Source organism: Abyssisolibacter sp. ZYX002, assembly GCF_056892235.1.
In genome coordinates, this window is record NZ_JARMXH010000007.1 from 57672 (window position 1) to 115342 (window position 57671).

Below are 57671 nucleotides of genomic sequence, written 5' to 3' on the forward strand. Positions count from 1 at the left end.
ACCTGATGATGTATATTGTTTGTCAACTCTTATATCTTGCAAACCTAATCCTAAATCTACTGGTACTAAAGCTTCTCCAGTAGCTCCAGCTGCTTTTAATATTGCTGACAAATCCTTATGTGTTAGTGTATTTGTATACTTAACTGTAATTTTGGGATTTCCAGAAGTAGGTGTCTGGTCAATCTTACTAAAGTTTTCTCCTGTTATCTTTATGTTGTTATTTTTCTTTACTAGTTTAGGATCTACAGCTTTAATTTCTGGCATATCTGTTTCAAATATATCATACGCTACTCCATTTACAAAAAATCTAGATCCCATTTCTGCTGGATTTATTTTATATTGTACTGAAAATGAACCTGTCGAAGTAGGAGTCAAATCCACTATAGCTCCTAAGTTATTTTGTATCTTTGTATTCAATGTATTTAAATCAGTTCCTAATATCGTCAAGTAGAACACACTTGGTGAGGCAAATCCACCCTCATATGTTTTTACTATCTCAATATTATTTATTACTGGCGTAGCAGCATATACCTTTATTGCACTCTGAGGAATCAAACCTATTAACATCAATATTATCAATAATATACTAAAACCTCTTTTTAGACACTTATTCATTGTTACCTCCTCTTTATCGAAAGTTTACATTTATATCAAACAATTAAATTACACTTGTATTACTTGATTTATTTTATTACGCTTTCATTACATTGTTATCTTTACCTCTAAAAAAACAGTCTACCTATTGCATCGGCATATTTATTCCATATCTTTATTACTATATTGTTACACTTTGTGTTTCCTTTTTGTTACGTATTTTGATAATTTCTATAGCTATTTTATACTAAATTATGGCTTTATCCTTAAATATTTCGCTATATAATACAATTTCCCTCCTATTTACCTATGATTTTATGTTTGTGTTTCTTGCAATTATGAGCTTTTAACTGTAATCAAAATGAAACATACTTCTCCTTTATCTTTTGATATAATAATAACTAGTTGGAGGTGAAACCGTTTGAATAAAAATAGAATAATAATTGTTGCCCTATTGATGCTAATAATTTGTTGCAATTTTATATATGCAAGTGATGTTAGCAATGTAATCGAAGCAGGAAATAAGCTAAAAACCTTGGGATTATACAAAGGTTATAAAGACGGTAGCCTAAAGTTAGACAATAACATAACTAGAGCTGAATTTGCCACTCTCGCTATGAGATTAATATGTGGAAAAACCAATGGAGATTCTAGTAAGACATTTACTGATATTGATTCTCATTGGGCTAAATCCAGTATTAAAGCTGCTACAAGCGCAGGTTTGTTAAAAGGATATCCAGATGGGACCTTTAAACCAAATAGTAAAATTTCTAATGGTGAAGTTTTAACTGTTCTTGTAAGACTTCTCGGATATGATAGTAGCCTTGATACTAATAAAAAATGGCCTGAAAACTATATGTCTAAATCTCAGGCATTAAATATTTCTAATAGCTCTACTAATGCAAGTGTTATGTCTACTAGAGGTAATGTAGCTGTTTTTATTGATAAATGTTTATCTATAAAAATGAAAAAGGCTTATTAATTTTCCGACTACATATAATTTAGATCTCAGCAGAAGGAGTAAATTTATATACTCACTGTTGATATAACTCCTTAATAGTTTTTCAATAATTTATAATTTGCGAAGAATTATATAATAATCTCCTTCCTAAAATTATATAAATATTACAGTAAGTCTTGTATTCCGGTATAGGCTTGCTGTTTTTTTGTTTATTTTACAACTATCTTATACATGAAAAGAGGGTGTATCTAAGATACACCCTCTTTAAGCTGAAACAATCTATTCCTCATAATATTTAAAACTATTTTAAATTAAATCTCTGTTTACTATCTCTGTCACTACAAATGTTGCCACATCATCAGCATAGCTTCCCGTTGTGAATCCTGCGTCATATCCAAGCTCTTTTGCTAATTCATGTGATAATCTTGGTCCTCCGCAACATAGTACTATTTTATCTCTTATCCCTTCTGCCTCCATTAACTCAACCAGCTCTGTAAGATTTGGTATATGGACATTTTTTTGTGTTACTATTTGAGAAACTAATATAGCATCTGCATTTACTTCTATTGCTTTTGCAACAAGTTCTTCGTTTGGAACTTGACTACCCATATTAACTGCGTTAACCATTTTATATCTCTCAAGTCCATAGTGCCCTGCATAACCTTTCATGTTCATAATAGCATCTATGCCAACTGTATGCGCGTCTGTACCTGTACATGCACCTACTATTGTAATATCTCTTTTTATGTTTTTCTTGATATAATCTTCTACCGCGTATTTGTCCATTGTTTTAACATCTACTTTTGGTACTTCTATTTTAGTGTAGTCCACTGTATGAATACAGTGACCGTAAACTACAAAAAAAGTGTATCCTCTTCCGAGTTCTTCGTAATGAACTACTTCCGGTTCATTAAGACCCATTTTCTTTGCTAATATTTTGGCTGCTTCTTTTGCTTCATCTCCATACTCTACTGGTAATGTAAATGAAGTCTGCACCATACCATCATTTAATGTATCTCCATATGGTTTTATTTTTGTCAAATCAACTTTTTGCACTTCTGACATTACCTAGCACCTCCAACCATCAGCTTTATAAATGGATTGTAGTATTTGATATCCTTTTCTACTACTCCATCTAATCCTTTTCCACCATCTCTTGGTCTTTTTACTGATGCGAATTTACCCTTTTCTATTGTTGGGAATAAACCTTCACTCTCTATTTCTTTCAATAGCTCTTCTGCTTTTTTGAGTACGTGCTGAGCTCTTGATTGTATCAATCCATCATTTTTGAACTCTATTTCATCACCTATGCTTCTTGCATTATTAAATATATACTGAGCATTTTCTATAGCTAGTTTTCTATCATGTAAGTGAGGTGTGTGAATAGCTTCTGTCATCATACCTAATAGTTGAATTCCTTGATTTGTCCAAATTGATATCAGATTAAATAAAGCATCTTGTACATGCCCTTTAAATATATTACCTGTCATGAATTTTGTTGGAGGCATATATTTTAATGGTGCTTTAGGAAATATCTCTCTTGCCATTTGAGCTTGTGCTAGCTCTAAAAGAAATCCATTCTCTATATTTGGATTCATCTCAAATGCATGACCTAACCCCATTTGCTCTTCTGGTATTCCTGCTTTAAGCGCAAACTGCTCATTCATAAACTGTGATGCTAATACCGTATGTGCTTCTTCTACTGCATCAGCAGTTGTTAGGTAGTTGTCTTCTCCTGTATTTATTATAACACCTGCAAAGCCATTTATTATCCTTGAAAAATACTGATCTACTAATGTTCTCTGCATATTTATATCTCTAAATAATATTCCATATAATGCATCATTGAGCATAACATCTAATCTCTCTAATGCTCCCATAGCTGCTATTTCTGGCATACAAAGCCCTGAGCAATAATTACATAGTCTTATATATCTACCTACTTCTTCTCCTACTTCGTCTAGAGCCTCTCTCATCAATTTGAAGTTTTCTTGTGTTGCATACGTTCCTCCGAACCCTTCTGTTGTTGCACCATATGGAACATAATCAAGTAAACTCTGTGCTGTTGTTCTTATAACCGCAATTACATCTGCACCCTGCCTAGCTGCTGCCTTTGCCTGAACTATATCTTCATATATATTACCTGTTGCTACTATTACATAAAGATATGGTTTACTGCCTTCTCCTACATTTTTTATAAAATCTTCTCTTACTTTTCTCTTACTTCTTATATTATCTGTTGTAATTTTTGCTATGTCATATATCGCTTCTTTTATGTCTTCATCTGAGACTATCGGTAATTTGGTAAGCTCTATTTCTCCTTCACTGACCTTTACCGCTATCTCTTGAGGAGATAGACCAGTGTTTACAATAGCGTTACCAATCCAATATGCTACCCCTAATGATAGCACTCCTGCATCTTTTATGTTATCCACTACTACGTTTGATAACGGTTTTTCTATTTCATCGACTCCATCTATGCCTAGTAATCTTGCTATTGTTCTTTCTACTGAGACTGTTGTATGCATATCTATAAATTCCTGCATATCTTCTGCAATATTTTTTGCTGCATTTCTAGCACTTTCTATAATGTTTTTGTCTAAATTCAGCTTGCTCATGTTTCACTCCCCTTTATTGCTTTTCTTTGATACTATATCTCTAGCATGTAAAATAATACTTTCTTTTAATCCCATCAGCTTCGCTATGTTGATTGCATCTTTAGGTACTTCACTTACATTTGTAACTTCTATTAATCTATAATCCATTAAATCTCTTATATTATTTATATCTTTTGTTGATTCTACTAAATATTCTAGTTTTTTATAGTCTACATTTTTGAGTCCTACAACTTGAAGATGCTTAACCCCACTACTATTTGCTATATTGTCAAAATGTGTTGTGATTATACTAATGCTATTTTGGTCTATCAGGTACTTAACTATAGCTTTTGATATCGCATAACCCTCGTTTGGATTAGTCCCACTTGCTAGCTCATCTATCAATATTAGTCCTCTATCTGTAGCTTTATCTATAGCCTCATTAATCCTATGGATTTCTCCCCCAAAAGTGCTGAGTCCCATATCTGTTGACTGCAAATCTCCTGTTGATATAAATATAAAGTCATGAAGTGATGTCTGCATACTTTTGCAAGGAACAAACAATCCATATTGAACCATCATGCAAAGCAGTCCTATAAGCTTCAGTGATACTGTTTTCCCTCCCATGTTTGCCCCAGTTATACACGTCACTCTATCTTTTATATCAACACTTATCGGAATATATTTTCCACCTTTTTTGTTCATGTCTTCAGCGATTTTTAGATAAGTTCCATCTTCTATTCTTATACTATGACCAGTGATTAGTGTTGGTCTTACACTATTTGTGTCTATAGCTAGCATAGCCTTTGCTATCGTCAAATCAAGCTTCGCTAAATGCTCAAAATTAGTTTTGAAGACATCTTTATGATAAGCTATCTTATTTGATAAATACGTCCTAATTTTTAATTCTTCTTGCTCTTCTTTACATTTTAGTACATCTAACCGTTCTAATTTATCTTTAATCCCCTTTGTCAGTTTCATCTTATATCTATAGCTAACCGGTGTTTCTGATAAATACTCAAAATAATCACTATTTGCTATTTTCTCATATAGCTTTACATCTTCTTTGAGTATTGTTATCTCTCCAGTGATGTTTATTCTTATTTTTAATTCGCTGTTTATTTTATCTCGTTGTTTTTTGTTTTCCTTTTTTATTAATTCTGCTAATCTTCTTTTTTCTGTCCTGATGTCTGTTAGTTCTATTGAGTATTCATCATATATAAAGAATGTTTTTATACCATTTTTCTTTGGATCTAATAGATTATTAATATCTTTTATTACGTGAACTTTTACACTTTCATCAATATCTGCTTTTAGATCTTCAATTTTTTCGTTTAACTGGGTTATTAAAAACATAAAGCACTTAATCTCGAATAACTCCACTATTGTCAGAGGTAAAGAGTTAGCAGCTCTATCTATTGATCCTCTTATATCTTTGATGTGATATAATATTGACTTGATTTTTCTATACTCTTTGGAATTTATATTTATTAGATTTATCATATCCTTCAATATATCGAATTCTTTTTTAAGCTCGTGTTCTTCTCCTCTTAGGTATGGCTTTATAGAATTTTTCATATCCCGCCCATACGGAGTCGCTACTTCTAGTTTATCTAATATATAATCAAAACCCAATAAGTCTTTGGTCATATTATCTGCTAATTTCAATTTATATCACCACCATAGTTCTGCTGTATTGCCTCTTCTAATATTACATCTACAACAGGTATATCTTTAATACTTGCTCTCATTCTTGTTAAAAACTCTTTTGGATTGAAATAGTATCCTTTTGGCGAATACGGATTTAATGTTACTGCTCTAACATTTATTTTATTTAATACTTTAACATTAAGATTTCTACTTATAACCTGAGTCCACTGCTTATGATTTATAAATACTCTAGTGCCATCTTTTACAACTAATGTAAATCCTCTATGTTTTGTACTGTTTATCATGTCTTTTGCCATTGCACTAGTTAAACTCCCTGGCAATATTACATGTGTTGTATCCTCTTTAACCTTTGATGCTATCACTTTACCACTTGAAAGCGCCGTTTTAAGCTTTAGATTATCTACCTTTAGCTGTTTGTTTATTATTATTACATCATCATCTTGCTTTATGAGTTCCTTTATCTTTTGCTCTACTTCACCCATTTGCATTAACCTAATCTTATGCGCTGTTTCAGTTATGACTTTATTTATGTCTCTATCAAGTACTGCCCCACACGAAATAACTGTCCCATCAGATATTGATGATGCTGCTGATGATATTCTGTCTATGGATCCATCTATCAGTACTAAATCCACTCCAAATTTAAGCATTATATCAGAAACTACTCTAATATCATTATTAGTCTGTGGCCCAGCTATTTGAACATTTCCTTCTTCTATTATTCTAGCCAACACTACATATCCCATCGGTGTTGTAAAGTTAGTCGTATATACAATCTCTAACTTTGCGTCACCGTTTTCAAACAGCCTATCTGTCGTTGTGATAATTGTTCCCTTTGGAACAAATACTAGGGGTTTATGTGTATTGGTCAGCACATCCTTTTCCTCTCCATCTCGTCCTGTGGATGTCACCCCTAGCGTTATGGTTTCTTTTAAGCTATCCTGTATTAGCTTATTTAATGTCACTGTTTTACCTGCATTTTTGGACATACCAACTATCGATATAGTTTTACTATCTTTTCTTACCATGCTTAGTAGTGACATTTAATCGTTTGTTCCCCTTGCTAATAATTGTTTTTTCGCTCTGTCATTTCTAAGTAGCTTTGAAGGCTCTAATGATATGTCTTTGTTATGCATCAATCCTGCTACTCCTGTGTATATATGATCAGCTTCATTCTCTATTGTATCTAGGTTTTCTGGTCCTTCTATATACTCTGGCTCTGAATACGTTGTTATAACTCCCTCAAAGTTTCTGAGTATAACCTTATTTCTTGACATTGACACTATATAGTTAGGCATAACTGGTATCTTTCCGCCACCACCAGGAGCATCTACCACAAATGTTGGCACTGCGTAGCCTGATGTGTGTCCTCTAAGTCCTTCCATAATCTCTAATCCTTTTGATACAGATGTTCTAAAATGTGATATTCCCATTGACAAATCACACTGATATATATAGTATGGTCTAACTCTTATTTTTACTAAATCTTGCATAAGTCTTCTCATAACATTAACGCTATCGTTTATACCTCTTAGTAGTACTGATTGATTTCCTAATGGTATCCCTGCGTCTGCTAACTTTCTACATGCCTCTATACTCTCTTTTGTTATCTCTTTTGAGTGATTGAAGTGGGTATTTAACCATATCGGATGATATTTTTTAAGCATGTTAACTAAATCGTCTGTAACCCTTTGTGGTAATACTACTGGTGTACGAGTTCCTAATCTTATTATCTCTACATGAGGTATCTCTCTTAGTTTCTTTATAATGTATTCTAATCTCTCGTCTGATACAAGTAAGCAATCTCCTCCTGATAATAAAACGTCTCTAACTTCTGGCGTATTTCTTATATATTCAATCAATCTATCAATTCTATCAACTGGTAACGCTACATCATTTTGTCCTGCAAATCTTCTTCTAGTACAGTGTCTGCAGTACATTGAACATTGATCTGTTATTAATAGTAATACTCTATCTGGGTATCTATGAGTAAGTCCTGGCACTGGAGAATCTGTATCTTCGTGCAATGGGTCTAACATATCTGAAGATCCTACATGAACCTCGTCTATTATCGGCACTGCTTGCATTCTTACTGGACAGTTTCTATTATCCTTATCCATTAACAATGCATAGTATGGCGTTATACCCATTCTAAATTTATTAAGAACTTCTTCTATGTTTTTTTCTTCTTCCTCAGTTATATTTATAATCTGCTTTAAATCTTCTACTGTATCTATTCTATTTCTAACCTGCCATCTCCAGTCATCCCATTGCTCCTCTGTAACGTTTTCCCATAGTTTTACATCTTTGAATGTTCTCAAAATATAACCTCCTATATTGACCTAAATTATCTTTCTAATTACATAATCCCTCCAAACTTACTTGTAACTTAGAAAACTACACCGCATTCATTATCGTTTCTAATAATTCAGGTTTATGCATACAATTCTTCATATATTTTTCTTAGAGTCATACTTTCTCTCATTATTTGTAATGCTATTTCAGCGTGCCCTTTTGTATATCCATTACCAACAATCATAGTTGTATCTCTTCCTACTCCTTCTGCTCCTAGGGCAGCTTTTGTAAAGCTTGTTGCCATACTAAAGAAATATATTAATCCATCATCTTTTGTTGCTAATATGCTCGACATTTCTGTGTTTGGTATGTTTACGTTATTTATTGTTATATCTGCCATTTGACCATTTGTAGCTTCACTAATTTTATTAAGTACGTCTACTGCATCTGTTGCATCTGCCTTTATATATACATCTGCTAAGTTTGCTTTTTTAACTCTCTCTAAACTCTTTTCGTTATGACCTAAGCATATAACTTTTCCTGTTACTCCTACTCTCTTTTTAGCTTCATAAAGACATAACATTCCCGATTTTCCTGCTCCACCTATTACCAATACTGTATCTCCTGGTTTAACTAATTTTGCTGTTTGTGCTGGTGCTCCTGCTACATCTAATACTGATAGAGCTAAATTCTCTGGTATATCGCTTGGTATAACCGCATATATCCCACTTTCAAATAATATAGCTTTTCCTGTTATATCTACTTGATCTATATCTTTTCTAACTTCGTGTATCTCATCTATTCTAAGTGGAGTTAATGACAACGATACTAATGTTGCTATCTTGTCACCAACCTTTAAATCTATTTTTCCTTCTAAAGCAGAACCGATCTTTTCTACTGTTCCTATAAGCATTCCACCCGAACCTGTTACAGGATTTTGATGCTTACCTCTTTCTGCTACTATCCCTAACATAATTTCTTTTATCTTTTCTATGTCTCCATTTGCTTGGTCTTTAATTTGCGTAAAGCTTGCTGAATCAATGTTCAGTGTTTGCACATCTATTAGTATTTCGTTATCGTATAATTCCATTTTGTTATCAATTTTAGTTGCTGGTTGTGGTAATTTACCCGCTGGCTCAATTACTCTATGTGTTCCATAAGGACATCCTTTTTTCATTTTTTTTCCCCCTCATTATACTTAAATAAATAATATCCTTTAATAATATGTGCAATTTCTATGCCAACTTTGCAATATAGTAATATACACATTTTTAAGGTAAACATAAAAAAACATGCCTAATTTTCGGCACGTCTTCTTTTTATATTATATTTAGATATTTTGTATTGCAGTGTCTGTCTGGGCACATTTATAAGTTTTGCCGCTTTTGAGGTATTCCAGTTTGTCTTTTCTAAAGCACTAATTATCATATTTTCTTCTAGCTTACTCACAGCTTCATTAAGCGAACAATTATCATACTTATTAACTGATGCACTTATACGCTTGAATTTTTGTGGCAAATGACTTTCTTTTATTTCTTCTATATCATTTAACGAAATTACTGCTTCTATCGTATGTTCTAGTTCTCTTACATTCCCTGGCCAATCATAATTTGTAAATATACTCATTACTTCTTTTGTAGCGCGCTTGGTTGATTTGTTATATTTATAGTTGCTTTTATTGATAAAGTGCTTTACTAGTAAAGGAATATCTTCTTTTCTCTCTGACAATGATGGTATGTCTAGATTAATTACACTTAGTCTATAATACAGATCATTTCTGAGCTTCTTTGTATTTATGGCGTCAATTGGTGGCACGTTTACTGCACTTATTATTCGTACATCAACTTTTATTGTCTTTAACGACCCTAGTCTTCTTATTGTCTTATTCTGTATGACTCGTAGAAGCTTTGCTTGCAGTTCTAATGGCATTGAATTCACTTCGTCTAAAAATATCGTTCCTGTATTTGCAAGTTCAAAAAGTCCAGGTCTATCAACTGCTCCTGTAAAACTACCTTTTACTGTACCAAATAATATTCCTTCTAGCAAATTGCTTGGCAAAGCAGCACAGTTTTGTGCTATAAACGGCTTATCTTTTCTCTTTCCTGTATTATGAATAGCCCTAACAAAAAGCTCTTTTCCTGTCCCTGTTTCTCCATAAATCAGCACTGGCACATCTGTCTCTGCAGCTTTTAATGCCACCTGTTTTAATTCTTTTATTGTTTGATTTTGTCCTATTATATCCATAAAAGTACAAATAGTTTCATCTTCTATTAAACCATCACTAATATCATTTTTTAAAAGCTCACTTTGTAGATCTATTATTTTTTCTGATAATTCTCTTACTTGTGTTATGTCTTTTGATATTTCTATCGCACCTTTAAGCTTATTACCTGCAACTATTGGTATGGAGGAATTAATTGTAGTTATTTTATCTCCTTTGTAATTTATAAAGGTTTGTTCTACATTGAAAACAGGTTTTCTTGTATTGATTACTTTTAATAATGTACTAGTTTCATCAGATAATGATGGGTATATATCTAATAAATGCTTATTCATTACATCGTTCTTATTAATTCTATCTAGCCTTTGTGCAGCTTTGTTGTAATATACACTATTTCCACGATTATCTATTATATGTACTCCTTCATCTATGTAATCCAATATCTCAAAAATATTTTCTCTAAAGAAAAGATCTTTCATTCAAATCCTCCTTTGCTCAATTTTCGGCACTTTGCCGATTTTTAGGCACGTTATACAATCATTAATAGCTTAACAATATCAAAATATATCTTATCAAATACCTTTAATACAAATAAAACTATCTCTATTTCTTCTTTATTTAAATCTCTGATTAAAAGTTTACTATTGTAGCTATAAAATATATCACATAGCTGTTTTAATACTGCAAATACTTTGTATGGTTCGTAGTTTTTGATTGCTTCGTTTATTGAAGTATCTATTGATAAACAAGCCTTAAATATTTCTCTTACTTCACTTTTTTCAAACAAATACTTAGATATTATGTTGCCCCAATCATATCCTTCTTTTGATAACCTATCTATAATATTATTCACTCTTGTTCCTATATAGGTCATATATTTGTATGGATTGCTAAGGTCATTTTTACAAATTTTTTTTATTTTTACATGTGTGCTTCTATTTCTGCAACATGCATAAAAAAACAACTGTGATGTTTCTATTTTATCAAGTCGTATTTCATCTACTACAAATGACTTTACATCGTATTTTTTAACTTCTACTTTTTTGTCTATCCCTTTTAACTGCATTATATTGTCCATTTGCCTTTTTATTATATATGCTCTATCAGTCAGTCGTTTGTTTTCAACTTTTAAATTACTATTTTCATTTATTAAGCCATTATCAATTATATAGTAACCATATTCCTTAAACCATTCATTTGTAAATACAAAGTTAATAAATCCCGGTTCTTTGAACTCCATTTTGTCTATATTGAACTCATCATAACATATGTTTGATTTGATTTTGTTATAAACTTCTATTGGCTCTATATTGTTTGCAGTTGAATATTTTAGCGCTATATTACTCATCATATGTCCATGCTCAAATAATTTTGGTACATTTATTTTGGCACTGATATCTGTATTTAGAATTTCTTTAATTCTATTAAGTAATTCTGTTGATATGCTATACATAGTCATTCCTACATTATCTCTATTGATAATGCATTATTACTTTCGGCTACTTCTGCTATGTTTAATCTATAAAATACAGATATATTTCCTACTCCACTATCTGATATATTTGCATTTAGCTTACTAGTCAATACCTGCAATGTCATTTCTCCGTATGCTGTGGCATACTCTGATTCGTGTCTTTTTCCCTCTTCAAATATAAGTTTTGATTTATTACTTCCATATCTTTTCATTTGTATTTTTTCATCTTGTATTTTTAAGGTCGTTGTTGAGCCATCCATTCCAGAGATTTCTGATTCATTATATACTAAGTAATATGCTCCTTTTTTTTTGTAGAATTTTCCCTCTGTAACGAATTCTATTACATTTTCTTCTCCCTCTAAATCTGTTTGCTTCCCTATTATTTTTAGTCTTACGTCTTTCACTTTGTATCTCCTTTCGATTGTAGCATAAATCTATTTTAAAGTAAGTTCATAAATTATTTTTAATTATCCTATCTACATTATATATGTATAGTTTTTACTTGTATAGATTTATCTATTATGATTTTTTGGATTCTTAATTAATGTGTATAAGTTTTACTTATTAATAATATCTCCGAATTTTCACATGATAGCCATACTTATTTTACAACATTTTGCATTTTGTGATATTTTTCTTGATGTAATTTTATTTTTTAATATTTATAAATATTAATTATAATTATACGCTATTTCATCAATAAGATATGGAGCCTGTTTATTTTCCAATGTTTCAGATAAAATGTATATTTATGTTTTGTTTTTTTATGCATGTTTTTTATATTTATAATGTTTCTAACAATTTGACATAGTATAAAACTGGGTTTATAATGATGTTAAAGGATTTGTTCTACTATGTTTTATACATGTTTTATTCACAATACTACACATGGACATGGTGTCTATACTAGAGTGTAATAGGATAATCCTTATAAATTTAGGCAATTTCATTTCAAATTTTTATTTATATATATACATTTTTATTCATAGAGGGAGGATATTATGTTTAGCAAGAAAGCATTGAATGTTACATCCGAAATAGGAAAGTTAAAAACCGTACTACTTCATAGACCTGGTAAGGAAATCGAAAATTTAACTCCTGATTTAATGGAAAGGTTACTTTTTGATGACATCCCTTTTTTAGAGGTTGCTCGTCAAGAACATGATGCATTTGCTGATGTACTAAGAGACAATGGTGTTGAAGTATTGTATCTTGAAAAACTAGCTGCTGAAGCTATTAGTGATCCTGCTGTCAGAGAAAAGTTTGTATCTCAATTTCTTGATGAAGGAAACATCAGAGGTATTGGTTTAAAAGCTACTTTAAAGGAGTATTTATCAAAATTTGATAATCAAGAATTAATTGATGTATCAATGGCTGGTATTAGAGTTACTGAGCTACATGACTTTAAACCTGTTTCTCTAGAAGAATTTACTTCTACTAATTATCCATTTGTTTTAGATCCTATGCCAAATCTATACTTTACTAGAGATCCTTTTGCAACTATTGGATCCGGTATTACCTTAAATCATATGAGGACTGTAACAAGAAATAGAGAAACTATTTATGCAAAGTACATCTTTGATTACCACCCAAGGTTTAAAGATTGTGATGTGCCACTCTGGTATGACAGAAATGAAGAACTAGCAATTGAAGGTGGCGATGAGCTGATTTTAAGTAATAAAGTTTTAGCAATTGGTATATCTGAAAGAACTGATGCTGGTGCTATTGAAAAATTTGCTACAAAAATATTTTCAAGTGATGAAGGTTTTGAAACTGTACTAGCATTTGATATCCCTAAGAAAAGAGCCTTTATGCATTTAGATACTGTTTTCACTATGGTAGACTACGACAAATTCACTATTCATCCAGAGATAGAAGGACCTCTGACTGTATTTTCTATTACAAAAGATGCTTCTGCTCCTTCTGGATTAAAAATAATTAAAGAAGAAGCTACTCTAGAGGAAACATTAAAAAATCATCTTAACCTTGAAGATGTTACTTTAATCAGATGTGCTGGTGGAGATCCTATTGATTCTGCTAGAGAGCAGTGGAATGATGGTTCTAATACGCTTGCAATTGCACCTGGTGAAGTTGTTGTTTACGCAAGAAACCACGTGACCAATAGGTTACTTGAGGAAAACGGTATTAAGATACATGTTATACCTAGTTCAGAGCTTTCAAGAGGTAGAGGTGGCCCTAGATGTATGAGTATGCCTTTGTTTAGAGAAAATTTATAATAAATTATTTATAAATACAATTCATTACAAATGTTATTTTGAGGAGGAATTTAAAAATGCCAGTTAATTTAAGAGGAAAAAGTTTTTTAACATTATTGGATTTTACGCCAAAGGAAATAAAATTTTTATTAGATTTATCTAGAGATTTAAAAAGAGCAAAATACACAGGAACTGAACAAAAAACTATGGAAGGCAAAAATGTTGCCTTAATTTTTGAAAAAGCTTCTACGAGAACAAGATGTGCTTTTGAAGTTGGAGCTATGGATCAAGGTGCCGGAGTGACTTATTTAGGACCAACAGGTAGCCAAATGGGGAAAAAAGAATCTATTGCTGATACTGCAAGAGTACTTGGGAGAATGTACGATGGTATAGAATATAGAGGATTTTCACAAGAAAAAGTTCAAGCTCTAGCTAAATACTCAGGAGTACCAGTATGGAATGGATTAACTGATGAATTCCATCCAACTCAAATATTAGCTGACTTCTTAACTATAATTGAGCACAAAGGACACTTAAAAGGCATCAAATTTGCATATGTTGGAGATGGAAGAAACAACATGGGTAACTCTCTAATGATTGGTGCAGCTAAGATGGGAATGGACTTTAGAATAGTAGCTCCTAAGGAATTGTTCCCAGAAGAAAAATTAGTAGCTCAAGCAAAAGAAATAGCAAAAGATACTGGCGCTACTATTACTTTAACAGATTCAGTAGAAGAAGGAACAAAAGGAGTAGATGTAATTTACACTGATGTTTGGGTATCTATGGGTGAGCCAGAAGAAGTTTGGGCTAAGAGAATAGAAATGTTATTACCTTATCAAGTAAATATGTCTATGATAAAAAACGCTGACGAAGAAGTATTGTTCATGCATTGTTTACCAGCATTCCATGATTTAAATACTACTGTTGGAAAAGAAATATATGATAAATTCGATATTGACGCAATGGAAGTAACTGATGACGTGTTTGAAAGTAAGCACTCTGTAGTATTCGACGAAGCTGAAAACAGAATGCATACTATAAAAGCTGTTATGGTTGCTACTTTAGGTAATTAGATTTAACAGGAGGGATTTCAATGAAAAAAGTTGTTGTTGCTTTAGGTGGAAATGCATTACAAGAAAGTGGCAAACCTGCTACTTCCCAGTCTCAACTGGAAGTTATAAAAAGTACTGTTGTTTATTTAGCTGACATGATTGATGAAGGTTATGAATTAATTATAGCCCATGGTAATGGCCCACAGGTAGGTAGAATCGTTCTGCAAAATGAAGCTGCAAACGATATTACTCCTGCTATGCCTTTTGATGTATGCGGATCTATGAGTCAAGGTATGATAGGCTACCATTTACAACAATGTTTAGGTGATGAATTAAAGAGAAGAGGAAATAATACCCCTGTAGTTTCTTTAGTTACACAAGTAGTTGTATCTAAAGACGATGAAGCTTTTAAAAATCCTACTAAACCTATTGGCCCTTTTTACACTAAGGAAGAAGCTGATAAGTTAGTTAGCGAAAAAGGATATGATGTTGTTGAAGATTCTGGCAGAGGTTATAGACGTGTAGTCGCTTCTCCTATGCCTGAAAAGATAGTAGAACTGAACTCTGTGAAAGCGCTTATTGATGCAGGTCATATAGTGATAACTGTTGGCGGTGGAGGTATCCCTGTTGTTCAAGATAAAAATGGCTTAACAGGTGTTGCAGCTGTTATTGATAAAGATTTAGCTTCTGAGAAATTAGCTGAAGATTTAGATGCTGATATGCTTGTAATCTTAACAGCAGTTGATAAAGTTGCTATCAACTTTGGAAAACCTGATCAAAAGGATTTAGCTGATATCACTGTCAAAGAAGCTTATGAATATATTGAAGAAGGACACTTTGCTCCAGGAAGTATGCTTCCTAAGGTTAAAGCAGCTATTAAATTTGCAGAGTCAAAGCCTAACAGAAAAGCACTTATTGCTTCATTAGGGAAAGCCAAAGAAGCTTTAAAAGGTAATAGCGGTACAACTATACATCTATAGGTAATTGATTTTTAAATCAACAAAATTCATAGGAAATCACTGGTATAATACTAGTGATTTCTATGGTTTTTTGACAATTATATATTTTAACGCTTTAAATCGTTGCATTATATTAATATATTTTTCAAAAAATATATAATTATTTTATTTTGACAAATAATAATATTACAAAGTAATTCTCATTTTTATCTGTTAGTATAAAACAATCATTGTATTTATAATATTGTAAAATAAATAATTTTTATTTTTATACTGTTTTTTACTTTATTAAATATTATTTTTATACTTCAGATTAGTGAAAATTTTATCAAACAGGAGGATTTCCATGAAAAAATTTAAAATGCCTAGTGCATTTACTATTTTATTTCTTATTATAATTATTGTTGCTATATCAACTTGGATTATTCCAGCTGGTGAATACAATATGAATGATGATAACGCCCCTATTCCGGGTACGTATCATACTGTTGATTCTAATCCTCAAAGTTACCAAGTTGTAAGTGCGCCTATTAATGGTTTCTTTGATGCTAAGGATGTTTGTTTGTTTATCTTAGTTATTGGTGGTTTTTTGGGTATTGTTATGAAGACAGGTGCTATTGATGCTGGTATATCTAACGTCGTACATCGAATGAAAGGCAGAGAAAAATTGATGATCCCTATTCTGATGGGGTTATTTGCTTTAGGTGGTACATCATATGGAATGGCTGAAGAGACTATAGCTTTTTATCCGTTGGTTTTACCTATTTTCATAGCTGCTGGCTACGATGCTGTTACAGCAGTTTCTGTTATATTGGTTGGAGCAGGCGTTGGTTGTTTAGGATCAACAGCAAATCCATTTGCTACTGGTATTGCTTCTGGTTTTGCTGGTATCAATCTTAGTGATGGATTATTACTTAGGGTAATTATACTTATAGTATCATATATTGTTGCTGTAGTTTATGTTATGAAGTATGCCGCTAAAGTAAAAGCAGACCCTTCTAAGTCTTTAGTTGCAGATATGAGAGAAAGCAATATTAAGCATTTTACGTCTCATCAAAATGAAACTGAAATGCCTAAATTAAATTTCAGAAGAAAGGTTGCATTATTTTTATTTGCTATAACCTTTATTATAATGATTTATTCTGTTATTCCTTTTGATAAACTAGATTTAGGTTATATTAATTTGACCTCTTTACCTGCTCTTGGTTGGTGGTTCCCTGAATTATCTGCTTTATTCTTAGTATCTGGTATCATATTAGGTATAATTTGTGGGTTGAAGGAAAAAGAAATAGTTGATTCTTTCATTGATGGGGCAAAAGATCTTTTATCTGTTGCTTTAATCATTGGTGTTTCTAGAGGTATAACCTATATAATGAATAATGGTAATATCACTGCTACTATTTTGAATTACGGAGAAAACTCTCTCTCTAAAGCTGGTGCTGCAGGATTTACTGTACTGACATATATATTCTATTTCCCATTGTCATTATTGGTACCATCTACTTCTGGTCTTGCCACTTTATCTATGCCTATTATGGCTCCACTTGGGGACTTTTCAGGTGTTGCAAGAGACATAGTAGTAACTGCCTTCCAATCAGCTTCAGGTATTATAAATCTGTTGACACCTACAAGCGGAGTTGTAATGGGTGCACTTGCAATTGGTAGAGTTCCTTATGGTAAGTGGATAAAATATGTTATTAAGTTAGTTATTATTCTTACTGTAGTTACTGGTGCTCTTTTAGTAGGCTGGTCATTTGTTTAGATAAAATTATTTGTAAATACTAGATTTTAAATCTAAAAAAGAGAGTAGGAATTATTGATTACAATTTCTCTCTCTTTTTCTTATATTATTTTGCTTTTTTATTGGTTATTTTAGATTCTCTATGGGTCTTGTGGTTATTCGTATCTTTATTGGTTCAGCGATTGTTTTTCTTATTAGTGTATTATGTTATTACATCATTAGCACACCATTATCTGTGATTATTACCTTAAGTATCTTTTCCTCTCTTCCTGTATTTGCGTTTATATATACAATATAGTCAAATCCTTTATACTCTCCCTTAAATTCATAACAGAGTACATCTTTTGCTCCTCTATCGGGTATAATGGTCAGTCTTGACTTTGATATATCAAAGCTATATCTAACTTTTTCTCTTGCTTGTTCTTTTGACAGTTTTGGCTTTTCGATATCCCTTTTGTGATGACTCTTTAGATAATTTGATGCATCCATGCCTATTATCTCTCCATTATCAAGCGCTACTTTAACTTTTATCAAGTCAGAATAAACTGTAATGTCACCTTGCTTATATGCATAATTTATTAGTACATAATCTTGATATTCTTGCATATAATTAGCTTCCATACTCTCATAGCCTTTTTCCTTTAAAAACTGTCTTCCTATTTGTTTAGCATCTTCTGCTGCTATAGCATGTTTCTCAGCTTTTCTACTGTGTTCCATCCATATTACTTTGCCACCTACTCTACTTATACCTATATATGTTTTGGATTCATCTTTTAATGTGATATCAAAGGTATATGCAGGAATACTAACTGATTTTAGTTCATCACCCATTTCTAAAGGTTCTATTTTACTAATATTTTTGTATTTCAGAAAAGTTTTTGCTATCTCTTCTGCCTTCTTTATATCTATAGCTCCACTCCCTAAACCACGAGGCTTCATGTTTAATATCTGGTCAGAAAATGGTCCATCGTATATGAGCTCTGGGTATTCTGTCATTTGTTCTTCTTCGTATTTAGACATTCCTGAGTGCAACATTACTTTGTTTGCCTTTTTTATTTCTTTATCATTATACTGTACTGTACTAAAATCTATGTCTCCGTTAGCTATTTTAATAAATGTATCTTCTAATTCTCTAGTGAATGTGCTCAAATAATCTTGTAGTTTAAATAGTGTCTGCCTTTGTTTGTCATCTAACTCTTTTTCATTGATATGATCTTGTATTAATGAATAACTGTAATCAGCTACATGATTTAAGAATTTCTCTGTATTTTTTAATTCACCATGTCTTAATGGAAGTTGTGTTAATTTATCATGCGCAAATGAAGCCTGATGGTATATCTGTGATAATAATAGTATATTTCTCTCTTTTGATTCTGAAAGCAAAGACTTTTCTAATGATGTTTGCACTGTTTCTATATTATCTTTCATATCATAAAAGTATCTTTGATATTGGCTATTCAGACCTCTTTTGAATTTCAATTTCTCTCTATATTGTATATATCCCCATCCTATTGATATTACTAATAGTAAACTAAGTACTATCGTTATTGCTCCATATCTTTTAAACTTCACTATATCACCTCTCTAGTTTCCAAACCAATGTTTCCCTATTTTTACTATCACTTCTCTTGACCATATCCATTTACTTGTTGCTGTTGCTGGGTTCCAATAATATCTGCATCCATAAGTTGGATCCCAACCATTCATAGCATCTTTTGCTGCTTTTATTGATTCTTGGTCTGGCGATAAATTTATTTGACCATCACTCACTGCTGTAAATGCTCCAGGTTGGTATATAACACTTGCTATGGAATTTGGAAAAGATGGATGCTCTACTCTATTGAGTATTACCGCTGCTACTGCAACTTTACCAATATAAACTTCTCCTCTTGCTTCTCCATGTATTGCTCTTGCTAGCATGTATATATTGTCATTGTTATTTACACTCTTTGAAGGTTCTGCTTTTGTGACATTTATGCCTAAAGCTGCATATGTTCTTGGTCCAACTATACCGTCAGCGACTAAACCATTTTTGTTTTGAAAATTAATTATAGCCCTGTATGTATTTTCTCCATAAATACTGTCTACTGAACCTTTAAGATACCCCCATCTTTTTAGTTTCGTTTGTACTTCTTTAACATCATTTCCTCTTGCTCCCCAATATAGATTTCTCGAAGACATAGCTCTTGCTAGATGAATCTTCGAAGTATCTATTGTTGTTTGCCTGTAAGTATACACTAATGTAGCAGATAATATTGTTAGTACTACTAGTGAGAATACTAGTAATTTCTTTTTCAATTTTATGACCTCCTTGTATAGCGTATTTTATAATGGTTATTTTTTGTAAATACTTCATTATTTATACTAAGTTAATTGAATTATTAAGCAAAATAAAACAACTCCGTATGGAGTTGTTTAAATTGATGACAAAGTCATCATGGTAACAAATTTAATTTAATCTTGATCCAATAAATACATTAGCTAACTTTATCTTGGTCTCTTCTAATATCTCTGCTACTTTAGACTTTAATTTTATATCTGAATTTACACCTTCTGTTTTCACTATTTTATTGTATTCTTCTTGTGTTAATACGCTTTTTAGTTCTGCATGTGATCTTCTGTCCGTTAATCCATTACTTACGTCTATATAGCATAGTGGAGGAAACATCACACACCACCAATTCTTTCCTTTTCCGCTTCCTAGAACTATTCTAACCGCTTGATATTCTCCTGCTGGAAGTACTATATCACCATAACTTTTTGTTGGAAAATAACAATTTTCTAGACTTGATTTCGCAGTATATTCTTTCCCATTTTCTTTTATTACTTCATTCGCTATTTGATTAATATATGATAAGTTTTTATTTATAATTTGCTTAGATTCTTCTATGTCTGTTATATTTTCTATTTTAGGTCCTATTTTCTCCAATACTTTATCTCTAACCTTTAGCTTTAAGTTCTGGTCAAATTCTGAATCACTATTTGCTATTACATGAAATCTTACTAGTTTTTCCTTATACGAATCTTCTGCTGCTGATACATGTGCTAAATCACTATCTTTAAAAAATATTGCTATTAAAAACGTTAAACAAATTATTATTGCAGTTATTCTTGTTATAAATATCAGTTTTTTAGATTTTTTCATATTATCACCTCAAATTATTCCATTATTATGTATCTAAAGCTAAAAATTAGCTTCAATTTAAGTATTAGCAGTTTTGAGAATTTTTAAACACTATAATGAAATATTTCCAAGGTAATATTTGCTATATTTTTGCTTAATTTTTATTTCTGAGTATTTATGCAATTGTAAAAGAATTATTTCAGCAAAATTAAAGAGCCCTATATTAGGACTCCTATAATTTTTCTATAATAATAATACCTGACTTAATGTCTTATCGTCACTTACTAATGTATCTATATGTCCACCTTTTAGTACTGCATGTATTGCTTTTGACTTTCTCATGCCTCCTGCTACCAGGAATATTTTGTTCTTCATTATACTATCTGTTTTTATTCCTATTATATTTTGGTTTATATCTAAATCTAGAAATTTTCCATTTTCGTTAATAAAGTGAGCACACAAAAAACCTACTCCGCCACTCTTTTTTATTCTGTCTTTTGTTTCTTTTTCTATATATAAATCCCATATTGTCTGAGGCATGTTTTCTTCGATTACTCCCAAGCCACTAAATATTATATCACAGTTTTCTATCATGTTTAAGGAACCTTTTATTACTGGATTGTTAATTAATACTTCTCTTGTATTTTTATCTTCTATATATATCGGTGCTGGTAATGGATATAGTTTTCCTCCTATTTTAGAGGATAGTTTCGTACCTATACTTAGCATATCAGCTTCACCCATGTCATACCCTATTGCTCCAAAAAGCTCAACTATTTTGACATCTTTTATATGCTTTTTTTTCATTTGCGATACTGTACTTCTCATCGTATTTCCCCAAGATATGCCTATCGTCATTCCTTCTTTAATTTCTTCTAGGAGCACTTTACCTGCTGCTTTTCCTATTTCTTCAACTGTATCTTCATAGTTTTTTAGCGTTTTTACAATTACTACATTGTTTACATTAAATTTCGCTTTTATCTTATTTTCTAACCTTCTAAGCGTATCACTCTCGTAATTTATGTTTATGTCTACTATGTTTTCTTCTCTTGCTTTTTTCAGTAATCTGGACACTTTAGGTCTTGATAAATACACTTCTTTGGCTATTTGGTTTTGGGTCATACCTTCTAAATAGTACATTGCTGATATATCTATTAATAGCTGTCTTTCATCTCTTTCCATTTCATCACCATTCTATTTTATTTTTGACCGTAATAAGCGCTTTTACCATGTTTTCTTAGATAATGTTTGTCTAATAATACTTTATCCACTCTATTTACTGAGTTGTTTATCTGCTCTGTTTTTAATGCCATTTTTGCAACTTCTTCTAATACTTTTGCGTTGTGTACTGCATCATGAGGATTCTTTCCCCATGAGAATGGTCCGTGATTGCATACTATTATGCCTGGCATTTCCAACGGCTTAACATTTCTACTTATTATTGTCTCTATTATAACATTTCCTGTTTCAATTTCATATTCTTTATTAATTTCTTTTTCTGTCAGCTTTCTTGTACATGGTATATCTCCATAAAAATAATCTGCGTGTGTTGTCCCATAACTTGGTATATCTCTACCTGCCTGAGCCCATGCTGTTGCGTTTTCCGAATGCGTATGCACTACTGCATTAATATTTTTAAACGTTTTGTAAAGCACTAAGTGAGTAGGTGTATCTGATGATGGTCTAAGCTTTCCTTCTACGACATTTCCATCTAAATCAACTACTACCATATCTTCTACTTTCATCGTAGCATAATCAACACCACTAGGCTTTATGACAACTAACCCACTTTCTCTATCAATACCACTTACATTACCCCAAGTGTATATTACTAGATTTTGTTTAACTAGTTCTAAGTTAGCATCAAATACTTGCTGCTTTAATTTTTCTAACATGTCAATCCTTCTTCCATTCTTTTTTGTAACCAAAGTCTTGCTGTTTTTATTTGATTTACTATCTCGTCTTCTGATTGCATCTTGTCATTGTCTGCCCACATTTCTACTAAAAACGGACCGGTGTATTTTAAAATTCTCAATTTGTTAAGTAGCCCAGAAAAATCAACTGTCCCTTCTCCAAATGGTACACATTTGAATACCCCCGGTTTTGTGTCTTTTAGGTGTACTGCTACTATATGGCTAATTCCAAGTTCTAGTTCTTTTGATGGGTCTTCTGCCCATTGTGTTAAGTTGCCTAAATCTGGGTATATATTTAGCCAAGGTGATTTAACTGTATTTATATATTTTAGGCATCTAGTTATTGTTCCTATAAACTCTGTGTCCATGATCTCTATAGATAGCATTATATTTTCTCTTGATGCTTTCTCTGTTGCGTAGATAAGCCCTTTTATGAATAAATCTTCTGTTTCTTTATCACCAGTTTCATAATACACATCATATCCAGCTAGTTGGATATTCCTTATCCCTAAATCCACAGCTAATCTTATAGCATTGTCCATTATTTCGTATGCTTTATTCCTGACTTTCTCATCTTTACTTCCAAACGGAAACTTTCTATGCCCACTTAAGCACATAGATTTAATGTGAAAATCGTTTTGATTGAGTAGTTCTTTTAATTCTACTCTTTCTTTTTTGCTCCAGTTAAGTCTACTTAGCCTTTCATCACTTTCGTCTATAGATATTTCTATAAAGTCATACCCTGCTTTTTTTGCGACTTCTATTTTTTGCTTCCAATCAAAGCTATTTGGCATTGCTTTTTCATATATCCCTATAGGGTTATATTTTAAATTATTCATTGCTATCAGCACCCCAGTATTTATCTATCTCTGTTTTAAATGATTTTGCTGCCATTTCAGGATTATCTGCATTTCTTATACTTCTACCTGCTATAAAACAATATATTGGAAAATCTTTGAATAGCTTGATATCATCTATTGTAAGTCCACCTGTAACTGTTACTTTAAAGCCCATATCGCAAAGCTTTCCTATTTTGTTAAGATCTTCTTCTCCCCAGTTTTTACCCGCTGCTTGAGCATCTCTTGACCTGTGGTATACAACTTGGCTTAATCCTGCTTTTTTCCAATTCTCTGCGTGTTCCCATGTCCAATCTCCATAAAGTTCTATTTGAACATCTCTATCTTTTCCTGTTTCTTTTGCTACATCTAGCATACCTTTCATTGTAGGTATCTCTGCACAGCATATTACTGTCATCCAAGTTGCTCCTGCACCATAACACTGTTTTGCTAATAAACTACCAGCATCTGCGCCCTTTATATCTGCTAGAATTATCTTATCTGGATACAATGCTCTAAGGCACCTAACTGGTTCTAATCCTTCTGCAACATGTAAAATTGTTCCTACTTCTATTACATCTATTACATGACCTATCTGTCTAATTGATTCTAATGCCTGACTCAAAGATGTGTTGTCTAATGCTACCTGTAATTTTGGTTTCATGTTATACCTCCGTTTATGTTTTAATTTTGATTAAAAAAGAGGTGCTCTATTCTCCGAACACCTCCTCTTGTCCTATAAACCTAGAGCCTTTGTAACCTTTTCTCTAATTTCATCTTCTGAAAGTAAGTTCACTAATCCTACTACTTTTGTATCTCCAGTTGGTTTAAATTCTCCAACAAATGTTTGTGCTACTAATACTAAATCAAAATTATTAACTTCACTCTTAGCTTGACCTACACTTGCATGATGAACTGTAAATTCTAAATTCATCGATTTTAATACTTGCTCTATTTTCATCTTGATTATTAAACTTGATCCCATTCCATTTCCACATGCTGCTAATACTTTTAACATCTTCTTCACTCCTTATAATAATGATTTAAATGGCAAATCTGGCTCTATTTCAAATGCATCATCAAAACCTCTTGGGTAGTGATACTCCATACCATCTTTGTCATCTGGGTAAGTGAATTTACCACCTACTTGCCAGATATATGGTTTAAATTTATACTTTAATCGATCCTTTTTCATCTTCCATAATACTAGTATTTCATTTGGATCTGCTTGAAAGTTAGTCCAAATATCATGGTGTATTGGTATTATTACCTTTGTATTTAGACATTCTGCCATTTTTAACATATCCACTGATGTAAGCTTATCTGTCATTCCTCTTGGATTTTCTCCATATGATCCTAGCGCAACATCTATTTTGTATTCATTACCATGTTTTGCAAAATAATTTGAGTAATGAGAATCTCCACTGTGATATAGATTTCCACCTGGTGTTTTGATTAGATAATTTACTGCAAGTCTATCCATATCTTGAGGCATTTTATCTTTTAATATTACTCCTTTTGGTGCTGTTACCAGTTCTGTTCTGTCAAATGAGTCTAATGCAACTATCTCTGTATCTTTTATTTTAACCGTATCTCCTGGCTTTACTACTATACATCTTTCTTTTGGCACTCCCCAGCTCATCCATAAATCTACACAAGCCTGTGGCCCTATAAAAGGTACATCGTCAAAGTTTTGAACTATAGCTGCTGCTACATTTTCGTCTATGTGATCTCCATGATCATGCGTTGCTAATATAGCATCTACTTTCTTTATTTTAAACGGGTCTAGTACTACTGGTACATTTCTTAGATTAGGTTGTAATTTTACGCAACCTATCATTCTTTGATGTTGATGTTGCTCTCTCATTAGAGGATTTGATTTTGTTCTCTTACCAGATTTTACCCATAGGTCTATACATATATTTGCATCTCCTTCTGATTTCGCCCAAATACCTGTACAACCTAACCACCACATAGAAAATGTCCCCGGCTTAACTTCTTCTTGCTCTATTTCTTCGTTTAACCATGTTCCCCATTCAGGGAATGTATTTAATATCCATTTTTCTCTTGTTATTTCATTTACTTTACTCATATATCCTCCTCCATTGCTACCATAATTAGCTAAGCAAATATGCTTAACATCTCTTCTGCTGTTTGCGCATTAAATATTGCGTCATATTTTTTCTGATCCGATAGTACTGCTACTAATGCTTGTAGCATCTCAATATGTGTTGAAGAGTCAGAACATGATAATGTTATCAATAGTTTTGCTTTATGATCTTCTTCACTAGAAAATGCTACCGATTCTTTTAGCTTTAATATACTAAACCCAACTTTCTTTGCACCTGCCTCAGGTCTTGCATGTGGTAAAGCTATATTTGGTGCTATAACTATATATGGTCCATGTTCTATTACTGAATCTATCATAGCCTTTATATATGATTCTTCTATTAATCCATTATCTAGCAATGGCTTTGCTGATAATTTAATTGCTTCTTGCCAGTCGCTTACGCTATCAGCAAATTGTATGAAGTCTTTATTTAATTTAAATCCTTCTATCATAATTATTCCTCCATTTAACTTTATAGTTATATGATATATCACAAACTGAACACATGTCAATATTGTATGTGTTTTTGAACATATGTTCATTGCGTTATTGTCAATTTTATATATTAATGGGCTGTCTCATTCGAGCCGAAGCTTGAGACAGCCCTCGTGTGTTATATGAGTTTTATATACTCTGTATAACTTAGTTCTCACATAATCACACTTTTATATTTATTATTTCTCTTCTCTCATTGTTGTAAAGTAATTCTTTGAATTACGCTTGTATTGTATTTGTGGTATTATAAGTAATAATCCTATTAATGCTATCGGCACTACTATACCTAATGATTTCGTAAGCAATGTTGTTCCTGCCCAAAGCGTTGCCCAGTCAAACATTCCCATCCAACCTATTACGTTTTCATTTCCTTTTAGAACTGTCAATACTAACGCTGAACCAAACACTTGTATCATACCTGCTAGAAACGGAATTATTGCTGCTGCTCTACGTCCACCTGATTTGTTTGCAAATACTGCTATAGTCCCATTATCAAAGAATAAGCAGATAAACCCTGCTATTATTAATATTGGTGATTTTAATATTATTAATATACCTATCGCAATCATTTGACCAAAGAACCCAAATATAAATCCATACGTTGGTGCATTTGGAGCAAATCCAAACGTAACAGCACAGTCAACCGCTGGTACTGAACCTTTTAATATTTTATTTGATATACCTTGGAATGATTCCGTTAACTCTGCAACAAACATTCTTACACCAGTTAATATAATAGTTATATATACAGCAAAGTACGCTGTTGTTTCAAAAATATATGTTCCAAATAAATATTTACTCTTATTATACTCAAAGCCTTCTGGCCCTATTATTACCATAATTGTTCCTACAAACACTGTCATAAGTACAACGTTTGAAACTATGTTGTCGTTAAATATTGATAGCCACCCTGGTAGATTCACGTTGTCAACTGATTTTTCTTTGTTTCCTATAACTTTACCAAATTTATACGCAAGCCATGAACCAAACATCTGTTGATGTCCTATTGTAAAACCTGCTCCATTTGTCACTTCTTGTGTTGGCTCTATAATAAGATTAGACATAACTGACCAGTATGTTCCTATTAAAAAACCTGAAACTACTATTATTGGAGTTGTCACTACTGTATTTGTTCCTCTTAATACCCAATATAATGCCCATAACAATACAGCTGATTGCTGATACATAATGTGTCCTGTTATAAACAATGTCCTGATTTTTGTTCTCTTTCTAAATGCAACCAACAAGATGTTCCAAGCAAATGCTATTAGCATTACGTAACCGATATACTGCAAGGAATTTGCTGAATCTAGAACTTCTTGAGCTGATGTTTGCCCAAAATATGGATCAATTACAAATGCTTTTATTCCAAATTTAGATGTCAATGAGTTTATTATTGGTGCAAATGTTTTAACTAGTCCTCCTGTACCAACTTGTAAGATTTTAAATCCTACAAATGCTTTTATAAATCCCGATAATGCTTGATAAAATTTCTTACCTAATAATAAATAACCTATAAATACAACTGTTCCTAATAATAATGGTGCTTGACCTAAGAATTTGTTAACAAACTGTTGAAAAAACGATACTACACTATCCATCTAATAATTCTCCTTTCTTTTGTATAAAACGTTTAATGAAAACGTTTGTAATTGGTCTTATTATACCATTGCTTAGAACATATGTCTACGTTGAGCATTTTTTTGAACAATTGTTCAATTATTTAATCATCCCTATTCTTCGGATTTTTGCATTTACTTCTATTCTAACTGGTATATTTTGAAATTTTTTGTTCCAATCATCTTCATATCTATCCCATGTGCTTGGCTTATATTTTTTCAAATATTCACCTACTCCAAATATATCTACATTATAATTAACTTGTATTTTTTTTATTAATGCCTGTAGTTGTTTTTTTATTCTTGCCTCTATTTCTTTTTCCATTACTTTTATTAGATTATCTTCCATTATCTTTTGATCTGTCTCTAACTTATATTGCTCTATATATCCTTCTAAATTGATGTTAAAAGTTACTATCAATTCTTCTTTTTTATCTTCTACTTTTTTTACAGCTTTAGAGTCTGTTATTATGTATGGGATTGTTGTCCCATTATGTCTAAAGCTTATTTCATCTGACTTAAGCATGTTTAGTAAAATCATAATACTTTCATTTTCAACGCCATTTAAGTATCCTGCAAGCTCGTAATTTTTAACTATCCCTGACCCATTAATCCTTAATCTATTGCCATATGAACTAATCACAGGCATTAATGCAGTTCCTTGGTTATGTAGTTTTTGTAGTAAATCGCCCAATGTAATTGGTAAAAATCTACCTCCTCTTTCTTTTGCTTTTAAGAGCTCTGAAATGTATACTCCTAACATTGGCTCTACATCTGCTTTGATTGTTAATAGCTCTTTTACTTTTCCTTTTGCTATTAAGACGTTGGCTTTTCTACCTATTGAAGGGTCTCTTGATAATCCGTCTAGTACTTTATGTAATATGTTTTGATTCCTGAGCAATTCTTCACCCAATATTATAGCTTTTGTATGTGCTAGGAATATTGTCTTGTTTGATGTAGTTGTAAGCTTTTTTGATACTTCAAATAAATTATTTCCCACATCACTTATAGAAAATATAGGGGTGCCTTTTGCATTTTTACCTATAGCCATAAGATTTGGATATACGTATGTCACCTCAAACCTTTCCAAGTCTAATGGAATTTTATTGCCTTCTTGTATATATTTGTCTATTCCTATTATTGATACAAATGCCCTTTCGTTTATTTCTACTTTGTCCCAGCAACCCGTTAGGAGCACTATTAATATAAGCTGATATAATATCACTCTAATCTTTTTATCACTCATTTGCTGTCCCCCTTTTTTTCTTTTTTAACAGTGATACTATGTAGTACACTACTGGAACGACTATAATCAAAAATGATGATAAGTATTTATTTAACATATAAATGTAGTTATATACTGACACTATATTATCTGGCAATAAGGCTACAAAGTATATAAATAAAATCATTGGTAATACAAAGAAATCAAACTCTTTTGATCCCGTAACCCTTGAAAGCACTTGAGCTCCACAATAAAACTGCACTACTAGTGTTCCTAACACCATAAGTACCCATAGAGCCATTACTACCCCTTCTACGTTTTCTATAAATGCTCCGGGTAGATTTATAGTTTTCATCAATGATAGTGTGGGCCATATCAAATGCACTGTCTCTTCTTTCCCAAATCTAAATATACACACTATAAATGCCATTATATATATGCCAACTATACTCGCCAGTGCTATCATATTAAATTTAATACTTTTTTTGGGATTTTTAACGTATATTGTAGTAAAATAAATTATTTCTATACCTGTAAAGCTGAAAAATGCTACTGGGATGCCTTTAGCCATAGATATAAAATTTGTCCTAAATGCGGGTAATATGTTACTTATATCTAGGTTTGGAAATAGTGAAAGCCATAGTATAATTATAGGTATTATTACTAATGGGATAGTCACCTGTATGATTCTTGCTATACATTCTATTCCTTTTCTTGTTAGATGAGCAGTTGTTAGTAGCATTGTAATTATTATAATTTCTATTGGTGTATTAATTAGCAAAAACATCTTTGCCACTTCTGCAAATATTCTCACTATTAACCCAATATATATTATTGCATAAATCAAATACACTAATGACACTATATCTCCTATTGGTCTTCCTACTAACTCTCTTCCTATCTCAATTAGTGTATAGTCTTTATATGAAAGCATCAGCTTTGTTATTACATAAAGTGCTGCCATTGATAGTAGTCCTGTTATTATCAATATTATCCATCCGTCTGTTCCCACTACTTCTGCCAAATCACTGGGAAGTGATAATATCCCTACCCCTATTACTGAAGATATCATCATGGTTACATTTTGCGCTTTTGTTATTTTTCTATTGTTAGCAATCATCATGCTCACCTCATTGTTTTTCATTTTTTTCTTTGTTTTTTCCTTTGTTAATACTATTGTCTCTCATCCTGACTTTATTTTTTACTGATAAAAACATCGGTCTCCTTTTCATAAGCTTAAATGGAAATCTAACTATGCTGTCCTCTATATCTTGGCTTTGATTTACAAAGCTAGAATATGGTGCTAGATAAGGTGAGCCAAAGCTTTTTAAATCTGCTAGATGTGTGCCTAGTATTATCAATGCGAGCATCATTCCGTATAATCCCAATACTGCTGCTGCTGCCATCATAAAAAATCTTGTCAATCGTATGCCAGATGCAAAGCTGTAATTTGGTAATACAAATGAAGATATAGTTGTAAGAGCTACTATTATTACCATTAGTGGACTAACAATTCCTGCTTCTACTGCTGCTTGCCCTATAACTAAACCTCCTACTATCCCTATTGTTGTACCTATTGGACCTGCTATTCTAGTTCCAGACTCTCTTAGTAATTCTAATGTCATTTCCATCATAAATGCCTCTATGAATGCTGGAAAAGGAACACCCATCCTTGTTGCTGCAACATACAACGCAAGTCCTGTTGGTAACATTCCAGGATGATATGATGTTATTGCTATATATAAAGCCGGAAGTGTTAATGTCATGATAAGTGCTAAATATCTTATAATTCTAACAAATGATGCTATTGTCCATCTGTCATAGTAATCCTCTGATGATTGAAGCATTATATCAAGTGTTGCTGGAACTAATAATGCAAATGGAGTATTATCGGCTATAATAGCTACTCTACCCTCATATAATGCTGCTGCAACGGCATCGGGTCTTTCTGTATTCTCTACTTGTGGAAATGGAGATATAGAATTGTCTTGTATAAGTTGCTCTATATATGAACTGTCTATGATTGCATCTATATCTATGTCCTTTAATCTATTGTTTACTTCTTTTAGAAGTTTATCGTTACATATGTCCTCTATATACATTATTGCTATATCTGTTTTTGATCGCTTACCTATTTGTATATATTTCAATTTTAGCTTTGGGTCTCGTATTCTTCTTCTGATTAGTGTTGTATTTACTTTTCCGGTTTCAACGAAACCATCTCTGGGTCCTCTTATTACTGTCTCTGTCTCAGGTTCTGATAATCCTCTTATTGGCCATCCTCTTGTCCCAACTACCACTGCCTTTTGATATCCATCTATTAATAATACTGTTTCTCCAATCAGTATGTTATCGATTGCTTCTTTGAGATCTTCTATCTGATTAGTTTCTGTCATAGCTACGCTTCCTTTAACAATTAAATCATAAAGATCGTAACTCTGATCATCTATTTGTGGTTTTGTCATTCTAGCTTGCTGCATTAATGACTCCAAAACAAAATTACTCACTTGATCTTTGTTTGCAAGTCCATCCGTAAATATGACTGCCATTTTATGATTTTGCCTTTGCCCTACTAAAAATTCTCTATAGATTATGTCATCACAGTCTTTTAGAGTCTCTCTTATAGTTGATATGTTTTTTTCGATTTCTTTGTCAAATGGTATCGCTATATCTTTTTTATTTTTATCATCATCTTTTCTATTTAATAGCCTCATACCAACCCTCTTTTCTTGTTTATTTGATTAGTTTTGATAAACCAAACAACACTGGTCCTATTATCATATAAATAACGCCTATTACTTTTGCAATTTTTGTTTCTTTATCAAGTCCTAAATTTTTAAATCTTTTTGCATCTCCAAAATATGTAAAAACACCTATGAAAACTAATAAAAATACAAAATATATATTAGCTATGTTATTGATTTGCTTTACAAATGTTTTTAAAATGTGTATCACCACTCTTCTATTCTTAAAATAATACCTATAAACATAGATTTATTATTTGCTATTGATGTTTTGTTATGCATTTTTGTATTGGAATAAAAAAAAGAAATGTCTCTATATTATTTTCATATAGAAACATTTCTAATATTTCAGTATTATTATTCCATCATTTTACGTATACTCATAATTCCAGATTTCATTGCCAGCTTTCTTAGGGTTGGCTGGTACATTGCAGGGCTTTTTATCATTTTTAATAATATATTTGTTTTTAAGATATTAGAACTCTTTTTGTATTGATTATATACGTTATAATATTTGTTGATTGCTTCTGCAAGCAATATAGCACTTCTAAATGCATAGCTCACCCCTTCTGCCGAGCTTGGACTAATGAAGCCTGCTGCTTCTCCTATTAACCATATCTTATCGTTACCTATATATATATGCTTCTTTCTACGAGGTCTAATTATAAATGCACCATTCCTCTTGACTTTTTCGCCAAATTTAAAATACTCTCTAGACTCTAACCTTTGTTTTAACCTATCAAATTTCTCTAAAACCTTAGCATCATTATTAAGTGCTGACCCTAATAATAAATATTCTCCTTTTGGAATAACCCAAGAATAAAAATCGGTTATCGTTTTATCAAATATTGCTCCAAAATAGGAGTGATGCCTATCTGTTTTGTACCATTCTTGTATAGATATATAGTTTTCTCTGACATTTCTAGTATCGGACATTTGATTTCGTACTATTGAATTTGCTCCGTCTGCTCCTATAAGATGCTTTGTTTTAACAATATGCAATTTCCCTTTATATGTAAAGTATACTTCTATTTGATTATTTTCTTGTTTATATTTTTTATATATACACCCTTTTTTAATTTCCACGTTTTCAGCTAGTAATGATAATAGCCATTCATCAAACTTTTGCCTATCAATATTTATATAGTGCCTTTGGTAGTACTTTTCTATTGATGTATTCAAATCAATAGTTCTTACTGCAAATATCTGCGGGCTCTGTAAAACTTCTTTTGGTAATCCTAAACTCATTTGTGCAAGCACCTTTTGTGCATCTGGAGCTAACAATCCTCCACAGCATTTGTAACTAGATGCAGAAAATTCATCTTTAAAGGTTCTTCTTTCTATAATAAGTATTTTGTACTTTTTATCTATCAATCTACTTAATGTGGCACCTGCTGGTCCTCCTCCAACAATTACAAAGTCATACATACAGCTATCCTCCTCAATGCTATAGACTGTTGTATTATATCCCTAGCTTATTTTTTGATTGCTGTAATATATTCTCTTTTAATGACTCAATATGTGCTCTTGCGCATTCTTTTGCCACGTTGCCATCTTTATTAACTATTGCACTTAATAGTTTTTCATGCTCCACTCCTGCTTTATGCGCTAAATCAAAACTGTTCATATATGTTTTTCTATATCTTCCAATTTGCTCTCTTAATCCATCCAACATACTTATCAATCTATTATTCCTTGTAGCTTTATATATTATGTCATGAAATTCTATGTCTTTTTGTAATTTTAAATCGTTATCATCTTTGTAAAAACAGGCTTCAAACTCTGCATGTTTGGCTTGAAGCAACATCAGTTCTTGATCACTTATACGCTCCGTTGCTAACTGAGCCGCTAGCTCTTCTAATGCCCCTCTGATTTCAAATATATTTATTATATCATTGAGTGATACATCGGCTACATACGCACCTTTTCTTGCTACCATTATTACTAATCCTTCTAGCTCTAATTTTCTTATTGCTTCTCTTACTGGAGTTCTACTTACTCCTAATTTTTCTGCTAGCTGTATCTCCATCAATCTTTCCCCTGGTTTTAATACACCCTTTATTATAGCTTCTCTAAGATGATTAAACACTATTTCTCTTAACGGTTTATAATTGTTTAAATTTAATCCTTGAAGCTCATTCATCTTTTCCCCTCCAATCAGATTTTTATATAGTTACTGTTTTTGCGACGTACTTCACTGTATTTTTCAGCTTATGATAACAATTGTCTAAATCCTTTTCATTATCAAATAGTCCAAAAACTGTCGGTCCACTACCACTCATTAAGCTTCCCAAGGCTCCGTACTCTACCATCTTTTGTTTTATAGCATTTATTTCTGGATATTTGCAAATGGTTACTGATTCTAGTGTATTTCCCATATGCTTAGATAAGGACTTTATGTCATTTACTCTTATATATTCTTTTATTTTTTCTATGTTAGGATGGTTGCTTTGTGCTTTGTCAAGATCTAAGTTTCCGTATACATATGCTGTAGATACATCAATATCTGGCTTAGCTATTAATACTAATTTGCCTTTATATGAATCTAGTTTAGTCAATTTTTCGCCTATTCCTTCTGCCTGCATAGTTCCTCCACTTATACAGTATGGAACATCCGCTCCTATTTCTATCCCTATATTCATTAATTCTTGATCACTTATTCCTAATTGCCATAGCTTATTAAGCCCTTTTAATACTGCTGCTGCATCTGAACTTCCTCCTGCTAATCCTGCCGCTACTGGTATGTTTTTGTTGATTATTATACGTACTCCTTTTTCTAAGCTATATTTTTTAGTTATAGCTTTCCAAGCTTTGTAAACTAGGTTTCTAGAATCTGTTGGTATTTTTATGTTATCACATTCTACTATTATGTCATTACTTTCTATTAACGTAAGTTCATCATATATGTCAATTTGTTGCATAATCATATTTAGATTATGGTACCCATCTTCTCTTTTTGATATGACATCTAATGATAGATTAATCTTTGCATAGGCTTTTATGTGCAAATCTTTCATATCATCACTCCATTTATTATCCTATCTTTAGTTTTATGTAAAAAATCAGGTTATTACTCTCAATCGATATTGTGCTCATTATATAATTATATAACTCTTATTAGTATAAATCAAAAATATTTTTTATTGTTAAAAATACGGAGTACTTTACTTTAATTTTTTGTTATATTCTATATAATAAAAAATGTCGCTAGAGATGCTATCTTACATCTCTTAGCGACTTATCAGGTGTATTATTTACACTATATTAATTTTTTTCTGTATGATAATCTTTTCTCCTGGCATAATATTGTCTAATGATATTATGTCATTTGTTGATACTAAATCATCTATTGTTGTATTAAATTTCTTAGCTATATCCCAAATAGTTTCATTAGGCTGAACCATATAAACTGTTAAGCTAGGTTGCTTTGATATATCTATTTCACTATCTAACTCTTCCATATTTGTTACTAAGCTTATATTTCTGATGCGATTGATTTTTATGTTATTCTTTAATGATACTTCTACTTCTACTTCTTTAGAGCTTAATTTGCTATATTTTACGTTATCTAAATTAACTTTGACCTCTGCACCCGTACTCTCCTCAGCTCCATCTATATCTACAAATGTCTTAAATGGCATATCTATTGTTGAATTTTTTATTTCCTCTCCTTCTTCTTCTAAGTAAAGCATCCCTAATTCTATTATACCTTCTATAAACATCTTGTTGTCGAGTATTCTATGCTCTGTTAAGATCGGCTTAGCCTCTACTGTATATATATCTTTTATTATATCAGTATTATCTATTACTTTTATACTTCCTTTGAATGTCTCTTTTGTTGCTATATTAGCTAAACATTCTAATACATCAACTTCTTGTCTTTCTAAATTATACTCTTTGCTAACTGAATATGTGTCTATTGCTATTTCTTTTTCTTTTTGCTCGTAAACTTCGCATCCTATGTTTATATATCCTTCAAAGTCAATTATTCTATTCTTGCCTTCTATGTCTTCGTTAATTTTAACAGTCGGCTCCTGTAAGTTTAAGTTTATACTTGAATTCATGTCTTTTAATGCACCTTCTAGTTCTGTAAAATGTGTAAATGGTATTTCTTTTTTCATATTGTTTATATTCTTATCTTCTCCACTATAGAGTACTGATAACTCCACTATTCCACCTATAATAACTTTATTGTCTACTACTTTCGTCTCTCTCTCGAATGCTTTTGCATTTATTCTCAATACATCTATTATATCTGGCATATAATCTTTAATTTCAAATGCTTCTTTTATTAATATTTTGTTAGCACTATTTCCTATTATGTGATTGTATTTAATATTTTCTCTTTTGACTTGCAAACCTTCAGAACCTCTTATGTCTTTTATTATGTCTATTGTATTTTTTGATTTTATTCTTCCATCTATCGATAAAACAGCTTTCACGTCTACTTTACTTTCACTACTTTTATCGTATTCTAAATGTTCTATTTCTATATTAACTTCTGGTACCATGTTATCTTGTGCTCCTATTAAATCTATTTCTTCGTTAAAATCTGTTCTGGCTTTTATTGTATTGACTGGACTTTCTTCTTCTAATGATTTGTATAATAGATCAAACTTTATCTCTCCACTAATCAATAGTCTATCCTTTATTACTTTAATTTTTGTTATCTCTGCTTTCCCATCTAAGTTTAATATTTTTTCGATTTTTGGTCTTGATTCTGGACATAAAATCTCACCCTCTACTAATGCTTGGGTTTGCTCTTTTCCAACTGTTTGTTCTATTTTTAGTAAATCTCTTATCAATTCTACAGACATATTCACCCTCCTTATTAATTATTCCACTATTTATGTGGCAATAGTTTATCGCTTTCTTATACAGACCTATATCTATTAATATATATGCATGTTTTTATTTTTTAATGTCCACTTTTTTCATTTTTAACACTTCTTTTTATTCATTACATATCTCTATCAAATAATATTACATTCATACTTTATATTTATTGAGTTTAAGGAGAGTGCCGTTTTTGAAAAAAGAAAGATTTATTCTAATATCACCTGTGCCAGGATACGAAGATAGTAGTTTTAGTGTACCAGCTAGGTATTTTGTTGGAAATGAAACGGTAATTGATATGGTCTATAAAAAAAGTCTCTAATGAGGGTTACTATAACCCAGCTGACGTTAAAGGGCAATCATTTATACACAATTATCTGCCGATTTTTTTACACTCTGAAGTATGGTGATATTATAAACAATAAATCAGAAATATGATATGTTAAAAAGGTTAATTTAAATGAAATACCCGAGAACACCATTATTTAAAAAAGCAGCATAGGTACTGTGAAAATACAACTTTTGATTGTTTTGGATAGGAGCATTAAAAGGGGGCTGTCCAAATGGACAGCCCTTAATATTTCTAATTTTAAATCAATAAATCTTCTTAATACTTAGTAAATACTCAAATACCTCGTATAGATGATATATACTTATAAGACAATTTTGTTTCATGTTTTCTTACCTGTCTTTATTTGATACTAAAAATCTTTATGTTAATCAATTTTTATTCAAACAATATACTACTTTCCCCTTATTAATTCTAGTGATTATCATATCTTTATCTATCATCTTTTTAAGCAACTCTTTTTTCAAAGTGTTTACATTTGTTACTTTAATCTGACTCTTACTCCAAAATAATGAAGCTTTAATGTTTTTTAAAATAACCTCTATTTGTTTATCTGACAAAGAATCATTGATTTTTAAAGCTTTGATGATTTTTTTTGAGGCTTTATTATATAACTTATCTATAAGTTCTTGTTCTTTTCTCTGTTGTTTTATAATTCCCCATGAACCTAAGAAAGCTACTGTTACTGCAATAATTAAAACTTTATAAATAAAAGAAAACATCTAATTAGTCTCCAGTGTTATAAATTTGTTATTTCTTAAAATATTGATATAAGTACCCAGTCGTTCGTACAATGGTTCTGCTTTATCTCCAAATTTCTTTTTTACTATTTTCCCTATTTCTTCAATTGTCTTTTTTCCATCTATAGCTATCCAAACTGTTGTTCCAAGTTCATCTAAATCTATTTTCATGACCTTAGGTGTTTTAAAAAACACTCTAACCGCTTTATCCAATACTCCATTCCTAGGTATTATTATTTGAACTAACTCTTGATCATTGAAAATCCATTCTTGTGATTCCTTCCTAACTGGGATTAACTCTAAAAAATTATCTGTCTTCTTTATTTTTTTTCTCATAATCGCACCTCGTTAATCATCATAGTTTATACTAAATGTAAAATTTAAATCATTATAATTAAGTCTTATTTATTACTCACCTTTTTGAGTAATGACGCTTTTATTAGCGTATATGTTAATAATCCAAAGCATATTAACGCTCCTATTCTTCCAATATTGATACCTAATCCAAAGTCAATATCTAATACTGCAAATACAGCTAATACTATCCCTAACAATCCTTCTCCTGCTATTAGCCCTGATGAATAAAGTATTCCTGAATCAATTTTTGATTTAATCTCTTCACGTCTTTCATCATTATTTTCGTGGATTTTGTTAAGAATGCCTCTAATAACTCCTCCAACCATTATCGGAGTACTTAGATGTATCGGTAAATATAACCCTATCGCTATAGGAAGTACTGGCAACCCTAATAGCTCTATAGTCACACCTACTCCTATTCCTGTAAATACTAATGCCCAAGGTAAACTTCCTCCCATAACACCTTCTATTACCAACCTCATCAATGTTGCTTGCGGTGCTGGTAACTCTGTTGAGCCTAGTTGATATGCACCATCTAATAATGTCAATACTCCTCCTATTGCTAAAGCTGCTGCTACTGCACCTATTAATTCACCATATTGTTGTTTTGCTGGAGTTGCTCCAACTAAAAATCCTGTTTTTAAATCCTGAGATGTATCTCCAGCCATTGCTGCTATAATACATATAACAGCTCCAACTGATAACGTTGCTATCATACCTTCATGACCGTTATTACCAGCTGCTTTAAATATAATTGCTGTTATTATTAAAGTTGCTATTGTCATCCCTGATACTGGGTTTGATGAACTACCTACCAATCCAACAATTCTTGATGATACAGTTGCAAAAAAGAATCCAAATATAGCTATCAACAATGCCCCTCCAAAACCTACTGGTATTATTGGTAACATCATCATTGCTAATACAACTGTCAAACTGCCTATAATAACTATTTTGATAGGCATATCTCTATCTGTTCTGGTTTCTGAATTTCCACTTATATTGGATTTATAATCTTTAATAGTATCTTTAAATGTTTGCACAATTAATGGCAAAGATTTTATTAAACTAAATATACCACCAAATGCAACTGCACCTGCACCAATGTATCTTATATAATAATTCCAAATATCTCCATGCGAAAGTATCCCTATTGGATCAGTCGCTGGATACATTATGATCTCTCCAAATTGACCTATGTTTGCTATCAATGGTATAAATCCAAACCATCCAAGTACTGCTCCTGCAAGCATATAAGCTGATATTCTAGGTCCAATAATAAATCCAACTCCTAATAATGCTGGCAATACATTTGCTCCTATAGCTGCCCCTTTATAGCCAGGTATAGTTGTCTCTATTTCACTAGGAAATAATTTTAATCCATCAGCTATAAATTTGTATAATGCTCCAATTCCGAGTCCTGTGAAACATGCTTTTGCTTTTGATCCACCTTTTTCTCCTGCCAATAATACCTCTGCACAAGCAGTTCCTTCTGGATAAGGTAATACACCATGTTCTTTAACTATGAGTGCTTTTCTAAGTGGTACCATGAATAATACTCCTAATATTCCTCCACATAAAGCTATAGCTGTTATTGTGAAAAAGCTTGTTACATTCATGTTCCACTCTCTGCTCCATATGTATAAAGCAGGTAAAGTAAACACTGCACCAGCAGCCAATGACTCACCTGCTGATCCTATTGTTTGCACCATATTGTTTTCTAGTATTGATTCTCTTCTTAATAAACCTCTAACAATACCCATAGATATAACTGCTGCTGGTATTGATGCGCTTATTGTCATCCCTACCTTCAATCCTAAATATGCATTTGCTCCACCAAATATAACAGCTAACAATACACCCATAAATATTGATAATCCTGTGAATTCAGGCAATATTTTATCTGCCGTTATAAAAGGCCTAGCTTGTGACTTCTTATTCATTTTCAAAGCCTCCTAAGTAAATATTTTTTTCTTCCGGAAGTATATTCTACAGATAGTCTTTACTATTCTGTTAGAAACTATTTTATATTTTTAATCTTGCAGATAATTATTATTTTTTTAAATTGTCTGAATATTTCCCATGTGTCATAGTCATTTCCCGATACATCCACATTATAAAAGCTTATTTTTCCCATGTCAACAACAAAAAAGCACTTCACTTTACTCTAATTTTATAATATAATCTACCTAACGGTCGGTAAAGGAGGAGTTATGTTGACTACGAAAGATAAGATAATTACTGCATCTATTAAAAATTTTTTGATTTGGGGATATGAAAAAACGTCCCTTTCGATGATTGCTGAGGATATTGGTATTAAAAAACCATCTATTTACTATTATTTCCGAAGCAAAGAAGACCTATTTACAACCTGTATAAATTACATAATGGATTCTCTAGAAAAAAGTCTGACGGATTCTATAAAAAATATTAAATCATCTAGACAAATGCTTGAGTCAATTTTTACTACGCTTTTTGAGTTTAATAGTAATTTATCTTTACTTGTCGGCAATAGCTATGATAAACCAGTTAATATGCTGAACTTATTACATCTAGGCATAAATCGTTTTTGTGCGGTAAAAGAAAGGATAGATCGTTATTATGATACTTTAAAAAATGTGTTTATTAAAATGATTGAGATAGGTAAAAAAGACAATAAAATAAGAAAAGATTTGGATACCAATGCTTTAGCTCTAGAGTTAATAGCATGGATAGAGGGTCTCTTTGCATTATCTACTGTTTATTCTTCTTTCAATATAAATACTATGAGAAATAGCTTGTACAACAATATGTGGAAAACAATCGCTATGCCTGAAAGTCAAAAAAATGGTTTCTTTAAGAAAAAACCCTTTTCTAAAACTATTTCCTTGGGAACTAAATGGTAAGAGATGTTGTTTTAATCCTTATTAGAGTAATATGTCTCTTTTGTTGTTGTTTTGGGTCAATTGACTAGTGATTTTTTTATACATCAAGGATATTTTATTTTACATAGCTAAGGTTCTTCTAACTTTTAAGTATTATGAATCAAAAAAATAATAGGTATCTGTAAAGATACCTATTAGGTTGATGACAAAGTCATCTAAATAGCAGACTGTAGTAAGAGTTCAATTTCAAGGCGTGTTAAAATTGAGTAGCAGAGCTTACTTAGAGGTAAGTGAGCAACGGAAATTTTAACAACAACGCAGAAATTGGGCTTTTGTCTACAGTCTGATAGGTATCTGTAAAGATACCTATTTCTTCTAAACTAATATATCAAAACTTTTGAACCTTCTGGTACATTTTCGTATATATATTTTGCAATCTCTACCGGTAATCTTATACAACCATGACTTGCCGGCTCACCAAGTTTTTTCTCTTCTTCTACTAAAAGCTCTTGTTTTTTATTGTATGGAACTGAGTGGAATAAATATATACCTTTAAATCCTACCCAATATTTAAATCCCATATTGAATCTGTCTATATATGCCCATTTTCCTCTTCTTTTCTTTTCTAACTCAAATACACCCTTTGGTGTAAAGTAATCCCATAATCCACTTGACCCTAAACACTCCTTAACTAACTGCCCATCTTTATATATTTTTAGTTTTTGGTCACTATGTGTAAATACTAAGTTGTATCCATCTGCTTTTTCACTATATTTATGTGGTGGAATTTCTTCGGCTCTAACTCTTCTTGCGTCCATATAGCCAATTTTGTTGTCATCTACTTCTACTTTGAACCATCCATATGGTACTGTTTCTAGAAGTTTAACCATCTCTAAATCTTTGATTGAGCAAATAGCTTTGCTTTTGTTATCTGGCTTTTCGTAAACCTTCACTGAGCCATTCTTCCTAGATGAGCTAAGTGCTTGACCATAGTATTCCTTTGGTTTCTCTTGCTCTTTTTCAGTTTTATTATCATCTTGCTTATCTGGCTGTTTTTCTTCGTTTTGCTTCTCTGCTACTTTATTTATAACATTGGTTACTAAAGCTTTTTTTTCTTTGCAACCAACCGAAACTAACATAATAAGTGCTAATAATATACAGATCTTCTTCTTCATAGTCATCTCCCTCTTAACTGTCTAGTTTATCATTTGTTTGAATTTTTTATTTTAATTAAGGTGATATATTTTATTATAACAGATTTAACTTTATATTCAACTAAATTAATACTTATCTTAATATAAACAGTAAAAAACCGCCTAACTACGACGGCCCACCACTAACATATCTGAATTTTTTTTTCTTCTTTACAAATTACTACTTCCACTGTCTCGGTCAAAATATCTGAATAACTATATGATACTCTTCTTACAGAGTTGTATCCGCCCTTTATTTTAACAACAAATATACTTGGATATGCATTTTCTAATACGCCTTCTCTAACTGTGGTCCTTTTTCTGCCTTTATTAGCTTTTAGTCTAACTTTCTCGCCAATGTAACCTTTTACGTTTTCTCTGATCTCTTCTAAATTGCTTCTTCTTGCTAAGTTCTCTCTATTAGCCAAACAATCACCTTCTTTCAGTTCAACATACATAATCCATTATATTTATGATACCATACTTACTAATGATTGTCAACTATAAATAATTATTATACTATTATATAGCATGTATTGTCAAATATTTTTTTTTAGATATACGCTGATTTTAATAAAATATTTGCTTTATCCTCTTAATCTCTCATATTCTTATTATTGTCTAATTTCTCGTTTTAATACAAAAAATATTCTACTAATGACTCCGCAATGACCTTAACGTATTTGTTAATATAGTCTTGTTTTGTAAATTTAATCGTCTCCTCTTCGTTTGAAAGATACCCTGCCTCTAAATGAAGCGCACTAACTCCTATTTCTCTCAGCATATAAAAATCCGCACTTTTAACACCTCTGTTGGTCACATTAAGCTCTTCGTTTAATTTTTTCAATACTATTTTACCCAATTTTTTACTCTCTTCATCATCTCTGTAATGATAAGCTTCACTACCTTTAACACTCTTATTCTTTATGCTATTTAAATGAATGCTAATAAAAAAATGAGGCCTTATTTGGTTACTAAAATTTACTCTTTGTTTTAATGATACAAATTCATCTTTATCTCTAGTTAAATATATTTTTACTCCCAAATCCTCTAATATTGATTTTAGGCTTTTAACCATATTCAGTGCTATATCTTTTTCCCTAATACCATTGAACCCATAAGCATCCTCTGAATCCTCTCCTCCATGCCCAGCGTCTAGTACTATAATTTTGCTTTGGAGTGGTTTTTCTTTGCTAGGTTTATTTATTTTGATTAAATCTACTCCTGTATAGTAGTAACGCAATACTTCTTCTATAGAGAATCCTCTGCTCAGCATCTCTTTAGCGCCCCATTGACATAAACCTAACCCATCACCTTTACCACGTACCAAGAACTTTATTGTTGAGGGTGCTACGGTAAATCTCGTGGATTCTAAGCCCAATTGCCTCGCTACCTCTAGTCCGTCAAAATATTTGCCACCGATTTTTAAATTTGCTACCCTACCTGTTTCATCTCTATTTATTTCGTCTATATACCCTTCCATTATAGAGCTATCTTTTATGGTTTTCCCTTTCACAAATAGTACTCCAAGCTTTTTTTCTATTTCTGTGATTTCTAGTTCTTTTATTTTCATCCAATGTGGCGAATCTTTACAATAATCACATAAGACTCTTCTTAAATAACTAACTTTATTATTTATTACATTCTCCGAATTTTCTGTTCCTCCACCACATGTATAATTAAACCTTGCGTCTATAGGCTTGCCCTCATATGTTACTATATAGCCATCTGTTGCTTTTATTGCTTCTTTTAGTATGGCTATGTTTTTCTCATAGTCTTTTTTCCACAACTTTTTCATTGAATCATGCGTCATATAATCTATACAGTGACCGCTGTTACATATATCACAGTTACTATATTTATGGCACCTCTTCCCTCCATATAACTGCATTTTACGAAGCAAGTTGGTCCTAACTATTATTGACTGTAATTTTATAAAATCTAAACCAAAATTTAAATCAACCTGTAATGCTAGAACTGATTCCATGACTATATTCAATTTTTTTGTTACTACTTCATTTCTATATATATCAAAAACTCTTAAATAAATATCATTATCAAAATACAAGCTATTTCCCCCTTACATGTAAAATCAAGTGAGATAATCCGAAATAGGCTCTTATTATATTTTTGTAGCTATAATTCTATAGGGGCTGTCTTAAGATATTATCATCCTTAAGCAGTCCCTTAATTATTCCAGATTACTTACACACCTTTTTAATAGTGTATAAACTACATATAATATAGTATGTTGCACATTGCTTTTCGTGAAAGTTAAATGATTTGATAATATAAAAAAAAGGATGCATTTTAGACATCCTCTTAGGTTGACGACAAAGTCATCGTCTTATGTTAAAACATATTCTTCTTTAATAAAAACACAAATGCTATAGCTGAAAACAGCACTGACATGGTAGCTATAACAGCAAAAGCATATGGTGAATTTTGCATTGGCAGAGTCACATTCATTCCATAGAAACTTGCAAACATCGTCGGTATTGCCATTATTATAGTTATAGATGTTAACACTTTCATCACAATATTAAGGTTGTTTGATATAACTGATGCAAAAGCATCCATCATACCACTTAGTATATTGCTGTATATTGTAGCCATCTCTATTGCCTGCTTATTTTCTATTATAACGTCCTCTAGTAAATCCTGATCCTCTGGATATAGTTTTACTACTTCAAGCTTAAGAATCTTTTCTAATACTATTTCATTAGCTTTAAGTGATGTAGAAAAATACACTAAGCTTTTTTCTAAGTCTAGGAGCTGTATTAATTCTTTATTTTTCATAGATTTGTGTAACTGTTTTTCTATATTACTACTCATTTTATCAATTTGCTTAAGATAAATTAGATATATTGAAGATATTCTAAACAGTAACTGTAATAGAAATCTATTTCTTTTAAATGTATAAAAGTTTTTAACTCTATTTTTAACAAATTGATTAATTACATAGTTTTCTTTTAAACATATTGTAATAATCTTCTTCTCTAATAGTATAATACCTAATGGAAGTGTGTAATAGACATAAGAATCGTCTTCTTTTTCCACTACAGGGACATCGACTAAAATAAATATTTGGTTATTTTCAATTTCAATCCTTGAACTTTCCTCATCATCAAGTGGTGCCTTTAAAAAATCAATATCAACCTCAAGTTCAGTTGCTACTTTGTCTATTTCTTCTGGTGTTGGGTTTATTAAATTAATCCAACACTTTTCATCAAACGAATCCATCTTAATTAGATTATTGTCTATAGTTTTATATATATCTAGCATTGTTATCACCTCTAATATAGATTTTTACCTATAGACAAATCTAGTTAGATGATCAGGAATCATGAAAATAAATTTGCCTACAGATCTTTTTATTAAGTTTTTGTTAAAGCAATATAATCCAGGCCCTTCATCCATTTCCATCACTCCTTTGTTAACTAATCTATTGAATTTCTAATATTATTTATTATGAGCAAAATTATATATAACATTCCAAAAATTATTATATAACTTATAAAAAACCCTTCACGTAATAAAGAAGGGCTTTTATTTGCTTGTTTATATTTTATTCTATTACTTACTGATTTTCAAGTAATTTAGTTTGCTAAATTATTCTTGTTCTATCTTCTAAGTTTATATTTTTTTAATCTCAGAGAATTAGACACCACTGACACTGAGCTAAAAGCCATTGCTCCACCAGCTATCATCGGGTTAAGAAATCCAAGAGCTGCTAGCGGTATCCCTGCTACATTGTATATAAATGCCCAAAAAAGATTTTGCCTGATTGTTCTCATAGTTCTTTTGCTTAAATTTATCGCTAACAAAACATCATTCAGGTCGCCTCTCATGAGCGTAATATCAGCAGCTTCTACTGCTACATCTGCTCCGGCTGCTATTGCAAACCCTACATCTGCTATAGCAAGTGCTGGCGCATCATTTATCCCATCTCCTACCATACCAACCGTTTTGCCTTCTTGTTTTAACTTTTCTACTATGTTTGATTTATCTTGTGGTAATACATCTGCAATGATATTATCTATTCCTACTTGCTTAGCTATTGTTTTAGCTGTTAATTCATTATCGCCTGTTAGCATGTATACTTCAATATCCATATTTTTCATATCCTCTATTGCTTGTTTCGAACTTTTCTTTATAACATCCGCTATACCCAAAGTCCCTATTACCTGACCTTCTTTTGCCACTATAATCGCTGTTTTGCCTTGATTTTGTAACTCTGTTATATCCTTAGAAACAGCATCTATATTTATATCTTTCATCTCCATAAGCTTCCTATTGCCTATCACTATGTTAACACCATCTACTATACTCTCTATTCCTTTACCAGGTATAGCTTTAAACTCTTCTGGTTCTTCTAACTCTATATTCATATCCTTTGCTTTTTCTATAACTGCCTTGCTCAGTGGATGCTCTGACAATAACTCAGCTCTAGCTGATATCAATAGAAGTTCATCCTCTTGAGAGCCTATTGGTTTTATATCTGTTAACTCTGGTTTGCCTTTTGTTATTGTTCCTGTCTTATCTAACACTATGGCTTCTAATTTATGAGCCTTTTCTAAATATTCGCCACCCTTTATCAACACACCATTCTCTGCTCCTTTACCTGTGCCCACCATTATGGCAGTTGGTGTTGCCAACCCAAGTGAACAAGGACAAGCTATTACTAATACTGCTACTGCATGTATTAATGACCTCGAAAACACTCCTGTGTATATATAAGTTGCTATAAATGTTATTATTGCTATTGTTACAACTGTAGGGACAAATACTCCAGCAATTTTATCTGCAAGTCTTTGTACAGGAGCTTTTGATACTTGCGCATCTTCTACTAGCTTAATTATTTTGGCTAATGCTGTATCTTTACCTATCTTCGTTGCTTCATATTTAAAGCTTCCATATTTGTTTATGGTTGCACCTATTACTATGTCTCCTGCTTCTTTGTCAACAGGCACACTTTCTCCCGTTAGCATTGACTCATCAATTGAAGAGTTTCCCTGCTTAATGATTCCGTCTACTGGTATTTTTTCGCCGGGTCTAACTACTATAATATCTCCTTTTGTTACTTCTTCTATTGGTATTTCAACTTCAATATTATCTCTTATTACTCTTGCTGTTTTTGCTTTCAAATCCATTAGTTTCTTAATTGCTTCTGATGTCTTTCCTTTTGCTACTGTTTCTAAGTATTTACCGAGTAATACTAGCGTGATTATAACGGCACTAGCCTCAAAATAATACTCATTCAAGCCTTTAAATACGCTATAAACACTATATAAATAAGCCGATAGAGTTCCAGTGATTACTAACACATCCATGTTTGCTCCTCCACCCTTTAGAGAATGGTATGCACCTAAAAAGAACCTCCTGCCTACATAAAATTGAACAACAGTAGCTAGTGCTAATTGAAAATATCCGTTAGATAATATAGTATTTATACCTGCCATATTAAAAAACATAGCTGAGAACAGTGGCAAACTAAATACGATTGCTATTATTAATTGAATTTTTAAATTTTTTATTTCTTTGTTTCTGTTTTCATCTATGCTATCTATTTCTAAATCTGAGTACTCAGTTGCTGAGAATCCAACTGCATTGATTTCATCTATGATTTGTGATCTGTCAATTAAACTCTGGTTATAGTAAACCACCGCTCTATTTAGTGGTAAGTTAACGCTAGCCTGTGTTATCCCCTGCTTTGTTTTTAATACTTGTTCTATTCTAGCTGCACACGCTGAGCAACTCATTCCTTTTATGTTAAGTACTATCTTGTCATCCTCGACTTTATATCCTGTTTTTTTAATAGTATCTATTATTTCAGCAACATTTATGGTATCTTCATCATATGTTATGGAAGCATTACCTGACAAAAGATTTACTTCTGCTTTTAATATCCCATTTTTCTTTGATAGAGCATCCTCTATCCTCTTTGCACATGATGCTCATGTCATATTGGTGATTCTTATTACAATAGTTTTTTTACTCATAGTTTTCTACTCCTTTTTAGGGCTATCAAATGATAGCCCTTGAATATGTGGATGTATCTTACTTTGATAATCATTATCACTACTGCATATATTATACTCTATTTCTTTATCCTCTACAACTATTATTATTTCCTGCTACTATATGAAATCCTTTTTTAAGCCAGTTATTAACATAATCAATATTAAATGCTGGATAATTCTTTAGCATTTCATTGTCAGCGATAAATTTAATACCTTCATTTTCACAGCTATCATCATTTTCTTTTTGCTCATCCAAAGCAATCCCAAATTTTGGGCCACCTCATCCAATACCAGCTATATATATTCTGATCTCTTCATTACTTGCTTTATTACTTAACTGCTCTTTTAACATCTCTGTTGCTTTATCAGTAATTTGAACTTTCACATTAATACCTCCAATATTTAATCAATAATTTTATGGATTTTCTTGTTTTTTATATACCCACTTTTTTATCTTTTAAATTATTTTTGTTTAATCTATTTTATTTTTGACCGATTTGATGATAATATGTAATATACAGGAATATATTTTTGTATGATTGTTTGAGAGGTGAAAAAATGCATTCTACAAGATATGAACAAGGACAAAGAGTTATGTGGATAACTGTTTTTCTAAATATTATTTTAGGAGCATTCAAGGTTATCGTTGGTTTTGTTTACAATTCTAATGCTTTAATTGCTGATGGTATACATACTATATCCGATGTTTTTAGCTCTATTGGTCTTATTATAGGTCTGATTATTGCAAAAAAACCTAGAGACATTGACCATCAATATGGTCATGAAAAAGCTGAATCTATTTCTGCTTTAATACTATCATTGATTTTGATTGCTGTAGGTATTAATATCTGTTATTCTTCTATTAAATTGATAATTAATCCCTCTGATATAAAGCCAGGTAATCTAGCTATTGTAGCTGCTGTTTTATCCATTATAATTAAAGAAGTACAATTTAGAATAGCTATAAATACTGGTAAAAAAATTCAAAGTACTGCTTTGATTGCAGATGCTTGGCATCACAGATCAGATGCACTATCATCTATTGGAGCATTAATCGGCATAATTGGCTCTAGATTAGGTTTTAGTATTCTAGATCCTATAGCTGGTGTTATTGTAAGCATTATTGTTATAAAAGCTGGATTTGATATTTTCAAAAGCAGTTATGAAGAATTGATGGATACATCTCTTGATACTGAAATACTATCTTCTCTTATAGACAAGATTATTGCTCATGAAGGTGTGCGCACTATTAATGATATAAAAGCTAGGAAACATGGAAGCCAATATTTTGTAGACGTAATTATAGCTGTAAACCCCAATATCACTGTTGCAATGGGACATAAAATAGCTGAGGATGTTGAGAATATTGTATATAACAATATAAATGCAAAAGATGTAATGGTACATGTTAATCCATGCTGCAACGTTGATATTACAGATTGTGCTGACTGCAGTCAAATATTAAATGATTTAATTAAAAGAAAACTTAAAAAATAACACTATATAAATTTGAATAAATTTAATTTAATTTGTAATAATAAAATTTTAGATATATTTGTTCAATATAGTGTTTAAATATGTTATTATTATATTGAATATCTAACAAAGGAGGTATTACTTTGGCTATTACTAAGGATATGTTAATTGGTGAAATATTAAGCAAAAAGCCAGATGCGATTCCAATTCTTATGAGATTTGGTATGGGTTGTGTTGGTTGTCCTTCTGCTCAAATGGAGACTTTAGAACAAGCTGCGATTGTACATGGTTTAGAATTAGAACCTATACTTAAAGCTCTTAATGAGTAATATAGACTTTAACGAATTAAATAAGTTTTATAAAAAAATAAGGCGTCCTATTACTTAATAGGCCACCTTATTTTTTAATGCTAGTTTATTTCTTATTTATAATAATTCGTCTAGCTTTTCCTTATCAAATCCAGTTATTGTTTGATCTCCAACAATAATCACTGGAACTCCCATAAATCCTTTTTTAATTAGCTCTTTTTTAGCTGCAGGATCAGTTGAAACATTTTTTTCTATATAGCTAATCCCTCTCTCTGCCAAATACTCCTTTGCAGTTGTGCAATGAGGACACGTATTGCTTGAATATACTATTACTTCTTTAGCCATTTTATTACCTCCTAAATATATAAAATCCTTGGTAATTCTATAATACCCTCATTCTATGGTTTTAATCAAGAATTTTATAAATGTTGCATATTTATCTTGGAGGTGTAGGTTTTAGAGGTCTAGCATTTCTTCCAGTCAAGCAATCTATATGCAATAGCCAGTATCCTAATTTTTCACGATTTAAGCCTTTTCTAGGACACCAAGTACAAAAACCGGTCATACCGCCATATGGTTGTTCTGTTTTTGTAAATCTTCCCGGTATACCATAAACATAGTATTTCAAATCTTTATTTACTCTCATAATGCCAAAGATATAATGTTTATATTTTTTAATAAGCTTATAGGTTGGAGTAACATTGAACATTGATGGATATGGTACACTGTTATTAAGTATATAATTGTGGAACGGCAAAAATGTTCTATAGTAATTATCTTTACTACTATATTCTATTTTCCACCATTTATAGCCTTCTAATCTAGTCTTTAATACATCTGCATTTTCAAAAAATTTAAGTATATTTTTTGTATATGAATAAACTTGATCTTTGTAATTAAGAGCATTTTGCATATAGTTATATGTTTTATTTACTGAATACCCATAAAAATTCTCTATATTTTGCTTATGTTCTTCATCAAATGCTTTATAATCTAGTTCCTTCTCATCACCACTAGGTAATTCATTACCAATATTATTTATAGCTTGCTCAGCAGTTATAGTCTCATCTGAGCTTTCTCCTTCTTTAACCATATCTTCTTCTGTTAGATATTTAACTTCTGTTTCATGATTATCTGTCTCTGTTGTCTCTTTACTCTCATTTGGATGAACCATGCCTTCTTCTGTCAGATGTGTTGCCTCCGTTTGCTGATTCTCTAACGTTTCGTCTTTATCAGCAAATTGTATCTTGTCATACCCATTTTCTGGGTCAGCATACTTTATGTCGTCTTTATTCTCTAAAGCAATATCATCAGCATGCTGTATCTGGTTATTTTCAATAATTTGTTGTTGCTCACTTTCATTGTTAATATTATCTTGTTGTTTGAATGAGTCAGCTTTTTCAACTGTATCTGGCTTATTATAATCTACAGTATTATATGTCGTATCAGTTTTTACAGCTTCCTCTTCAATATTTTTTTCCTCAAAATTCATTGATTTTTTTAGACTGCTAAATTGATTTACTAATCCTGTTAAATCATCATCTGTTTCTTTGAGCTCACCAGTTAGTTTAACATCTGCTAGTCTGTGGTTCTTTTTACCTGATTCTATAAGTATTACATCAAAATCTTCTACTGCTAAGCCTGTATCATCTACTGATTTAGGGTTAAATTCCCACTTCAAGTTTCCTTTACCATTTTGTCTGATATCAATTGCTCCTATTTTTGCCATAACTACTTCTTCTTGTTTTTTTGCCATTAAGTACGCATTAAGTACGTCTTCTTCTTTAATATTTTTAAACCCATCTACATTTATTTCAGTTTTTCCTATACCATTTCTAACTTCTAATTTGAGATATCCTTTTAAATTTTGTCCTGCTGTATATGGTTTGAGCATAATAAATTTTCTTAAATAAGCTGCATCTGTCAATTTATCCATCCTCCTTTACATACTTATTACTAATATATGTGTAAATTTTTAAATGTTTTACTATTTTTATGATTTTATATAGCTTCAACATCTTATATGCTAGATATTATTATCTGTTTGAAATATATATGCTTATAAGCTTGAATATATTCCTGTGATTTAATTTCATAATGTTCCAAATAAAAAAACGTGGCAACTATTCCATATCCACGTTTGTTATTAATATTATTTTGTTTGTTGCTTCTTAACTATTGCATTTGTGATATCTGCATAGTCCTGTATGGACAATACTTCACCTCTAAGCCCTGGGTTTATATCACACTTTGTGAGTACTTCTTTAACCTCATCTTTATTTAATGATATAAATCCCGAACTCAATGAATTTAACAGTGTTTTTCTCCGTTTTGCAAATGCTGACTTTATAACTCTAAAAAACAATTCTTCGTCTTCTACTTTTACTTTAGGTTTGTCATATACATCTAACACTACTACTGCAGAATCAACATTAGGCTTTGGCATAAATACATTTCTTGGTACTATTAGAGCTATATCTGCCTTTGCGTAATATCCTGTCGCTATAGATATAGAACCATAATCCTTACTTCCTGGGGTTGCTTTTAGTCTTTGTGCTACTTCTTTCTGTACCATAATAACTATCTTTTTTATGTTTACTCTACTTTCTAGTATTTTCATTACTATCGGTGTCGTTATATAGTATGGCAAATTTGCTACTACTTTCACACTATCTCCTGTAAAGTTCTCTTCTAATACACTATGTAAATCTAGTTTTAGCACATCATTGTTAATCACTTTAAAGTTGTCATACTTACCTAACGTTTCTTCTAGTATAGGTAATAATCTATTGTCTATTTCAATTGCTAGTACTTTTTTCGCCTTCTTACACATTTCTGTTGTAAGAGTTCCTATTCCAGGCCCTATTTCTATGACTTCATCATTTTCTGTAATATCCGCTACATCTACAATGTTTGATATAACATTACCGTCTATCAAGAAATTTTGCCCTAATCCCTTTGAAAATCTGAATCCATATTTTTGTATAATGTCTTTTAGTACTTTTGGAGAATAAAGCTTATCTTCCTCCATATTATAACCTCCTAATTGCTTCTTCTAGTTCTTCTCTTGTAATCAAGTAATTATTTATTCTTTTTAGAAACTGTTTGGAATTGCATTTACCAATTTTTAATATTTTACCTAGCTCAGTTCTTCTTTTGGAAGCATTATCATTACCTACTAGATTATAATATACCATATCATCAATTGTAAATTCTTTTCTCTCATATTCTACTTCTGCCTTTGCGTTTTTTAAAGCATCCAATATATCCTTTGGACTAGCGTTCTCTATACCTATATTCCCCTCTTTTGTAGCTTTTTCTCTTGGCAAAAATGCGTGCTTACAATTTTTTATTTCTCTTGATATAATCTTTCTTATTTTCTCTCCTGCAAAATCAGGATCTGTAAAAACTATTATACCTTTCTTTTTGTGAGCTTCTTTTATTCTATCCAAAAGATCCTCAGGAAATCCAAAACCATTTGTGACTATCATCTCAGCATCTACTGCTCTTTTTACAGCAGCTACGTCATCTCTTCCCTCAACTACTATTATTTCCTTTATCAATTTTTCACCTCTTTAAATAAGTATAGTGCTATTTTATATATACCTTCACTTTCCTTACACCAAATTTTTTAACAAAGTTGGGGTCATCATAGAATAAATCTATCCTATTTCCTTTTATAGCACTCCCTGTATCTCCAGCTATAGCATATCCATAATTTTTACTTCCATCTAACGATTCTATATATAGCTTTGTACCTAGTGGAATTACTTTAGGGTCAACTGCAACTACTCCTCTTCTTGCTTTCATCCCAGAAGCAGTTATCCCATAATGTTTATCTCCTGGTCTTTTTCCAGTACTTGCATAAGTCAGATCATATGCTGTAGCTTTCATTATTATTGATCTTTTAAAGTTTACACCACTTCTGGATACTACCAATTTTGGTTTTGAACCTTTTTCTATGACCTCGTTTATAGGTTCCTTTGTATTTACTTTGCTTATCAATGCCTCACACTGTAATAAACCATTAACATATCTTTGCTTCTTTTTTATTTCTGTCAATCCATTACTGCCTTTTTGCAGAATGTTTTTCTGACCTATATATATTTTTTTGTTATATTTTATTTCTGATCCAAATGGTATCTCGTCATATGTTGTAACAATTTTCTCTTTTACTTTATCTACTTTTACCACCATATCTTCTGTTATTTTATTATTTAATTGTGGCTTTATAATATCGTCCGTATCATATTTTATATTACGTTCTTTCAACAATTCTTCTACTGTATCTGCATAAGTTATATAGTTATATTCTTTTCCCTCTACAATGATTTTTATTTCAGTTGCTGTTTTTATTATAATTATACTTTGATCTTCAACTGGCCTAAGCTTGTCTACATTTATATAATCATTCTCTCTTAATTTTATGTTTTTACTTCTAAGTACTTCGTTTAAATCACTCTTATATGTGCTTATATTTTGCTCCACACCATCTACTATTATTTTTATATTATTGACCTTATAATCTCCAAAATACAATACTACTGCTGTAAGTATTGCCATACTCGCTATTGATATGTATTTTTTTAACATATAATACCTCCCGTCGTTAAACTGTAGTTTATGACAAAAAGTATATATTGTCAAATCGGATACATTTTTTGCTAATAGATACTAATATAGCTAAGCATTTTATTGCCTAGCCATATTAGAATTTATCTTGTTTTATGATATGGTCCGTATGCTGGTCTTCTCATCTTAGGTATTCTAAATCTTGGCCTGCATATTGGACCCATTTCCATTCTCTTTTCTGGACCACAAACTGGACCCATTTCCATCTCAGGCATCATTGGTGGCATCATCGGCATTGGACAAACCATTACCATCATCATACAATACATTGGATTCATTGGCATCATCATAGGCATTGGCATCATCATAGGCATCTGTTTCATTGGCTTAGATGGATAAACTGGTTTAGGCGGCATCATAATTGGTTTTGCCGGATAAACTGGTTTCATTGGCATTGCCGGTTTTGCTGGATATATCTCTCTCATTGGCATTCTACTAGGCATCTGGATTGGTTCTTTACTCATCTAATCACTCCTATAGGCTACAGCCTTTACTTTCTACTTATTACATTATATGTCCCAAGTAGTTTTAAGTGATTTTAGATGCTAAATAACCTTCTGACATTCTCATTTGTAACCTTCGCCACTTCTTCAAAAGAAATATCCTTTAACTGTGCAATTTCTCTAGCTACATAGCTTACGTAAAGTGGCTCATTTCTCTTTCCTCTATGCGGATGTGGCGTTAAATATGGCGAATCCGTCTCTATCAATATTCTATCTAATGGAATTTCTTTTACTACAAGCTTTGCTGTCTTTGCATTTTTAAAGGTTACTGGTCCTGCAAATGAGATATAAAATCCTAGCTTAATATACTCTTTGGCTAACTCTACTCCACCAGAATAACAATGTATAACACCTGTTAATTTTCCATTATTGCTATTCTTCTTAATAATATCAAGTGTATCCTGATGCGCATCTCTATCATGAACTATTATGGGTAACCCTACCTCATTTGCAAGTTGTATCTGTCTTTCAAACCATTGTTTTTGTATGTCTCTAGGTGAATTATCATAATAATAATCTAACCCTATTTCGCCGATAGCCACAACTTTATCATTTTCACTAAGGCTTCTTAGTAAATTTATTGTATCCTCATCTACATCTTCTGCTTCATGAGGATGTACTCCTACTGCCGCATAGATATTATCATATTTATTAGCAAGTGATATTCCCTTTACAGATGATGCTATGTTTGAACCTGGATTTATGACTAACTCTATATCATTTTTTTGCAAATCAGCTATTACTTTGTGTCTATCTCTATCAAATCTACTATCACATAGATGTGCATGACTGTCTATAAGCATTTTTTCACTCCTCTCACTAGTTTACTTTCGCTCCACTTTTTATATCTTCTAAAACTGTAGCTAGTGTGAGTTTTTTGCCTTTGCTTGCTGCTAATATCATACCGTGAGATTCTATTCCTCTCAGCTTTATAGGCTTTAGATTTGCAACTAGTATTACTTTTTTACCAATCAAGTCCTCAGGCGTATAGTATTTAGAGATTCCTGATACAACCTGTCTTTTTTCTTCTCCCACACTAAGTTGTAATACTAATAACTTATCTGCTTTAGGGTGTTTCTCTACTTCTATGACTTCTGCTATTTTTAGGTCTATTTTATCGAAATCATCTATTGTAATATAGTCTTCTATTTCTTCTGCTTCTTTAGTTTCTTGTTTTACTCCATTTTTCAATTCAAAGAATTTTTGATTTTCTATGCTTAATCTTTCTAGCTCTTTTTCTATGTCAAGTCTAGGGAAAAGTGGAGCTTCTTTATTCACTTTAATGCCACCATTTAGTCTTCCCCACTGCTTTGTTGACTCCCAATTTGTAATTTCAGCATTATCTATACCAAGCTGTCTTTGTATACTCAATGAAGTTTTTTCCATAATCGGTCTTATGAGCACTGATATTATTCTTAGTGTTTCACATAGATTATAAAGTACGGTATCCAGTCTACCTTTTTGAGCTTCATCTTTTGCTAACACCCAAGGCATAGTCTCATCAATGTATTTGTTTGTTCTTGATATAAGCTTCCAAACATTTTCTAGTGCAACGCTAAAGTTAAATTCATCCATATTTTTTTCTACTATATTAGGTGTAGATACTGCCAAATCTTTAAGCCCATCGTCATATTCACCATTAACAGATGGTTGTGGCATTATACCATCATTGTACTTCTGCACCATTGCAACTGTCCTACTCACTAGATTGCCTAAATCGTTAGCTAAATCAGAGTTAACTCTCTTTAAGAATTTTTCTCTTGCAAATGAACCATCACTTCCAAATGGGAACTCTCTTAGCAAGAAATACTTAAGTGCATCTATGCCATAAAGCTTTATTATCGGCTCTGAATACATAACGTTTCCTTTTGATTTTGACATTTTATCATTCTCAAATAATATCCAGCCATGACCAAATATCTTTTTTGGTAATGGTAAATCTAGCGCCATCAGTATCGCAGGCCATATTATAGCATGGAATCTCACTATTTCTTTTCCTACTAGATGAACATTTGCAGGCCAAAATTTATTATATTCCTCATCGTTTTCTGTCGAATAACCTAGAGCTGTAATATAGTTGCTAAGCGCATCTATCCACACATAAATTACATGCTTATCATCAAAAGGTACTTTTACTCCCCAATCAAATGTCGATCTTGTAACACATAAATCTTCTAATCCTGGTTTTAAGAAATTGTTTAACATCTCGTTTCTTCTTGAAGCAGGTTCTAAAAATTCTGGATTTTCTTCATATAACTTCATTAGTCTATCTTGGTATTTTGATAGTTTAAAGAAATATGCTTCTTCTTTTGCTAATATTACTTCCCTACCACAGTCTGGACATTTACCATCTTCTAGCTGACTTTCTGTCCAAAATGCTTCGCAAGGAGTACAGTAATGCCCTTCATACGTTCCCTTGTATATCTCTCCCTTGTCATAAAGCTTTTGGAATATTGTTTGTACTATTTCTTTATGTTTTTCATCTGTTGTCCTAATATAATAGTCATAGCTAATATCAAGTGTCTTCCATAGCTCTTTAACAG

General features: G+C 31.6%; 55 protein-coding genes and 1 pseudogene (2 of these 56 cut by a window edge). 9 read left to right on the forward strand and 47 right to left on the reverse strand.

Going from position 1 to position 57671, the window contains the following annotated elements:
* A protein-coding gene (locus tag P3X86_RS17000; protein WP_483293924.1) for an IPT/TIG domain-containing protein crosses the window boundary here: on the reverse strand, positions 1-615 show its 5' end (the start). Its footprint begins 5805 nt before the window's first position; only the first 615 of its 6420 coding nucleotides appear in the window; it begins with the start codon at positions 613-615; its stop codon lies off the left edge, out of view.
* Positions 616-1015: 400 nt separating this feature from the next.
* Here P3X86_RS17000 and P3X86_RS17005 point away from each other — a divergent pair, with 400 nt between their 5' ends.
* On the forward strand, positions 1016-1576 hold the full coding sequence (locus P3X86_RS17005; RefSeq protein ID WP_483293925.1) for an S-layer homology domain-containing protein: 561 nt from the start codon (positions 1016-1018) through the stop codon (positions 1574-1576).
* Between the two features lie 285 nt (positions 1577-1861).
* Here the strand turns inward: P3X86_RS17005 and kamE are convergent, their stop codons facing one another.
* From kamE to P3X86_RS17050, 9 genes are all read right to left on the reverse strand, one after another.
* Positions 1862-2620 (reverse strand): lysine 5,6-aminomutase subunit beta, encoded by a 759-nt coding sequence (gene kamE / locus P3X86_RS17010; RefSeq protein WP_483293926.1) that lies wholly within the window; start codon positions 2618-2620, stop codon positions 1862-1864.
* Complete coding sequence (gene kamD / locus P3X86_RS17015; RefSeq protein WP_483293927.1) at positions 2620-4173, reverse strand: lysine 5,6-aminomutase subunit alpha; 1554 nt, start codon at positions 4171-4173, stop codon at positions 2620-2622. The genes kamE and kamD overlap by 1 nt, the downstream gene beginning before the upstream one ends.
* A 3-nt stretch (positions 4174-4176) precedes the next feature.
* On the reverse strand, positions 4177-5820 hold the full coding sequence (gene kamC, locus P3X86_RS17020; RefSeq protein WP_483293928.1) for a lysine 5,6-aminomutase reactivase ATPase KamC: 1644 nt from the start codon (positions 5818-5820) through the stop codon (positions 4177-4179).
* Entirely contained in the window at positions 5817-6866 is a 1050-nt protein-coding gene (gene kamB, locus P3X86_RS17025) for a lysine 5,6-aminomutase reactivase subunit KamB (protein WP_483293929.1), read from the reverse strand. The genes kamC and kamB overlap by 4 nt, the downstream gene beginning before the upstream one ends.
* The gene (kamA, locus tag P3X86_RS17030; RefSeq protein WP_483293930.1) at positions 6867-8144 is read right to left on the reverse strand and encodes a lysine 2,3-aminomutase; all 1278 of its coding nucleotides are present in this window, start codon (positions 8142-8144) and stop codon (positions 6867-6869) included.
* 113 nt (positions 8145-8257) lie between these two features.
* On the reverse strand, positions 8258-9295 hold the full coding sequence (gene kdd / locus P3X86_RS17035) for an L-erythro-3,5-diaminohexanoate dehydrogenase (protein WP_483293931.1): 1038 nt from the start codon (positions 9293-9295) through the stop codon (positions 8258-8260).
* A gap of 119 nt (positions 9296-9414) precedes the next feature.
* Positions 9415-10818 (reverse strand): sigma-54 interaction domain-containing protein, encoded by a 1404-nt coding sequence (locus P3X86_RS17040; RefSeq protein WP_483293932.1) that lies wholly within the window; start codon positions 10816-10818, stop codon positions 9415-9417.
* 50 nt (positions 10819-10868) lie between these two features.
* Entirely contained in the window at positions 10869-11792 is a 924-nt protein-coding gene (locus P3X86_RS17045; RefSeq protein WP_483293933.1) for a DALR anticodon-binding domain-containing protein, read from the reverse strand.
* An 8-nt stretch (positions 11793-11800) separates the two neighbouring features.
* The gene (locus P3X86_RS17050) at positions 11801-12217 is read right to left on the reverse strand and encodes a YwiB family protein (RefSeq protein WP_483293934.1); all 417 of its coding nucleotides are present in this window, start codon (positions 12215-12217) and stop codon (positions 11801-11803) included.
* A 597-nt stretch (positions 12218-12814) separates the two neighbouring features.
* Here P3X86_RS17050 and arcA point away from each other — a divergent pair.
* The 4 genes from arcA to P3X86_RS17070 all read left to right on the forward strand — a co-directional run bounded on the left by arcA (position 12815) and on the right by P3X86_RS17070 (position 17802).
* On the forward strand, positions 12815-14050 hold the full coding sequence (arcA, locus tag P3X86_RS17055) for an arginine deiminase (protein ID WP_483293935.1): 1236 nt from the start codon (positions 12815-12817) through the stop codon (positions 14048-14050).
* Positions 14051-14106: 56 nt separating this feature from the next.
* Positions 14107-15102: an ornithine carbamoyltransferase gene (gene argF / locus P3X86_RS17060; protein ID WP_483293936.1), complete on the forward strand. Its 996-nt coding sequence runs from the start codon at positions 14107-14109 to the stop codon at positions 15100-15102.
* A gap of 20 nt (positions 15103-15122) precedes the next feature.
* Complete coding sequence (gene arcC / locus P3X86_RS17065) at positions 15123-16061, forward strand: carbamate kinase (protein ID WP_483293937.1); 939 nt, start codon at positions 15123-15125, stop codon at positions 16059-16061.
* 340 nt (positions 16062-16401) lie between these two features.
* On the forward strand, positions 16402-17802 hold the full coding sequence (locus tag P3X86_RS17070; protein ID WP_483293938.1) for a YfcC family protein: 1401 nt from the start codon (positions 16402-16404) through the stop codon (positions 17800-17802).
* A 189-nt stretch (positions 17803-17991) separates the two neighbouring features.
* Here the strand turns inward: P3X86_RS17070 and ypeB are convergent, their stop codons facing one another.
* The 19 genes from ypeB to P3X86_RS17165 form a co-directional block, all read right to left on the reverse strand.
* Positions 17992-19353: a germination protein YpeB gene (gene ypeB / locus P3X86_RS17075; protein WP_483293939.1), complete on the reverse strand. Its 1362-nt coding sequence runs from the start codon at positions 19351-19353 to the stop codon at positions 17992-17994.
* Positions 19354-19365: 12 nt separating this feature from the next.
* Positions 19366-20079: a spore cortex-lytic enzyme gene (gene sleB, locus P3X86_RS17080; protein WP_483293940.1), complete on the reverse strand. Its 714-nt coding sequence runs from the start codon at positions 20077-20079 to the stop codon at positions 19366-19368.
* Positions 20080-20230: 151 nt separating this feature from the next.
* The gene (gene spoIIR, locus P3X86_RS17085) at positions 20231-20926 is read right to left on the reverse strand and encodes a stage II sporulation protein R (protein ID WP_483293941.1); all 696 of its coding nucleotides are present in this window, start codon (positions 20924-20926) and stop codon (positions 20231-20233) included.
* A gap of 222 nt (positions 20927-21148) precedes the next feature.
* Positions 21149-22087, reverse strand: coding sequence for a sugar-binding transcriptional regulator (locus P3X86_RS17090; protein ID WP_483293942.1), 939 nt, complete (start codon positions 22085-22087; stop codon positions 21149-21151).
* A 17-nt stretch (positions 22088-22104) separates the two neighbouring features.
* Positions 22105-22800, reverse strand: coding sequence for an L-ribulose-5-phosphate 4-epimerase (locus P3X86_RS17095; protein WP_483293943.1), 696 nt, complete (start codon positions 22798-22800; stop codon positions 22105-22107).
* Positions 22794-23657, reverse strand: coding sequence for an L-ribulose-5-phosphate 3-epimerase (locus tag P3X86_RS17100; RefSeq protein WP_483293944.1), 864 nt, complete (start codon positions 23655-23657; stop codon positions 22794-22796). Before P3X86_RS17100 ends, P3X86_RS17095 begins: the two co-directional genes overlap by 7 nt.
* The gene (locus tag P3X86_RS17105; protein WP_483293945.1) at positions 23650-24318 is read right to left on the reverse strand and encodes a 3-keto-L-gulonate-6-phosphate decarboxylase UlaD; all 669 of its coding nucleotides are present in this window, start codon (positions 24316-24318) and stop codon (positions 23650-23652) included. The genes P3X86_RS17100 and P3X86_RS17105 overlap by 8 nt, the downstream gene beginning before the upstream one ends.
* A gap of 72 nt (positions 24319-24390) precedes the next feature.
* Positions 24391-24672, reverse strand: coding sequence for a PTS sugar transporter subunit IIB (locus P3X86_RS17110; protein WP_483293946.1), 282 nt, complete (start codon positions 24670-24672; stop codon positions 24391-24393).
* Positions 24673-24684: 12 nt separating this feature from the next.
* Positions 24685-25746: an L-ascorbate 6-phosphate lactonase gene (gene ulaG, locus P3X86_RS17115; RefSeq protein ID WP_483293947.1), complete on the reverse strand. Its 1062-nt coding sequence runs from the start codon at positions 25744-25746 to the stop codon at positions 24685-24687.
* 29 nt (positions 25747-25775) lie between these two features.
* Entirely contained in the window at positions 25776-26216 is a 441-nt protein-coding gene (locus P3X86_RS17120) for a PTS sugar transporter subunit IIA (protein WP_483293948.1), read from the reverse strand.
* A gap of 222 nt (positions 26217-26438) precedes the next feature.
* Positions 26439-27860, reverse strand: coding sequence for a PTS sugar transporter subunit IIC (locus tag P3X86_RS17125; RefSeq protein WP_483293949.1), 1422 nt, complete (start codon positions 27858-27860; stop codon positions 26439-26441).
* Between the two features lie 118 nt (positions 27861-27978).
* Positions 27979-29124, reverse strand: a complete 1146-nt coding sequence (locus P3X86_RS17130) for a Ger(x)C family spore germination protein (RefSeq protein ID WP_483293950.1) — start codon at positions 29122-29124, stop codon at positions 27979-27981.
* Complete coding sequence (locus tag P3X86_RS17135) at positions 29117-30226, reverse strand: GerAB/ArcD/ProY family transporter (protein WP_483293951.1); 1110 nt, start codon at positions 30224-30226, stop codon at positions 29117-29119. The genes P3X86_RS17130 and P3X86_RS17135 overlap by 8 nt, the downstream gene beginning before the upstream one ends.
* Positions 30227-30233: 7 nt before the next feature.
* Complete coding sequence (locus P3X86_RS17140) at positions 30234-31817, reverse strand: spore germination protein (protein ID WP_483293952.1); 1584 nt, start codon at positions 31815-31817, stop codon at positions 30234-30236.
* Between the two features lie 19 nt (positions 31818-31836).
* Positions 31837-32058, reverse strand: coding sequence for a CLC_0170 family protein (locus P3X86_RS17145; protein WP_483293953.1), 222 nt, complete (start codon positions 32056-32058; stop codon positions 31837-31839).
* Between the two features lie 146 nt (positions 32059-32204).
* Positions 32205-33275 (reverse strand): FAD-binding protein, encoded by a 1071-nt coding sequence (locus tag P3X86_RS17150; RefSeq protein ID WP_483293954.1) that lies wholly within the window; start codon positions 33273-33275, stop codon positions 32205-32207.
* Between the two features lie 34 nt (positions 33276-33309).
* Positions 33310-33990 (reverse strand): GntR family transcriptional regulator, encoded by a 681-nt coding sequence (locus P3X86_RS17155; protein ID WP_483293955.1) that lies wholly within the window; start codon positions 33988-33990, stop codon positions 33310-33312.
* 22 nt (positions 33991-34012) lie between these two features.
* Positions 34013-34864, reverse strand: coding sequence for a 4-(cytidine 5'-diphospho)-2-C-methyl-D-erythritol kinase (gene ispE, locus P3X86_RS17160; RefSeq protein WP_483293956.1), 852 nt, complete (start codon positions 34862-34864; stop codon positions 34013-34015).
* A gap of 237 nt (positions 34865-35101) precedes the next feature.
* Positions 35102-36664 carry a DUF3794 and LysM peptidoglycan-binding domain-containing protein gene (locus P3X86_RS17165; RefSeq protein WP_483293957.1) on the reverse strand — a complete coding sequence of 521 codons (1563 nt, stop codon included), beginning with the start codon at positions 36662-36664 and terminating at the stop codon, positions 35102-35104.
* Between the two features lie 212 nt (positions 36665-36876).
* Between P3X86_RS17165 and P3X86_RS17170 the strand changes: the two genes are divergently transcribed.
* Positions 36877-37005: a hypothetical protein gene (locus tag P3X86_RS17170; protein ID WP_483293958.1), complete on the forward strand. Its 129-nt coding sequence runs from the start codon at positions 36877-36879 to the stop codon at positions 37003-37005.
* A 398-nt stretch (positions 37006-37403) separates the two neighbouring features.
* On the opposite strand, the gene P3X86_RS17175 is transcribed toward P3X86_RS17170, so the two are convergent.
* The 3 genes from P3X86_RS17175 to P3X86_RS17185 form a co-directional block, all read right to left on the reverse strand.
* A complete protein-coding gene (locus tag P3X86_RS17175; protein WP_483293959.1) occupies positions 37404-37754 on the reverse strand; it encodes a hypothetical protein in 351 nt (116 codons plus the stop codon).
* The gene (locus P3X86_RS17180; protein WP_483293960.1) at positions 37755-38108 is read right to left on the reverse strand and encodes a PqqD family protein; all 354 of its coding nucleotides are present in this window, start codon (positions 38106-38108) and stop codon (positions 37755-37757) included.
* 65 nt (positions 38109-38173) lie between these two features.
* The gene (locus P3X86_RS17185) at positions 38174-40072 is read right to left on the reverse strand and encodes an OPT family oligopeptide transporter (RefSeq protein ID WP_483293961.1); all 1899 of its coding nucleotides are present in this window, start codon (positions 40070-40072) and stop codon (positions 38174-38176) included.
* Positions 40073-40345: 273 nt separating this feature from the next.
* On the opposite strand from P3X86_RS17185, the gene P3X86_RS17190 reads away from it, so the two are divergent.
* The gene (locus P3X86_RS17190; RefSeq protein WP_483293962.1) at positions 40346-41014 is read left to right on the forward strand and encodes a TetR/AcrR family transcriptional regulator; all 669 of its coding nucleotides are present in this window, start codon (positions 40346-40348) and stop codon (positions 41012-41014) included.
* A gap of 359 nt (positions 41015-41373) precedes the next feature.
* On the opposite strand, the gene P3X86_RS17195 is transcribed toward P3X86_RS17190, so the two are convergent.
* The 7 genes and pseudogenes from P3X86_RS17195 to P3X86_RS17225 all read right to left on the reverse strand — a co-directional run bounded on the left by P3X86_RS17195 (position 41374) and on the right by P3X86_RS17225 (position 48465).
* Entirely contained in the window at positions 41374-42168 is a 795-nt protein-coding gene (locus P3X86_RS17195; RefSeq protein ID WP_483293963.1) for a L,D-transpeptidase family protein, read from the reverse strand.
* Between the two features lie 161 nt (positions 42169-42329).
* Positions 42330-42569 carry a Veg family protein gene (locus P3X86_RS17200; RefSeq protein ID WP_483294045.1) on the reverse strand — a complete coding sequence of 80 codons (240 nt, stop codon included), beginning with the start codon at positions 42567-42569 and terminating at the stop codon, positions 42330-42332.
* A gap of 251 nt (positions 42570-42820) precedes the next feature.
* A complete protein-coding gene (locus tag P3X86_RS17205; RefSeq protein WP_483293964.1) occupies positions 42821-44254 on the reverse strand; it encodes an N-acetylmuramoyl-L-alanine amidase in 1434 nt (477 codons plus the stop codon).
* A 284-nt stretch (positions 44255-44538) separates the two neighbouring features.
* A complete protein-coding gene (locus tag P3X86_RS17210; protein WP_483293965.1) occupies positions 44539-45471 on the reverse strand; it encodes a magnesium transporter CorA family protein in 933 nt (310 codons plus the stop codon).
* A gap of 338 nt (positions 45472-45809) precedes the next feature.
* On the reverse strand, positions 45810-47660 hold the full coding sequence (locus P3X86_RS17215) for a copper-translocating P-type ATPase (protein WP_483294046.1): 1851 nt from the start codon (positions 47658-47660) through the stop codon (positions 45810-45812).
* Positions 47661-47795: 135 nt separating this feature from the next.
* Positions 47796-48131 (reverse strand): annotated as a pseudogene (locus P3X86_RS17220) (heavy-metal-associated domain-containing protein); the annotation flags it as partial.
* A 163-nt stretch (positions 48132-48294) separates the two neighbouring features.
* Positions 48295-48465, reverse strand: a complete 171-nt coding sequence (locus P3X86_RS17225; protein ID WP_483293966.1) for a hypothetical protein — start codon at positions 48463-48465, stop codon at positions 48295-48297.
* Positions 48466-48767: 302 nt separating this feature from the next.
* Between P3X86_RS17225 and P3X86_RS17230 the strand changes: the two genes are divergently transcribed.
* Both P3X86_RS17230 and P3X86_RS17235 read left to right on the forward strand, forming a co-directional pair.
* Complete coding sequence (locus tag P3X86_RS17230) at positions 48768-49706, forward strand: cation diffusion facilitator family transporter (protein ID WP_483293967.1); 939 nt, start codon at positions 48768-48770, stop codon at positions 49704-49706.
* A 122-nt stretch (positions 49707-49828) separates the two neighbouring features.
* Positions 49829-50014: a DUF1858 domain-containing protein gene (locus P3X86_RS17235; protein ID WP_483293968.1), complete on the forward strand. Its 186-nt coding sequence runs from the start codon at positions 49829-49831 to the stop codon at positions 50012-50014.
* Positions 50015-50110: 96 nt separating this feature from the next.
* Here the strand turns inward: P3X86_RS17235 and P3X86_RS17240 are convergent, their stop codons facing one another.
* From P3X86_RS17240 to metG, 8 genes are all read right to left on the reverse strand, one after another.
* On the reverse strand, positions 50111-50338 hold the full coding sequence (locus tag P3X86_RS17240; protein WP_483293969.1) for a glutaredoxin family protein: 228 nt from the start codon (positions 50336-50338) through the stop codon (positions 50111-50113).
* A 91-nt stretch (positions 50339-50429) separates the two neighbouring features.
* Complete coding sequence (locus P3X86_RS17245; protein ID WP_483293970.1) at positions 50430-51929, reverse strand: hypothetical protein; 1500 nt, start codon at positions 51927-51929, stop codon at positions 50430-50432.
* 216 nt (positions 51930-52145) lie between these two features.
* A complete protein-coding gene (gene rsmA, locus P3X86_RS17250) occupies positions 52146-53024 on the reverse strand; it encodes a 16S rRNA (adenine(1518)-N(6)/adenine(1519)-N(6))-dimethyltransferase RsmA (protein WP_483293971.1) in 879 nt (292 codons plus the stop codon).
* Between the two features lies 1 nt (position 53025).
* Complete coding sequence (gene rnmV / locus P3X86_RS17255) at positions 53026-53556, reverse strand: ribonuclease M5 (protein ID WP_483293972.1); 531 nt, start codon at positions 53554-53556, stop codon at positions 53026-53028.
* A gap of 28 nt (positions 53557-53584) precedes the next feature.
* Complete coding sequence (locus P3X86_RS17260) at positions 53585-54586, reverse strand: 3D domain-containing protein (RefSeq protein ID WP_483293973.1); 1002 nt, start codon at positions 54584-54586, stop codon at positions 53585-53587.
* A gap of 122 nt (positions 54587-54708) precedes the next feature.
* Complete coding sequence (locus P3X86_RS17265) at positions 54709-55089, reverse strand: hypothetical protein (protein WP_483293974.1); 381 nt, start codon at positions 55087-55089, stop codon at positions 54709-54711.
* 74 nt (positions 55090-55163) lie between these two features.
* Positions 55164-55931 (reverse strand): TatD family hydrolase, encoded by a 768-nt coding sequence (locus tag P3X86_RS17270; RefSeq protein WP_483293975.1) that lies wholly within the window; start codon positions 55929-55931, stop codon positions 55164-55166.
* 16 nt (positions 55932-55947) lie between these two features.
* Positions 55948-57671: the 3' portion of a methionine--tRNA ligase gene (gene metG, locus P3X86_RS17275; RefSeq protein ID WP_483293976.1), read on the reverse strand. The gene runs 232 nt beyond the window's last position; only the last 1724 of its 1956 coding nucleotides appear in the window; the start codon falls outside the window, past its right edge — the gene reads right to left on this strand; it ends in the stop codon at positions 55948-55950.

Coding starts and splice junctions, on each gene's coding strand:
- kamE (WP_483293926.1), bottom strand. CDS start 2,620: ATGTCAGAAGTGCAAAAAGTTGATTTGACAAAAATAAAACCATATGGA.
- kamD (WP_483293927.1), bottom strand. CDS start 4,173: ATGAGCAAGCTGAATTTAGACAAAAACATTATAGAAAGTGCTAGAAAT.
- kamB (WP_483293929.1), bottom strand. CDS start 6,866: ATGTCACTACTAAGCATGGTAAGAAAAGATAGTAAAACTATATCGATA.
- kdd (WP_483293931.1), bottom strand. CDS start 9,295: ATGAAAAAAGGATGTCCTTATGGAACACATAGAGTAATTGAGCCAGCG.
- P3X86_RS17040 (WP_483293932.1), bottom strand. CDS start 10,818: ATGAAAGATCTTTTCTTTAGAGAAAATATTTTTGAGATATTGGATTAC.
- P3X86_RS17045 (WP_483293933.1), bottom strand. CDS start 11,792: ATGTATAGCATATCAACAGAATTACTTAATAGAATTAAAGAAATTCTA.
- arcA (WP_483293935.1), top strand. CDS start 12,815: ATGTTTAGCAAGAAAGCATTGAATGTTACATCCGAAATAGGAAAGTTA.
- argF (WP_483293936.1), top strand. CDS start 14,107: ATGCCAGTTAATTTAAGAGGAAAAAGTTTTTTAACATTATTGGATTTT.
- arcC (WP_483293937.1), top strand. CDS start 15,123: ATGAAAAAAGTTGTTGTTGCTTTAGGTGGAAATGCATTACAAGAAAGT.
- P3X86_RS17070 (WP_483293938.1), top strand. CDS start 16,402: ATGCCTAGTGCATTTACTATTTTATTTCTTATTATAATTATTGTTGCT.
- spoIIR (WP_483293941.1), bottom strand. CDS start 20,926: ATGAAAAAATCTAAAAAACTGATATTTATAACAAGAATAACTGCAATA.
- P3X86_RS17090 (WP_483293942.1), bottom strand. CDS start 22,087: ATGGAAAGAGATGAAAGACAGCTATTAATAGATATATCAGCAATGTAC.
- P3X86_RS17095 (WP_483293943.1), bottom strand. CDS start 22,800: ATGTTAGAAAAATTAAAGCAGCAAGTATTTGATGCTAACTTAGAACTA.
- P3X86_RS17100 (WP_483293944.1), bottom strand. CDS start 23,657: ATGAATAATTTAAAATATAACCCTATAGGGATATATGAAAAAGCAATG.
- P3X86_RS17105 (WP_483293945.1), bottom strand. CDS start 24,318: ATGAAACCAAAATTACAGGTAGCATTAGACAACACATCTTTGAGTCAG.
- P3X86_RS17110 (WP_483293946.1), bottom strand. CDS start 24,672: ATGTTAAAAGTATTAGCAGCATGTGGAAATGGAATGGGATCAAGTTTA.
- ulaG (WP_483293947.1), bottom strand. CDS start 25,746: ATGAGTAAAGTAAATGAAATAACAAGAGAAAAATGGATATTAAATACA.
- P3X86_RS17120 (WP_483293948.1), bottom strand. CDS start 26,216: ATGATAGAAGGATTTAAATTAAATAAAGACTTCATACAATTTGCTGAT.
- P3X86_RS17125 (WP_483293949.1), bottom strand. CDS start 27,860: ATGGATAGTGTAGTATCGTTTTTTCAACAGTTTGTTAACAAATTCTTA.
- P3X86_RS17130 (WP_483293950.1), bottom strand. CDS start 29,124: ATGAGTGATAAAAAGATTAGAGTGATATTATATCAGCTTATATTAATA.
- P3X86_RS17135 (WP_483293951.1), bottom strand. CDS start 30,226: ATGATGATTGCTAACAATAGAAAAATAACAAAAGCGCAAAATGTAACC.
- P3X86_RS17140 (WP_483293952.1), bottom strand. CDS start 31,817: ATGAGGCTATTAAATAGAAAAGATGATGATAAAAATAAAAAAGATATA.
- P3X86_RS17150 (WP_483293954.1), bottom strand. CDS start 33,275: ATGTATGACTTTGTAATTGTTGGAGGAGGACCAGCAGGTGCCACATTA.
- P3X86_RS17155 (WP_483293955.1), bottom strand. CDS start 33,990: ATGAATGAGCTTCAAGGATTAAATTTAAACAATTATAAACCGTTAAGA.
- ispE (WP_483293956.1), bottom strand. CDS start 34,864: ATGAAAGATTTGCACATAAAAGCCTATGCAAAGATTAATCTATCATTA.
- P3X86_RS17165 (WP_483293957.1), bottom strand. CDS start 36,664: ATGTCTGTAGAATTGATAAGAGATTTACTAAAAATAGAACAAACAGTT.
- P3X86_RS17175 (WP_483293959.1), bottom strand. CDS start 37,754: ATGTTTTCTTTTATTTATAAAGTTTTAATTATTGCAGTAACAGTAGCT.
- P3X86_RS17180 (WP_483293960.1), bottom strand. CDS start 38,108: ATGAGAAAAAAAATAAAGAAGACAGATAATTTTTTAGAGTTAATCCCA.
- P3X86_RS17185 (WP_483293961.1), bottom strand. CDS start 40,072: ATGAATAAGAAGTCACAAGCTAGGCCTTTTATAACGGCAGATAAAATA.
- P3X86_RS17195 (WP_483293963.1), bottom strand. CDS start 42,168: ATGAAGAAGAAGATCTGTATATTATTAGCACTTATTATGTTAGTTTCG.
- P3X86_RS17210 (WP_483293965.1), bottom strand. CDS start 45,471: ATGCTAGATATATATAAAACTATAGACAATAATCTAATTAAGATGGAT.
- P3X86_RS17215 (WP_483294046.1), bottom strand. CDS start 47,660: ATGTTTTTTAATATGGCAGGTATAAATACTATATTATCTAACGGATAT.
- P3X86_RS17230 (WP_483293967.1), top strand. CDS start 48,768: ATGCATTCTACAAGATATGAACAAGGACAAAGAGTTATGTGGATAACT.
- P3X86_RS17240 (WP_483293969.1), bottom strand. CDS start 50,338: ATGGCTAAAGAAGTAATAGTATATTCAAGCAATACGTGTCCTCATTGC.
- P3X86_RS17245 (WP_483293970.1), bottom strand. CDS start 51,929: ATGGATAAATTGACAGATGCAGCTTATTTAAGAAAATTTATTATGCTC.
- rsmA (WP_483293971.1), bottom strand. CDS start 53,024: ATGGAGGAAGATAAGCTTTATTCTCCAAAAGTACTAAAAGACATTATA.
- P3X86_RS17260 (WP_483293973.1), bottom strand. CDS start 54,586: ATGTTAAAAAAATACATATCAATAGCGAGTATGGCAATACTTACAGCA.
- P3X86_RS17265 (WP_483293974.1), bottom strand. CDS start 55,089: ATGAGTAAAGAACCAATCCAGATGCCTAGTAGAATGCCAATGAGAGAG.
- P3X86_RS17270 (WP_483293975.1), bottom strand. CDS start 55,931: ATGCTTATAGACAGTCATGCACATCTATGTGATAGTAGATTTGATAGA.